Consider the following 56024-nt stretch of genomic DNA (forward strand, 5'->3'; position numbering starts at 1 on the left):
GCGGACGGGGGTCCGGCCGCCGCCGACGCCGGGACGGGGGCCGGGGCGCAGGACGTGTGGTGGACCGCCTTCCGGCAGGGCCTCGTCACCAACGTGCTCAACCCGAAGTCGATCGTGTTCCTGGTGGCCCTGCTCCCCCAGTTCCTGACGGACCGTTCGACCTGGGCGGACAAGGCGCTCCTCGGCGCGGTCACCGTCCTGATGGTGCTCGCCTGGTTCACCGCGGTCTCCCTCGCGGTCGGCGCCTTCCAGGCCGTCTTCCGCCGCCCCGCCGCGCGGCACGTCCTCAATGCCACGACCGGCCTGGTGCTCGTCGCCCTCGCCCTCGCCCTCGTACTGAACTCCTGAGGCCCTGAGCAACCGAGTCCCTGAGCCCGCGGGTTCTGCCGTTGGGGCGGGCCCGTGAGTGATGCCGCTGGGGCGGGCCCGGCCGCTGGGCCGGGCCCGGGTGGTCAGAGGGCCCGGGTGGTCAGAGGGTCAGGGCGGTGGGCTGGGCGTCCGGGCGCATGGCGGCGTCGGTGCCGCCGTCGACGAAGAGGGTGGCTCCGGTGGTGAACCGGGCTTCGGGGCGCAGGAACTGGTGCACCCAGAAGGCGATGTCCTCGGGCCGGCCGAAGAGGCCGAGCGGCATCGGGGTGGGGAAGGCGTCGGGGTCCGGTTCCTGGCCGGCGCCGGTGGAGCCGAGCATCAGCGGGGTGATCACTGCCCCCGGGGCTATGACGTTGAGCAGGACGCCCTCGCGGGCCCACGTCGGGGTGACGGCCGTGCGGCGCACCCAGCGGGCCAGGGCGAACTTGGAGGTGGCGTAGGCGGAGATGCTCGGTGCGCTCTGCATCATCTCGGCGGGGAGCGCCGTCTGCGCGGCCCGGGCGTGGTCGCGGGCTGCCGGCTCGTCGCCCGCGAGCAGCAGGTCGACCAGCTTGTCGTCGATCATCGGGACGGTGGTGGAGGAGTTGGAGCCGATCACCACGGCGCGGCCCGCCGCGGAGCGGGCGAGGGCCGGGCGGAGCCCCTCCAGCAGGGCGACCGGGCCGAAGTAGTTGATGGCGGCGACGGCGCCGGCGTCCTTCATGGCGGGGCCGACGCCGGCCACGGCGGCGACGCCGTCCAGTCGGCCGTCGGCGGCGTCCAGGATCTGCTGGACGGCGGACCGGCGGCCTTCCGGGGTGCCGAGGTCGGCGGTGATGTCGGCGTCGTGGAGGTCGACGCCGATGACGGTGTGCCCGTTCTCGCGGAGGACGGCGGCGCTGGCGGCGCCCATTCCCGAAGCGGAGCCGGTGACGGCGTAGGTACCCATGGTGCGAGCCTCTCGATCACTGTGCGCGGGAGCGCGGGAGATCGGCGGGGGCGTTGCCGCCCGGGTCCGCCAATCGGTTTTCAATCACTGATTGGATGGTAACCCGAGCTCCCGTGATGCAATGGCCGCATGCCCGACGACGCAGCCCAGAGCACGCCCCCGAACCGGATCCCGGCACCGGCGGAGGCACCGGCACCGGACCCCGCCACCACCCGCGACCGCCTGCTCGCGGCCGCCGAGCGGCTCTTCCTCCAGCGCGGGGTCGGCCAGGTCTCGGTGCGGGCGATCAACGCCGAGGCCGGGCTCAATCCGGGTGCGGTGCACTACCACTTCGGCTCTCGGGAGGGGCTGGTCGCGGCACTCCTGGGGCGCGAGCTGCTGCCGCTGTGGCAGGACCGGCTGGAGGCGGCCACCCTCCGCCCCGACGCCGCCGCCACCGGCCCGGCGCAGGTGCGGACGCTGGTCACCGCCGTCGCCGGGCCGTTCGACGAGCTGGTGCGCACCGAGCGCGGCCGGATGCTCTGCCGGCTGCTCGCCCAGACCATGCTGGCCGCCGACCGGCCGCTCAGCGGTTCCCCGTGGGCGGGCACCGCCCCGTTCGAGGTGGTCCTCGGCCGGGCCCTGCCCGAGCTGACCGTCCACGAGATCACCGACCGCTGGCGGCTCGCCTTCACGGCCCTGCTGGAGACCTACGGCCGCCCGCTCGCCACCGACGCGGCCTCCGGCCCCGTCCCGTCGTTCCCCGAACTCTCCACCGTGGTCGCCTTCCTGACGGCCGGTCTGACGGCCCCTCGGCCGGACGCCGGCTGACGCTCCCCGCAGTGTGCTGCGGCCCTTCGGTGTCGGTATCGGGGTGGAGTTGTGAAGGAGTAAAAGGTGACGGGTCTTGTCACCTTTGGCGGCGATCGTTGAAGGCATGGAGAACACGAACAGTGCCGCGCCCCGTGACAGCCTTCCCGCCCTGCCGCTGGCCGGCCGGATCGTCCTGGTCGCGGGCGCGACCCGGGGTGCGGGCCGCGCGCTGGCGGTCGAGTTGGGCAGGGCCGGGGCGACGGTCTACGTGACCGGACGGACGACTCGCGCGCGGTTGAGCGAGGTCGGCCGGGCGAGCGAGACGATCGAGGAGACGGGAGAACTGGTGACGGCGGCCGGTGGGGTGGGGATCGCGGTGCCCACCGACCACCTGGACGAGGAGCAGGTGCGGGCGCTGTTCCGGCGGATCGAGGAGGAGCACGGCCACCTCGACGTCCTGGTCAACGACCTGTGGGGCGGCGAGCGCCTGACCGCCGAGTCGATCTTCGGCAAGAAGAGCTGGGAGACACCGCTCGCCGACGGGCTGCGGATGCTGGAACTGGGCGTGCGCTCGCACGTGATCACGGCGGCGCTCGGCCTGCCGCTGCTGGTGCGATCGGCCGCACCGCTGCTGGTGGAGGTCACCGACGGGACGGCGGAGACCAACCGCCGGTACCGGGAGAACGTCTACTACGACCTGGCGAAGAACGCGCCGATCCGGATGGCCTTCGGACTCGGCGAGGAGCTGGCGGAGTACGGCGGCGCGGCGGTGTGCGTGACGCCGGGCTTCCTGCGCTCCGAGCAGATGCTGACGCACTTCGGCGTGGCGGAGGAGAACTGGCGGGACGTCATCGCCGTCGAGCCGGCCTTCGCGATCGCGGAATCGCCGCAGTACCTCGCCCGCGGGGTGGCCGCGCTGGCGGCCGACCCGCAGCGGGCCGAGCGGTGGAACCGGAAGTCGACGTCCAGCGCCGAACTCGCCCGGGTCTACGGCATCACGGACGTGGACGGCAGCAGGCCGGACGCCTGGGCGTACTTCGAGGCGGTCGGCGAGCGCGGCGAGAAGGGGGATCCGGTCTCCGCCGACGACTACCGCTGACCCTCGGCGGAACCGTCGTCCCGGGTCTTCTGCTCCCCGGCGTCCGGGTCCTCCTCGCGGTAGCACGCGGCGAGGGCCCGGGCCTGGCGGGCGAAGCGGGCGCGGAGACCGGACGGGGCGAGCACCTCGGCCTCCGCGCCGAGCGAGGACAGTTCGGCGAACGCGATCTCCTCGGACTCGACGGCGAGTTCGAGGGTGACCCGGCCGGCGGCGTCCGGCGGCGCGGCGGCGGCCAGCGCCCGTCCGGCCGCCGCCCGGTCGGTGACCTCGGGCAGGCGGCGCGCGCCCGCCGGGGTGAGCCGCACCGTGACGGTGGCGCGCAGCAGCGACAGGGCGAACCGGGCGCTGTGCTCCTCCCAGTACGCCGCCAGGTCGAAGGACGGATCACGGGTGAACGCTCCGTCAACCGGCGTGCGCAGTGCGGTGATCCGGTCCGCGCGGAAGGTCAGGAAGGCGCCGCCCGCGGCGCCGGGAGCTCGGCCCACCAGGTACCAGACGCCCGCCTTGAGGACCAGCCCGTACGGTTCCACCCGGCGGGCCGGCCCCGGCTCGCGGCCGGGGCGGGTGTAGCCGAACTCCACCGCGAGGTCCGCCCAGAGCGCCCGGGCCAGGTCCGGCAGCAGGTCGGGGGCGGACGGCTCGCGGAACCAGGCCGGCGCGTCCAGGTGGAACCGCCGGGCCGAGGACTCGGCGGCCGCCCGAAGGGAGGGCAGCAGCGTCGCGGAGAGCTTCAGCCGGGCGGTGTCCGCGGCGTCGGAGAGCCCCAGGTCGCGCAGCGCGGACGGCAGCCCGGACAGGTACAGGGTCTCGGCCTCGGTGGGGTGCAGGGTGGTGAGCCGCGTCCGGTGGCCGGGGGCGAGCCGATAGCCGCCGGCCCGCCCCGCTCCGACCGCACCGGGATCCCGGCCCCCTGCAGCGCCTGCACGTCGCGGATGACGGTCCGTTCGGACACCTCCAACTCCCGCGCCAGTTCGGCGGCGGTGAGCCCGGGAGTGGACTGCAGCAGAAGAGCCATGCGGATCAGGCGGGCAGCACGCATGCCCCCCAGCATCCCCCACCCGCACCCCGGCCCCCGCACCGGCGTCCGCCGCACCGCCCGCGGACCGCTGCCGCGCCCGGCCGGAACCCTGTCCCGGCCGGGCGGGAGCGCGTCGCTCAGCCGCCGATGTACGAATCGGACCCGTACTGCTCGGCGTCGCGGCGGTACTGGTCCTGCCAGTGCAGGAATTCGTGGCCGCCGCCGCCGCGGAGCTTGCCCTGGAGGTCCGGAGGAAGACCTTCGGTGCAGGCCCTGGCCAGGAACTCCACCATTCCGTACGGCAGGACCGTCAATCCGTCCTCGTACACGCACACCGGCCACTCGGCGCTGGACTCGCCCTCGATGCGCCACAGGTAGGAGCCTCCGCCGCCGTCCACGCCCCAGTGGATGTACGCCTCACCGTCTCCCAGGTCTCTGGCCATGTACGGCTCGGCAGCAGCCCGGCGGAACGTCCCGGTGAGCTCCAGGATGCTCGTGTTCTGGTGGCCGGGTGCCGTCGCCGGTGCCGCGATCAGCAGGAAGTCGTCCAGCAATCCGGCACCGTAGACCGCGAGGAAGTCCAGGTAGTCCGGCGGCAGTCGGACTCCCAGCGCGGCCTCGGCCGTCGCCACTCCCGGCAGGTCCGGCACCGCTCCTTCCGCGGTGGCCGGCGAGGGCGGAAGAACCCGCCGCAGACGTTCGAGTGCATTGCTCGTCATTGGTTCTCCCCTAATCCGTCGGGCCGGTCGGAACCGGGCCCACCGGAGTCATTCGACTGTCGAACACGCGGCCGAGGTTGTACCACTGGCCGTTCTTGACACTCCAGATCTTGTTCTCGATCACGACGTCCTCCGTGTCGATGCCCCGGGTTCCGTCGGGGTAGACCCCGTGAGCGCTCATCACGAATTCGTACGGGACCGTCCTGTTCCCGGCGTAATGCGGTGTCACCGTGTAGCGGACGACTTGCTTGTCGGCGATCGCATCGGAGACCTCGCCCTCGATCTTCGCCATGTGGGGATTCATCCCCGGGTCGCCGGTCGCGTTCGGAGCGGCGTTCGCCGCCCTGGAACAGGTGGCGAGGTTGTCCAGGTCGGTGCCGCTCCCGCTCAGCCGTTTGGCGAGCAGGTGGCAGTTGTTGATCCACTTCGAGGGATCAGTGTTTCCCAGGAAGCCGTTGTACCTCCCGGCCCAGTTGTACCCGGGCGGGCGGGGCGTCGTCTGGGTGCCGGTGCCCTCGTGCGTGCTGAGGTAGTCCGTGTCGAGGCAGGCGTTCATCTGGGTCGCCCGGTTCCCGTTCGCGCTGTCCCGCTTGCCGAGCTCGACCCATCCCTTGCCACCTCGGCGGCAGTCCTCCGGATCCCGCCGCTGCTCCCCTCCGTCCGGGCCGGAGCTCGGCAGGGACCCCGCGGAGGCGGCCGCGTCCTGGAGCGTCGTGATCCCGTCGATGAGGAGCCGTTCGCCGTTGCGGTACGCGACGAGCCCTCCGGGCGCGAACGATTCCGGAGCCGGAGCCGCGGCCGGGGCTGCGGCGGGCGCCCGGAGCCGGAGCGCCGTGTAGTGCCCGTTGGGTTTGCGGACCAGGCCGTCGTAGCTGAAGGAGGGGCTCGTCATGGTGGCCGCCCGCGCGGCGGGGAGTTGCCTGATGGCCTCGGGTGTCAGGTACGCGGTTCCCGGGCGCACGTCGACCGTGCCGCCGGCCTGCTTGCCGTAGTCCTTCAGGGCGGAGATCCGCGGCTGCTGGTAGGGGGTGTCGCCGGTGTCCTCGCTCTGGCTCACGGACCGGTTGCCGGCCTGCGGGGCCGGGGCGGGCGCGTCACCGCCCTGGTCCATGGCCGCTGCCGGATTCGGTGCGGCGGTGGCGAGGTTCTGGATCGCCTGCGCCATCTGCCCGAGCAACTCCTGCCTGCGGGCTTGGAGTTGCTGGGCCTTCGTCTTGAGGTCGGAGGCCTTCGTGTCGTTCGCCTTGGACGCGGCGTCGAGCTGGGAGGACCGGGCGTCGACCTGCGAGGCCTCCTGCCGGATCTGGTTCTGCTCGCCCTGGATCTTGTCCTCGACGGCGTTCTCCTGGTTCTTCCGGGCCTCCAACTGCTGCGCCTCGCCGTCGTAGGCGGCGGCGGCCTGCGCCTGCGCCGGCATCTGGAACTCGTGCTGCTTGCCGTTGTGGGCCGCGATCTCGCCGTCCAGGGCCTTCGCCCGCGCGTTGTGGCCGTCGATCTCCTGGTTCACCGCGGCGACCCTGGCGTTGAGCGCCGCCTTGCTGTCGCGGATGGCGGCGGCCTCCTTGAGGATCCGCTCCGCCTCGGCGACCACGGCCTTCTCCTGCTGCGCCATCTCCGCGGCCTGCCGGTTCGCCTCATCGAACTTCGCCAGCATCGTTGCCACGGCGGCCTCGAAGCCCTGGGGCGTCATCAGCTGCGCGGGGGCGAGCGTGCCCGCCTGTGCCGTGGCCGCCGCGGCGGGGGTCGCCGCGACCGTCTGTGCTCCGAGGGCGAGGATCGGCGCCAGCGATGCCACGAGCGCCATCAGCACGAGGTGGACGAGGCGGCGCGCGGCCGCCCTGCGCCGGGGCGGGGTCATCCGGTCACCTTCCCGGCGAGCTCGTCGGCGAGCTTCGAGGCGGTCGACGCCCCGTCACCCGCCTGGCAGACGGCGACCTGCAGCAGGCTCGCGCCCTTCACCCGCGCCTGGTGGAAGCAGGCCCAGTCCCCGGCGCCGTCCTGCGCGGCGGCCCACACCACGGCGGACTCGGTGGCGGGGCGCGCCGTGTAGGTCCACTTAGAGCTGCGCCCGGCCTGGTCGGTGACCGTGGCGGAAGAACACCTGGCGAGGCCGTCGGTGAGCCGCTGCAAGGCGGTGCCGGCCGTGTCGGCGTCCGGGAAGACGCCGAGCGTCTGGTTCACGCTGTACGCGCCGGAACCCCCCGCGTCCTGGTAGGTCGCCGAGAGGAAGGCCTTCCACGCCGGCCCGTAGACCGACTGCGTGGTCGGGCCCGCCGCGACGGCGCAGTCCGAGGGCGCCGCGTTCAGCGCGGCGTGCGGCCGGCCCGACTGGGACCCGGCGACCACCGTCGTCCCGGCCAGCCGGCTGACGCTGTCGGCGCCGAGCAGGTCCGCCTGGACCGTCCCGGCGGCGACGTGCGGCGGAATGCCCGTGGGCTGCTCGGGCCACAGCCACCAGCCGACACCTATGAGCACCAGGCAGGGCAGCACCGCGGCCACCAGCAGCCGCCAGTGGCGAAGTACCCCGGTTCCCCGGCGCGTTGCCCGCGCCCCGGAGGGCGTCGCCGACGCAGGCGCCGACGCGACCGGCGGCGTGGGCGGCGGTGTGCCCGGGCCCGACGGCCCGGCCGGCGTCGCGGGTGCGGGCGGCGCCGTGGCAGGTGCCGCAGCGGCCGGCACGGCGGCCGGCGCGGCAGGTGCCGTCGCCGTGCCGCCGCCGGGGCCGAGTCGGGGCGGGACCGCGCGTGGCGTCTGCTGCCAGGTGGGCGGTGCGGGTGCGGCCGGGTCCTGGTTCCAGTAGTGCTTCGTCATGACGTCCCCCTGGTCGTGGTGTTCGGGTCGGTGCCGGTCATCGGCTGCACGCGGCGGCGAGGACGAACAGCAGGAACAGGACGGCGAGGATGCCGAGGCAACCGATGCCGCCCTCGGGGTTCTTGGTGTTCGCCTCGACCGTTCCGCCGGGGCGCAGGCCGGGGTGGCGGTCGGTGTAGTGCGCGATCTGGGCCCGCTCGCCCTGGGACTCGGTGCCCCAGGAGGTCTTGAAGCCGCACTCGCCGCACCGGTAGCGGTATGCCATGTCAGGTCCTCGAACTTCGTTGGTGGGATGGCCGGTTGGTCGATGCGCAGCGATGGCGGGGTCAGCGCCAGCGCCAGCAGACGGTGTAGCCGAGGTCGGGGAACTCGTTGGAGCGCCAGTAGGTGGAGGCGTCCTGGCCGCAGAACGCGGGGTAGTTGGGCGTGCTGGTGCGTCCGGTGACGTAGACGTTGGAGCGCTCGCAGCTGCCGACGTCGGTGAAGGTGGAGCCCGACTTGAGCAGGCAGGTGCGGACGGGGGCGTAGCCCGCGTCGTCGGGGAACACCATGGACAGGCACTGCAGGACGTCGCGGTCGGCGCCCCTGGGGCCGGGGACGGTCCGCCACTGGTTGTAGTGGGGCCAGCCGTCGCACTTGGAGTGGTCGCCGGTGCCGGTGTAGACGGCCAGGACCTTGAAGGCGCCGGTCCGGCAGGACAGCAGCGACCACTGGCCCCCGCCGGACGGTCCGAAGACGCAGTCGCCCTGCCGGGCGTGGTACGAATCCCCGCCCGGGCTCTGGTAGCTGAGGCAGAGGACCCTCGAGTAGCGCTTGGAGCTGACGCTCTCGTCGTTGCCGGGCACGTTGGCGCAGCCGTCCAGGTCGGTGCTGCCCTCGTTGATCCGGACCACCTTGAACGCCCCGGCGGCGCAGGCGGTCGGGCTGAGGTCGGCGTGGTCGCTGGTGCCGGTGTCGTGGAAGCAGTCGCCGACGGTCGCGGTGCCGACCGGATCGGTCGGGCTCGGGCTCGGCGTGGGCGTGGGGGTCGGGGTCGGTGTCGGTGTCGGGGTCGGAGTTGGCGGGCGGGTGCTGGTGACGATCGGGTCGGGCTGCGGGATCCGGTAGGAACTGCCGGCCAGACGCGTCGGGTGAGTGCCCGTCAGCGGTTGGCTGTCAGCGGCCGAGCGGGCGCCGACCGGGTGGGAGTCGCCGTCGTAGCCCACCACCAGCACCAGGGCCACGACGGCGGCGAGACCGAGGAGCACCTTGCCGACCCGGGCGGCCACGCTGCCCGCGCCCGCGCCCGGCACGGTGACCGGACCGGCCGAGCCGCCCGAACCACTCGAACCACCCGAACCACCGGACCCTGAAGCGCTGTTGACCCGTGTCCGCGAGGCCCCCGCCCCGGCCGGAGGCTTCCGCTTCGACCCGCCGGACGCCTTCGACCCGCCGGAGGCCTTCGATCCCTTGGCCGCCTTCACCCGGCCGGCCGCCGAGGCCAGTCGCTCGGCCCAGGCGGCGGGCGTCGGCCGGGCGGCCGGGTCCGTTCCGAGCGAGCTGCGGGCCAGGTCGCCGAGGGCCGGGTCGATCGCCGCCAGGGCGGCCGGGTCGGTCGTGCTCTGGTCGCGGGCGAAGAGGCGGACGGCGAGCAGCGCGAGCTTGTAGGTGTCGCTGTGCCGTGTCGCCCGTTCCTCGCCCGCGGGGACGTGCCAGTCCGGGGTCTCGACCTGCGGCAGCACCGTCGCGAGGTCGGTGCGGGCCGCGTCGCAGTCGATGAGGAAGCATTCGGGCTGCGGGGTGAGGGCGAAGAGCAGGTTCTTCGGGGAGAGGTCGCCGACGGCGATGCCGAAGCGGTGCAGGCGGTCGAGGGTGGTGGCGAGGTCGGCGAGCAGCAGCAGCCGGTCCCGGTCGGTGACGGTCAGTCCGATGCCGGCGACGTAGGTGTCGTCGTTGAGGAGGTACTCGAGGGTGGCGAGCCTGGGCGGGCCCTGGTTGCCGGCTTTCAGGGTCCGGAGCGTGAAGCGGAAGCGGTCGGGGACGGCCCGCATCAGGAATCCGCAGGTCCGTCCGCCGCGCCGGACCACGGCGGCCGGCCAGGCGGTCTTCTCGCACAGCCAGCGGCTCTGTTCGCCGGTCAGCCGTCCGGGCAGCGCGACGGCGGCGGCCAGCGCGGCGTCGTCCACCTGCGGCAGCACCGCGGGGGCGTACTCCTTGTAGACGACCTCCCAACCGCCGTCGGCCGCCGCCTCGTTGATGCGCTTGTTGCGCACCTGGTGGACCGTTCCCTGGCCGCCCCGGCCGAGTTCCGCGCCCAGGGTGAGGGTGGCGAACTCGACCGGGGCGGCCGGCCGGGAGCTCACCTGTGCCCCTCGGTGCGGGGCCAGATCGCCAGCAGGGTGCGGTCGTCGTCGAAGGTCTCCCGGGTGAAGTCCAGGACGTGGCCGAGCCACAGCGGGGGCGGCGGCACGGCGAGTTGACGGGCGAACAGCTCTCCGACCCGGCCGTCGCCCTCGCCGAGCGGGTCGCCGAAGCCGTCGGTGCCGACCAGCAGCGTCCACGGCTCGGTGAGCCGTCCGACGGCGGTCTCCGGCTGTGCGGGGACCAGCGGGAGCGGGGAGACCTCGTTGCTGACCAGCGGCTCGCCCGGGGCGGCCTTGCCGCCGAACAGCGGGTGGTAGCCGCCGCCGGCCCGGTCGAGGAGCCACGCCCCGGAGTCGCCGATCCGGAAGAGTTCGGCCTCCAGGGCGTCGCCCGCGGTGCGGACCGCGCCCGCCACCAGGGTGGTGGCGTACAGCCGGGCCACCTCGGCGGCCTGCGGCGCGGGGGCGCCGAGCCGCCACCGCGCCAGTTCGCGCAGCCGTTCCGCGGCGAAGGCCGCGACGTCGGTGCTGTCGAGCCGCTCCGGGTTCCGGTCGAGCTGGTGCAGGATGCGTTCGACGGCGGCCCGGCAGGCCTCGACGGCGCCCTGGTGGGATTCGGCGGCGCTGGACACGCCGTCGGCGACCGCGAAGACGATGCTGCCGGTGGCCTCGTGCACGGCGGCGCGCGCCGCGTCCTGGCGCGGCTGCCGGTAGTAGCGGTGCTTGGCGCCGCGGACGGACGCGAAGCGCAGGGTGAGCCGGTCGGTGGACCAGCCCTCGCACTCGCTGTCGGGGAAGTCGAAGGCGTACTGGCTGGGCGGCCGGGCCTCGAAGTCCAGGCCCGGCACGTCGACGGTGATCCGCTGCCAGGGCGCCGGGTCCGGCCGGGTCGCCGGGGGCGGCCCGGCGGGCCTCGGGGCGGTGCGGGGCCGGGCCCGGCCCGGTCGTCCGGGGCGTCACCGGCCGACCTCGTCGATGGCCATGGTGAACTGGTCGGGCCGGTTGACGACCAGCTGCGGGTTGGCCGAGTTCAGGGCGTGGCCGGAGGCCACCAGGCTCATGGTGAGCGAGTGGAAGAACTCCGAGATCGCCCGGCCGATGTCGGTGCCGGACTTGGCGAGGAAGGCGAACTCGGGCCGGGTCGCCACGTCGACCATGGTCTGCGCCCGGGCGTCGCCGAGGCCGCAGGCGATGATGTTCGGCGCGGTCGGCGTGCGGTCCCGGTCGGTCAGCTCCGCGTGCGGCGCGTGCCAGGACGAGCCGTCGGTGGGCTGGCCGTCGCTGAGCAGGAAGACCACCGGGCGGTGCACCCGGTAGCCCTCGCCGCGCAGCCACTTCACGTCGCCGGGGATCCGCTGCAGCAGGTCCTCGAAGACGGCCCGGTAGTTGGTCACCCCGCGGATCACCAGCCGGGGCACCGTGGTCTCGGTGCGCATGTCGGCCACCGCGAGCCGGACCTGGACGTCGTCGGAGAACCCGAGCACGGCCAGCCGGAGCTTCGCCGCGACCATCGGCTCCGCCCGCAGCCCCTCGCACAGCGACGCCACCCCGTCCCCCAGCTCCCGCTGGTACGGGGCCATCGAGCCCGACTCGTCGGCCACCACGTAGGCCGGCAGCAGGACGCCCTTCGTCTCCGCCATCGCAAACACCGCCTCTTCACAGTCACGTACGGGTGTCGCGGACGGGGCGGCCCGGGCCGCACGACACCGTGCGCAGGGGCCGCGGAACCGCCGTCCGCACCACCGATGCTGACGTTGCGTCAGGCAAAGGCACAGGTCAGAGCGCCGGTCATATGTGACCGGTCGTGAACGGTAGGCTCGCCCCTGTTTCATTCCTCGGGGGAAGGACGGGTTGTGGCGGAAACGCTCGGATCGCTGGTGCGGCAGTTACGGAAGCAGGCCCGGCTGACGCAGTTCCAGCTCGCCGAGCGGGCCGGGCTCGGCGAGAGCACCGTCCGCCGGATCGAGACGGACCGGCCGTTCGACCACCGGCTGGGCACCATCAACCGGATCGCGGACGCGCTCGACGCGGGCCCCGAGGACCGCCGCCGGCTGAGCGAACTCGGCGGCGGCGGCACGGCCCCGGTCGCACCGGAGTCCCCGGCGCCGCCGGAACCGCCGCCGCCCCGGGACCACGGCCCGCTCGCCGACGCCGCCGAGGAGTTGGCCCGCGAGAGCCGGCGCCGCTGGCGCCGCGAGGAGGCCCAGCACCGGGTGCACCACCCGTTCGCGCTGCCGGTGCGCTGGCGGCAGCTGCCGGCGGGGGTGGCGGACCGGTCGGCGAACGCCCTGCGGCTGGCCCCCGGTGAGGCGGGCGCCGAACCGGACCTCGGCGGCGACCTGCGGCGGGTCGCCGAGGTCTACCGGCGCATCCCGTCCGGCCGGCTGGTGGTCCTCGGCCGGGCCGGGTCGGGCAAGTCGATCCTGGCGGTCCGCTTCGCGCTCGACCTGCTGGACGCCCGCACCCGCAACGACCGGGTGCCGGTGATCTTCAGCCTCGGCGCCTGGGATCCGACCACCGTGGCGCTGCGCGACTGGCTGATCGGCCGGCTGCTGCGCGACTACCCGCACCTGGCCCGCCGGGTCTCCGGCGCCAGGACGCTGGCCGCGGACCTGCTCGACGACGACCTCGTCCTCCCGGTCCTCGACGGTTTCGACGAACTCGCCGAGGGCCTGCGCGCCCCTGCCCTCGCCGAGCTGAACCGCTCCTCGCTGCCGCTCGTCCTCACCAGCCGGCACGCCGAGTTCACCGCCGCCGTGCGGACGGCCCACGCCCCGCTGGCCGCCGCCGTCGTCCTGGAACTGTGCGACCTCGACCTCGACGACCTGCGCGGCTACCTGCCCCGGACCGACCCGGCCTTCCCCGGGCCGGCCGGCCCCGACGAGCAGGGCGCGACCTGGGAGGCCGTCCTCGACCCGGCCCGGACGGCGCAGAGCGCCGGCCGCGCCAACCTCGCCGCGGCGCTGCGCACCCCGCTGATGATCGCCCTCGCCCGCACCATGTACAGCGACCACCCCGAGCGCCGGCCGGACGAACTCCTGGACACCGCCCGCTTCCCCGACTCCGAGGCGATCGAGCAGCACCTGCTGGCCGGGTTCGTCCCCGCCGTCTACCGCCCGCGCCCCGCCGAGCGGCTCGACACCGTCCACCGCCGGAACGGCTCGTGGGACGCAGAGCGCGCCGAACGCTGGCTCGGCCACCTCGCCGACCACCTGACCCGGCTCGGCCGCGAACGGCAGGACCTCAGCTGGTGGGAGGTCGGCACCGGCATGAGCCGCCTCTCCCGCACCGTGATCATCGCCGTCCTGGCCGGCGTCGCCTTCGGCGTCACCACCGCGATCGGCAACATCCCGGTGGACCTGGTCGCCACCGCGCACGGCTTCCGGTTCGCGGTGGTCCGCGGCCTGCTGGTCGGCCTCCTGCACGGCCTCGCCGCCGGCTCGCTCTTCGGGTTCGTCTACTGGCACCTGTCCGCCCGGGCGGCCCTCAGACCCTCACCGGTCCGCATGCGGATCGGTCTCGGCACCCCGGTGACCCGCCGCAACGCCCGCACCCGGTTCCTGATCGGCCTGCTGGGCGGAGCGGTCGGCATGGCGCTGCTGATCCTGGTCGACGAAGGCGTGGTGGGTCCGCTCGGCCTCGCCGACGGGCAGGGCGCCGGACTCGTCGCCGGGCTGGTCTTCACGGTGCCGATCGCCCTCTCGATCGGGCTGGTCTTCGGCCTGATCGCGCTGTTCGAGGCCCCGGTCCGCACCGAGTCCGTGGTCAGCCCCGCCGACCTGCTGGACATCGACCGCCGCAACATCGCCTACCACCTGCTCACCTGGGCGCTCGTCCTCGGCAGCGGCACCGGCCTGGTGAACGGCATCGTGTACGGGCCGCTGCGCGGCTTCGAGGTCGGCCTGGTCTTCGGGCTGGAGGGCGCGTTCGGCGCCGGGCTCGCCTACGGACTGAGCCTCACCGCCTGGGGCCAGTGGGTGGCGCTGGCCCGCATCTGGCTGCCGCTCACCGGGCAGCTGCCCTGGGCGCTGATCGCTTTCCTGGAGGACGCCCACCAGCGCGGCGTGCTCCGCCAGGTCGGCGCGGTCTACCAGTTCCGCCACGCCTGGATCCAGAGTCACCTGAGCCGCAGTCACCAGCAGCGCCGCGCCCGCGGACAGGGCCCGCGCGATCACTCGACGGAAGGGGCACGATGAGCGCCGGATCCTGGACGCACCGCGCGGCGGTCGCCGTCACCGCCACCGCCCTCGTCGGCGCCTCGCCACGGCCCCCGCGGCCGCCCGGCCCGCCGCCCCCACCCTGCACTACACCTGCGTCTTCCCGACCATCGGCGGACAGGCCATCACCGCCAGGATCTCCGCGGACATCCCGGCCACCCTGCCGGTCGGCGAGTCCAGCCCGGCCTTCGCGATCCAGGCGGCCGCCACCGTCGAGGCCTCCTTCACCCTCGGCCTGCGCTACGTCCTCGGCGTGCGCACCATCGAAGGCTCGGTCGACGCCGACACCCGCATCTTCAGCCCGCAGGGCGAGACCGCCGTGCCCGTCCACCTCGCGATCACCCGCACCTCCGTTCCCGCCTCCGGGGCCTTCGAGATCCCCGCCACCGGCAACGCGCCCCGGCTGTCCTTCACCCGCCCCGGCGCAGGGCGCGTGACCGCCGACCGGTTCACCCTCCACCTGGTGCCCAAGGACGCCGACGGCAACCTGGCCGGTCCCGGCCGGGTCGACGTCCCCTGCACCCTGAACGGAGGCCAGGACAACACCGTCGCCCCCTTCGAGATCACCCCGGCCAAGGCCGCTCCCACCCCGTCCGCCACCGCCTCCCACTCCGCCTCCGCCTCTGCCCCCGCCTCCGCGAGCCCGGCCACCACCCCGCCGGAATCGGACGCCCCCGCCGCCGCCACCTCACCGGCTCCCCCACCACCCTCATCCGCCCCCGCCGCGTCCGCGCCCGCCGCCCCGCCGGCACCGGCCGCCGGCATCCTCCTCCACCGCCGGTCCAAGCGCCGCGCCACGCCCGGCCCTTCAGCCTGAGCGGCGCACCGCGGCGCGGCGAACGCAGTGGTGCATTTTCGGGAATCGGGGCCGGAGTTCGTCGACGATGCGGCGCGGACGAGCGGGTGCGGGTGGCATTCCGGTGCGGAATGGTGGCGGGAAGTGGCGGTTTCGCGTGACGGATGCGGGCCGCGGACGACCTGGACTCAGGAGTGATCACCCATGGCGGAACTGCTCTTCGTGCTGACCGGATCTCCCTACTGGACCCTCAAGGACGGCAGCCGGCACGCCACCGGTTACTGGGCGGAGGAGTTCGCGGCCCCGTACCGGGCCCTGACGGAGGCCGGGCACCGGGTGGTGGTGGCCACGCCGGGCGGCGTGGTTCCCACGGTCGACATGATGAGCCTGCGTCCGGAGATGGCGGGCGGTGCGCAGGGCGCGCTCGAACTGGAGGGTGTGATCCGCGCCGCGGAGGAGCTCCGGCGGCCGATCCGGCTGTCGGACGCCCGGGTGGAGGACTACGACGCCGTCTACTTCCCGGGCGGCCACGGCCCGATGGAGGACCTGTGGACCGACGCCGACGCGGGCCGGCTGCTGACCGCGGCCCTGGCTTCGGGGAAGCCGCTGGCGGTGGTCTGCCATGCGCCGGCCGCGCTGCTGGCGACCAGGGTGCGCGGGGTCTCCCCGTTCGCCGGTTACCGGGTCACCGGTTTCACCAATGACGAGGAGAATGCCGTCGGCCTGGCCTCCAAGGCCCGCTGGCTGCTGGAGGACGAACTGAAGGCCATGGGCGTGAAGTTCGAACGCGGTGAGATGTGGAAGCCGTACACGGTGGTGGACCGCAATCTGTACACGGGTCAGAATCCGGCCTCTTCCGGCGTCCTGGGGCAGGAGCTGCTCAAGGTGCTGAAGTAGGCGCCGGCGCCACCACCCGAAGACCCGTCACCGCCCGTGAGCAACGGAGGGTGACGGGTCTTCATGTCGGGTGCGTGCCCGGGGCTACCCTTCGGCGACCGCTTCGAGCGGGCTGAGGGCGGCGGCCCGGCGGGCGGGGACGGCGGCCGCGATCGCGCCCGTGGCGAGGGAGGACAGGCAGAGCAGGGCGAGCGTCCCCCAGGGCAGGACGAGGGTGTACTGCTTCATCGCGCCGCCGGTGAGGGCGCCGACCGCCCAGGCGCCGAAGAGCCCTCCGGCCAGGCCGAGCAGGGTGCCGAAGGCGGCGACGGTGACGGCCTCCAGGCGGATCATCCGGCGGACGCCGGCCCGGTCCATGCCGAGGGCGCGCAGGGCGCCGATCTCCCGGGTCCGTTCGGTGACCGACATGGCCAGGGTGTTGACGATTCCCAGTGCGGCGATCACCACGCCGATGGCCAGCAGCCCGTACATCAGGGTGAGCAGTTCGCTCATCGTCCCGGCCGCCTCGCGGACCAGCGCGGCCCGGTCCTGGACCTTCAGCAGCGGGTTGTTGCCCACGGCGGTGCGCAGCGCATTCTCGCTCACGCCGTCGCCGCTCACCAGGATCCGCTGGACGGAGCCGGGCTTGTAGCTGTGGCGCTGCACCTCGTCCCGGGCGCCGAGCACGTCGCGGGCGGCGGGGTTGTCGCGGTAGACGCCCACCACGGTGTACGGCGCGAAGGATTCGCTCGATCCGATGCGGAGGTTGACGCTGCGTCCGGTGCTGGTGCCGGTCTCGGCGGCGACGCTGCTGGAGACGGCGATCCGGCCGGGCCCGAGGTCCTGGAGCGAGCCGCTGACGAAGTCGAGTTTCACGGCCTGGGAGATGCCGGCCGGGTCGACGCCCGAGATCTCCCGCACCTTGCCGCCGATGACGGCCACGGAGTCGGCGATCGCGCTCGCGCCCCGCACGCCGGGTGTCGCGGCCACCCGCTGGACGACCGCGGGGTCGATGCCGGTCATGGTGCTGCCGGTGCTGATCACGTGGTCGGCGGCGAGGCCGTCGGCGGCCTGCCGGTCCAGGGCCTGCCCGGTCGAGGTGCCGATGGTGGCGAGGCCGCCGACCAGCGCCGTGCTGAGCAACAGGGTGGTCGCCGTGGCCGCGGTCCGTCGGGGGTCGCGCAGCGCGTTCTGCTGCGCGAGGACGCCGGTGACGCCGAAGCGGCGGGTGAGCCGGCCGGTCAGCCGGATCACCGGCCGGACGAGCAGCGGTGCCAGCACGATCAGGGCGAGGACGAGGATTCCGCACCCCAGCATCGCGCTGCGCAGGTTCTCCTCCGAGGCGTCCTCGGCCGAGCCGGCGAGCGAGACCAGCAGCCCGACGCCCAGGGCCAGCAGGCCGATTCCGGCCGCCGCGCGGAGCCGCGGGCGGGCGGCGGGGTGCGCTGCCGACCGCAGGGCCTCGATCGGGGCGATCCGCGCGGCCCGGCGCGAGGGCAGCCAGGCGGCGAGCACCGTCACGCCCACGCCGACGAACAGGGCCGCGGCCACCGACCGGGCGCCGATCACCAGAGGGCCGTCCGGCAGTTCGTTGCCTGCGTCGCTCAGCAGGTCGGGCAGCACGGACGCGACGCCGAGGCCGAGCACGAAGCCCGCCGCCGACGCGGCGAGCCCGATCAGCAGCGCTTCGAGCAGCAGCGAGCGCACCACCTGGCGGCGGGTCGCGCCGACGGCCCGGAGCAGGGCGATCTCCCGGGTCCGCCGGGTGACCAGCATCGCGAAGGTGTTGAGGACGAGGAACGAGCCGATGAACAGCGAGACGCCGGCGAAGACCATCGGCAGCTTCTGGTAGCCGCGGGTCAGCGTGCCGACGTAGATGGCCTGTTGGTCGGCCATGGCCTGCCCGGTGGTGACCTCGGCCCGGTCGGCGGGCAGCATGTCGGTGATCCGCTGCGCCAGCTCGTGCTCTCCGACGCCGGGCGCGGCGGAGACGTCGATGGAGGTGTAGTGCCCGGGCGCGGCGAACAGCCGCTGCGCGGTGGCCCGGTCCAGCACGGTGAGGGTTCCGCCGGAGGTGACCCTGGTGTCCTGGGTGGTCACGATGCCGACCAGGCGGGCGGTCATCGCGGGGCCGTCGGTGGCCAGGGTGACGGTGTCGCCCAGGCGCAGGCCGCCCGCGGCGGCCGTTCCGCGGTCGACGGCGATCTCGCCCTCGGCGGCGGGCGCGCGTCCCTCGACCAGGGGGTGGCGCTGCGGCACGTACCCGGCGGCCTGGTTCCTGCCCTGCTGGACGCGCAGCGGCTTGCCGTCGGCCGCGTTCAGCACGGCGCTGCCCTCGGCCGACGGCAGCACCGCCGCAACGCCGGGCACGTTCCCGATCCGCTGCACGAGGTCGTCCGTCAGGACGTCCGGCTGGTCGGGGGCGGAGCGGGAGTACGCCGGGGTGACGCTCACCGCGAGGTCGGCGAAGCTCCGGGACGCGGCGGCGCGGTGGGCGGCGGCGCTGGAGTCCGCGAAGACGAGGGTGCCGGAGACGAGTGCGACGCCGAGGCAGACCGCGAGGACGGTCATCAGCGAACGCGCCTTGTGGGCCAGCACGTTGCGCAGGGCTGTGGTCAGCATGAGCAGCTTTCGGAGGTAGGAGGTGACGGGGGCTCAGCCGGCGAAGGACTTCATGACGTCCAGCACCCGGTCCGGGCTCGGGTGGGCCATCTCGTCGACCAGCCGTCCGTCCGCCAGGAACACCACCCGGTCCGCGTATCCGGCGGCCACCGGGTCATGGGTGACCATGACCACGGTCTGCCCCAGCTCCTCGACGCAGCCGCGCAGGAAGCCGAGCACCTCGGCGCCGGCGCGCGAGTCGAGGTTGCCGGTCGGCTCGTCGCCGAACACGATGGCGGGCCGCGCGACCAGCGCCCGGGCGACGGCGACGCGCTGCTGCTGCCCGCCGGACAGTTCCGCGGGGCGGTGCCCGAGGCGCTCGGAGAGCCCGACCATCGAGACCACCCGCTCCACCCACTGCGGGTCCGGCCGGCGCCCCGCCAGCGACAGCGGGAGGGTGATGTTCTCCAGCGCCGTCAGGGTGGGCAGCAGGTTGAACGCCTGGAAGACGAAGCCGATCCGGTCCCGGCGCAGCTGGGTGAGCTGCCGGTCGTCGAGCCCGCCGAGTTCGGTGGTGCCGATCCGCACCGATCCGGAGGTGGGGGTGTCCAGGCCGGCCGCGCAGTGCATCAGGGTGGACTTGCCGCACCCGGACGGGCCCATGATCGCGGTGAACTCCCCCTCCCGGAAGGCGATGCTCACCCCGTCCAGCGCGGTGACCCGGGTCTCGCCGCTGCCGTAGACCTTGGTCAGGTCGACGGTCGACGCGGCGGCTCCCGGCATCGGCTGCGGGGCGAGGGAGTTGACGATCACGGTGGGGCTCCTGTCCGGGGCGGTGGTCTCTTCACCCCCGACGGTGCCTGCCGTACGTATCGGTCTCCCGGCCCTGCGTGTATCGGTTCCCGCTCCGCTTCCCGGCAGTTGTGCAGCGGCCGGGTCGCGGCACGCTCCTTCAGTCGGCCAGCCGCAGGGTGGCGACGGCGCCGCCGTCCGGCGCGTTGGCGAAGTGCAGTTCGGCGCCGAGCAGTTGGGCCTGGCCGAGGGCGATGGTCAGGCCCAGGCCGTGGCCGGTGCCGCGGTCGGCGGCTCCGGTGCGGAAGCGGCGCGGGCCGTGCGCCAGCAGGTCGGCGGGGAAGCCCGGGCCGTGGTCGCGCACCTCGACGGCGGGGCCGTCGACCGTGACCACCACCGGTGGGGCGCCGTGCCGGTGCGCGTTGGCGACCAGGTTGGCGATGATCCGCTCCAGCCGTCGCGGGTCGGTCTCCACGGTCCGCTCGGCGAGCACCGCCACCTGCGCCGCGAAGCCGGTGCGGCCGACCGCCTCGCGGACCACCTCGGCGAGCGGCACCCGGGCCCGGACCGCCTGCTCGGCCCCGGCGTCCAGGCGGGAGATCTCCAGCAGGTCCTCGACCAGGTCGCGCAGGTCGCGGACCCGGGCGCGGATCAGGTCCTCGGCCTCGCCGTCGGGCAGCAGGTCGGCGGCGGCCAGCAGCCCGCCCACCGGGGTGCGCAGCTCGTGGGCCACGTCGGCGGTGAACTGCCGTTCGGTGCGCAGCCGTTGGGCGAGGGTGTCGGCCATGGCGTCGACCGTCGCGGCGATCGCGGCGACCTCGTCCCGGCCGGCGACGGGCCCGGTCCGGGCGTCGAGGTCGCCGGCGGAGATCCGGGTGGCGGTCTCGGCGACGCGTTGCAGCCGCCGGGCGAGCAGGCCCGCCCCGTAGACCGAGGCGGGGACGGCCACGGCGAGTGCGAGCAGGGCGGCCACCGCCATCGCCGCGTCCAGCCGCGGCACGTGGGACAGCTCCGGCCCGAGGTTGACCTGCACGGCGAGCACCGGGCTGCCCGGGCCGCCGGTGCGCTGCGCGGCCCAGGCGCTCGGTCCGACTCCGTCCACCACCCGGCCGTCGTACGCGGTGTGCCGGTTGCCGTCGGCGGGGTCGCGGAGTTCCGCCGGCAGCCCGGGCGGGTCGAGCATCGCGCCGTCGGCCAGGGCGCCGGTGCGGTGGTAGACGTCCATGGCCGCGTAGACGGCGTTGAAGGCCCGGCCCTCGCCCCGGCCGCGGATGTCGTCGACCGTCCACAGGTGCACCAGGACCCCGAGCACCAGTGCGACCAGGCAGGCCGCGCCGGCCGCCAGTGCCGCGATCCGCCGGCGGATCCCCCGCCGCCGGCCCGGGCCGTTCACCGCCGGAACTTGTAGCCGAAGCCGCGGACCGTCTCGATCCGGTCCCGGCCGATCTTGCCGCGCAGCCGCTGCACGCCCAGGTCCACCACCCGGCTGTCGCCGTCCCAGCCGTACTCCCAGACCTCGCGCAGCAGGGTGTGCCGCTCCAGCACCACGCCCGGGCTGGCGGCGAACTCCAGCAGCAGCTTCAACTCGGTCGGGGTCAGCGCGACCTGACGGCCCGCCAGCGTCACCTCCATCCCGGCGGTGTCGATCCGCAGCTCGCCGAAGGTCAGGACCTCGTCCGGGGCCGGCTCCGTCTCCGCCGCCGGGCGCGGGTAGGTGGCCCGGCGCAGCAGTGAGCGGATCCGGGCGACCAGCACGAAGGTCTCCACCGGCTTCACCACGTAGTCGTCGGCGCCGGCCTCCAGCCCGGCCACCACGTCCAGTCCGTCGCCGCGCGCGGACATCATCAGCACCGGCACCAGGCTGCTCTCCCGGACCCGCCGGCACAGGCCGATCCCGTCCAGTCCGGGCAGCATCACGTCCAGCACGAGCAGGTCGAACTCCCCCGCGCGGAACGCCTCCAGGCCCGCCAGCCCGTCCGCCGCCGTCTCCACCCGGTACCCGTACCGCTCCAGCGCGACGGCGAAGGACCGCCGCATCAGCTCGTCGTCCTCCACCAGCAGCACACGGACCGGGCTCGGACTGGACGAGGACACGACTGGACAGCTCCTGTTCGACGGGCCGGGACGGACGTCGCGGCCGCGCACCCGCGCAACCGGCGACCCGCTCCGAACAATACGTCAGACCGCGAGCCCGGCCGCCACCCGACACCGCTCCCCCATCGGCCGCTCCTGGCGGACGACTTCCCAGGTCATCCCCGCTTCCCGGCCTTCCGGCCCCGGGTCGCGGCGCGGTCCGGCGCGCCGCATCGCGGGGAGACCGAGCGTGTCCCGATACCCGCCCGATACGAACCCCGGGGCCGCGGACCGGGGTTCAGTGCCCGGCGCTGGCGCCGCCGTCGACGTGGAGGATCTCGCCGGTGACGAAGGGGGCGTTCTCCAGGTAGCGGACGGCGTCGACGATGTCGCTGATCTCGCCGATGCGTCGGACGGGCTGGAGGGCGGCCAGGGCGTCGTACGCCTCGGGCGGGTGCATGGGGGTGCGGACGGCGCTCGGGGAGACGGCGTTGACGCGGATGCCGCGGGTGGCGTACTCGACGGCGAGGGACTTGGTGGCGGACTGCAGGCCGCCCTTGGTGAGCGAGGCGAGGACGGACGGGATCCGGGCGTCGGCGTTGTCGACCAGGCTGGTGGTGAGGGTGACGATGTGTCCGCCGCCCTGGTCGAGCATCTGGCCGACGGCGAGTTGGGTGAGGCGGAAGAAGCCGGTGAGGTTGACGCCGGTGATGGCCGCGTAGTCCTCGGCGGTGTAGTCGGTGAAGGGCTTGGCGATGAACAGGCCGGCGTTGTTGATCAGGGTGTCGATCCGGCCGAAGCGGTCGACGGCGGCGGCGACCAGGCGTTCGGCGGTGGCGGGGTCGGCGAGGTCGCCGGGGACGGCGAGCAGGCCCGCGTCCTCGCTCGGCGGGATGCTGCGCGAGGTGGCGACGACGGCGTGGCCGAGCTCGCGGTAGGCGTCGACCAGGGCCGCGCCGATGCCCCGGGAGGCTCCGGTGACGACGGCGACCTTCCGACCGTTCGTGGGCATGGCGTTCCTCCGGGGTGCGCCCGCCGCGGGCGCGGTCGGGTGGCCGGGCAGCGCTCCTGCCGGCACCTCGAAGGTAGGCCGCCTGCCACGCCCTCGGCCACGCCGACACACCCCTGCACCCGAAACCGGCTTCCCGAACGGAAGGCCTGACGGCGGATCAGGACCGGCCCTGGCCCGCCCGGGTGCCGTGGCAGGCGCCCCGCCCGGGACGCACCATGGGCGGCAGGACGCCGGACGGACGGTCCGTCGCGGCGGAACGGAGGAGCAGCGCCATGCGGGAGTTCCTGGTCGAGATCACCACCCGCGTCCCCGCGGACGTCCCCGCCGAGGAGGTCGACCGCCGACGCGCCGCAGAGGCCGTCCGGGCCCGCGAACTCGCCGATGCCGGACGGCTCTTCCGGCTCTGGCGGCCGACCGGCGAGACCCGCAGCCTCGGCATCTGGCGGGCCGAGGACGAGGAGCGGTTGCGCACCGACGTCCTCGGCAGCCTGCCGCTGTGGCCGTGGATGACCGCCGCCGTCACCCCGCTGGAGCCGCACCCCAACGACCCGGGAACGGCCTGACGGAGCAACAGCTCCCGTGCTGGGTAGCGGCCTTCGGGCCGGGCGGCCTGGCGGGGCCGGTGCTGGTCCGACCGGATGGCGGCCCTCCGGGGTGCGGCGCGCGCCGGGGTGTCGCGGGCCGGGGCCGCCCGGTGCGCGGGCTAGGTTCTGGTACGTGACCGGCAATGACGCGGCCCTGGCGTTGATGGTGGCGACGGCGCTGGGCTTCGACTTCACCAACGGCTTCCACGACACCGGCAACGCGATGGCGACCTCGATCGCCACCGGGGCTCTGCCGCCGCGCGTCGCGGTCGGCGTCTCGGCGGTGCTCAACCTGGCCGGCGCGTTCCTGTCGACCGCCGTGGCGGCGACCATCGCCAGCGGCCTGGTCGCCGCCCACGAGGTCACCCTGACCGTGGTGTGCGCCGGACTGACCGGCAGCATCCTGTGGAATCTGGCCACCTGGTTCCTCGGGATCCCGTCCAGTTCCTCGCACGCGCTGATCGGCGGGGTGGTCGGGGCGACGGTGGCGGCGGCCGGCCCGTGGGTCGTCAAGTGGCAGGAACTGGTCTCCAAGGTGATCGTCCCCGCGGTGGTGTCGCCGTTCGTCGCGGGCGGGGTGGCCGCGATCGGCACCGTCCTGGTGTACCGGATCACCCGTCACGTCCCCGAGCGCGCGCGGGGGCACGGCTTCCGGCTCGGCCAGATCGGCTCGGCGTCGATGGTGTCGCTCGCCCACGGCACCAACGACGCGCAGAAGACCATGGGCGTCATCACCCTGGCCCTGATCGCCGACGGCGCGCTGCCGGCCGGGGCGAAGGCGCCGGACTGGGTGATCGTCTCCTGCGCGCTGGCGATCGGCCTGGGCTCGTACGTCGGCGGCTGGCGGGTGATCCGGACCCTCGGCAAGGGGCTGACCGAGATCGAGCCGTCGCAGGGGATGGCGAGCGAGTCCGCCACGGCCGCCGTGATCCTCTGCTCCACCGACTTCGGCTACCCGCTGTCCACCACGCACGTGGCCACCGGGTCGATCGTGGGTTCGGGGGTCGGGCGCAGCGGCGCCGAGGTGCGCTGGCGGACCGCCCGCCGGATGGTGGCGGCCTGGCTGTGCACGCTGCCGGCCTCGGCGCTGCTCGGCGCGCTGGCCTTCTGGACCGCGAACGGGATCGGCGGTACGGCGGGGGTGGTGGTGGTCTTCGCCGTGCTGGTGGCGGCCTCGGTCGCCTTCTTCGTCGCCTCCCGCCGTCCGGCCGTGACCCCGGCGAACGTCAACGCCGCGTGGACCGGCTCGGTGATTCCGGCTCCCCCCGTCGACGAGTCCGACAAGGCCGTCCGGTGAACGCCTGGGTCGACCTGGGCGCCCTCGCCAAGATCGTCCTGGCGGGCCTGCTCACCGGCGCCGGCCTGCCCGCGCTGTTCGCCTGCGCGCTGTGGCTGCTCAACCCGGCCGGGCCGTCCCCGACGGCCCGGGCGCCCGGCCGACCGCCGGCCCGGCGCGCCGCGCGCTGGCCGGACTGGTCTTCGCCCTGGTGCTCGCGGCGATCGGCTGGGGCATCTCCGTCATCGTCGACCGGAGTTGACCGGAGCCGACCCGGGCCGACCCGAGCCGGCCGCCTTCCGCGGAGGACGTCGGTATGACCGTGCTGTCCACCGGTCCGACCGCGAGGCTCGGCGTCCGACACCCGCCCGGCTGCGCCGGGACGGCCTGCACGGGCGGCACCGCGGACCTGGCGGCGGCCGTCTCCGAGGTGCCCGGCCGGCACCAGCACCACCGCGAACCGACTCTGCGTCAGATTCCCGACCGGGTCAACGCTTCGCCGGGCGGCCGGAATCCGCGGTCGGCTCCGCCGGTCCTCCGCCCCGCCCCGGGTGTCAGGAGAGCCGAATCCGGCTCCCGGGCACCGCGCCGCCCGGCCGGGGCGGGTCCTACTTCCAACGTCCGAGCCGGGTTCGGGCCCGGCGGCCGATCCGGGGACCCGGCGGGCCGGGGGATCGTGTGCGGCATGAATGCCGAACAGCGCGCCGCCGTACCGCAGTCCGCCCCCGTGGGCGTCGTCACCGGGGCTTCCCGCGGGCTCGGGCTGGCGCTCGCGCGGGGGCTGGCCGCCGAGGGGTGGCGGCTGGTGGTGACCGCCCGGGGCGCGGTGGAACTCGCTGCCGCCGAGGCCGAGTTGGCCGGCCTCACCGAGGTCGTCGCGCTGCCGGGCAGTATCGCGGACGGGCCGCACCGGGCCCGCCTGGCCGGGGCCGCGGAGCGTCTCGGGGGCGCGAGCCTGCTGGTCAACAACGCCGGAACGCTCAACGCCGCTCCCGGCGGCGCGCCGCTGCCCCGGCTGGCGGACCAGCCCCTGCCGGACCTGCGGGAGGTGTTCGAGGTGAACGCGTTCGCGCCGATCGCGCTCACCCAGCTCCTGCTGCCCCAGCTGCGCGGCCGCGCCGGCACCGTCCTCAATATCAGCTCCGAGGCCGCGGTGGTGCCCTACCGGGGCTGGGGCGGGTACGGCGCCAGCAAGGCCGCGCTCGACCTCGCCACCGCCGTACTCGCCCGGGAGGAGCCGGAGTTGCGGGTGTGGGCGGTCGACCCGGGCAACATGCGCACCCGGATGCTCCAGCAGGCCACCCCGGGCGGGGACGTCTCCGGCGAGCCGCTGCCGGAGGAGGTCGCGTCGGTCCTGCTGCGCCTGCTCCGCGACCGCCGGCCGTCCGGCCGCTACCGGGCGCAGGACCTGGCCCGCCGGTGACCGGGCCGGGCAGGCGAGACTCGCCGCCCCGGCGTCGCCCCACCCAGGCGTCACCCCGCCGGGCTCACCGCCCCAGCCGTACCCCGCCCGGCCTCACCCCGCCCGGCCGCAGCGCTCGGTGTCGATCTCGGTGAGGGTGGCCTCGTGGTAGCGGGGCCCGTGCACGGTGGAGGAGTTGAGCACGAGTCCGGCCGCGTGCAGCGCCTCCTCGGGCACCTCGGCGTCGAGCACGGACAGGTTCTCCCGCAGGTGGGCCGTCGACCGGGTGCCGGGGATGGCGACGACGTGGGGCCCGCGGGAGGTCACCCAGGCCAGGGCGAGCTGGGCGAGGGTGAGTCCGGCGTCCTCGGCGATCCGCGCCAGTTCGTGGCGCAGCGCCAGGTTGGCGGGGTAGTGCCGGTCGTCGAAGCGGGGCATGCCGCGGCGGATGTCGGCGGCGGGGAGGCCGGCGGGGTCGGGCGGCGCCGAGGTGAGGAAGCCGCGGGCCAGCGGGCTGAACGCGACCAGGGCGACGCCGAGTTCGTGGGCGGCCGCCAGGGTGCCCTGTTCGGGGTTGCGCGACCAGAGGCTGTACTCGTTCTGCAGGGCGGCGATCGGGTGCACGGCGTGGGCCCGGCGCAGGGTCGCGGCGGAGGCTTCGGAGAGCCCGAGCGCCCGGACCTTGCCGGCCGCGACGAGTTCGGCCATCGCGCCGACGCTCTCCTCGACGGGCACCTGCCGGTCGATCCGGTGCAGGTAGTAGAGGTCGATGGTGTCGGTGCGGAGCCGGGCCAGCGCCCGGTCGGCGGTGTGCCGGATCGTCTCCGGCCGGCCGTCGATGACGCGCCGTCCGTCGACGCCGGTCATCCCGCACTTGCTCGCCAGCACGATCCGGTCCCGGTCGCCGGCCAGGACGCGGCCGAGCAGCTGCTCGTTGCCGCCGAATCCGTACAGGGCGGCGGTGTCGAAGAGCGTGACGCCCTGGTCGAGCGCGGTGCGCAGCAGCCGGGCGGCGGCCTCCGGTGTGGGCGGGACGCCGTAGGCGTGGCTGAGGTTCATGCAGCCCAGCCCGATCGCGGGGACGTCGAACGGGCCGATCCGGCGCGGGGTGCGGCCCGGTCCGGCGGTCACGCGCCCGCGCCGGTGTCGAGCTGTGCTTCCAGGGCGGCGAGCGTCCGGTAGCAGGAGATCACCTGGGCGATCGAGGAGTTGGGCTCCCGGCCCTCGCGGATGGCGGCGACGAACTCGCGGTCCTGGAGTTCGATGCCGTCCGTCGAGACGTCGACGCCGCTGACGTCGATCGGCTCGTCCTGGCCGGTGTACAGGTCGTCGTAGCGGGCGAGGTAGGTGCCGGTGTCGCCGATGTAGCGGAAGAAGGTGCCGAGCGGGCCGTCGTTGTTGAAGGAGAGCGACAGGGTGCAGATCGCCCCGTTCTCCGCGCGGAGCTGGACGGACATGTCCATCGCGATGCCGAGTTCGGGGTGGATCGGCCCCTGGATCGCGTTGGCCTGCACGATCGGCGAGCCGGTCTGGTGGGCGAACAGGTCGACGGTGTGCGCGGCGTGGTGCCAGAGCAGGTGGTCGGTCCAGGAGCGCTGCCGGCCGAGGGCGTTGAGGTTGCTGCGCCGGAAGAAGTAGGTCTGCACGTCCATTTGCTGGATCCGGAACTCCCCGGCCTGGATCCGTCGGCGCACCCACTGGTGGCTGGGGTTGAAGCGCCGGGTGTGGCCGACCATCGCGACCAGCCCGGTGCGCTGCTGCGCGGCGAGGCACTCCTCGGCGTCGGCGAGCGAGGCGGCGAGCGGGATCTCGACCTGCACGTGCTTGCCCGCTTCGAGGCAGGCGAGGGTCTGCGCGGCGTGCATCGGGGTGGGCGTGGCGAGGACGACGGCGTCGACCTCGTCCATCGCCAGCGCTTCCTCCAGCGTGGCGACGGCTCGGCCGACGCCCTGCTCGGCGGCGAACTTCCGGGCGCTGTCGAGGGTGCTGCTCACGACGGCGGTCACTTCGACGCCCTCGATCCGCCGGAGCGCGGCGGCGTGCTTGGCGCCGAAGGCGCCGCCTCCGGCGAGGGCGATCCGGACGGTCCGGTCGGCGGTCATGTCACTCCTTCTCGGCGGGCGTCTCGGCCCGCGGGTGGTTCTCCAGGATCAGGTGTCCGACGGCGGTGTTGGACGCCGGGACGTGGTAGAAGCGGTGCTTGACCTCGATCTCGCCGCTGCCGTCGATGTCGGCCATCGCACCGCGGGCGATCAGCCACATGACGAGTTCGATGCCCTCCGAGCCCGCTTCCTCGACGTACTCGAGGTGCGGCACCTGCGCCAGGCCGGCCGGGTCCTCGATCAGCCGGTCCAGGAAGGCGTTGTCCCACCGACGGTTGATCAGGCCGGCCCGGGGGCCCTGTAGTTGGTGGCTCATGCCGCCGGTCCCCCACACCTGGACCTTCAGCGGCCGGTCGTAGGACTCGATGGCCCGGCGCAGCGCCCGGCCGAGCCGGAAGCACCGGTCTCCGGAGGGCACCGGGTACTGCACCACGTTGACGTGGAACGGGATCACCTTGCACGGCCAGGCCTGGACGTCGCCGAACATCAGGGACAGCGGCACGGTCAGGCCGTGGTCGACGCTCATCTCGTTGACGAGGGTGAGGTCGAAGTCGTCCCGGATCAGCGAGTGCGCGATGTGCGCGGCGAGTTCGGGGTGGCCATCGATGCCGGGGACGGGGCGGGGCCCGTAGCCCTCGTCGGCGGCGGGGTAGGCCGCGCCGGTGCCGAGCACGAAGGTCGGGACGATCGACTGGTCGAAGGCGGTGGCGTGGTCGTTGTAGACCAGGAACACCACGTCCGGCAGGTTCTCCGTCTCCCACTGCTTGGCGTACTCGTAGCCCTCGAAGACGGGCCGCCAGTAGGGCTCTTCGGTCTTGCCGTGGTCGATGGCCGCGCCGATCGCCGGGACGTGCGAGGTGAAGACGGCGGCGGTGACGGTGGCGTGCTCGGCCGGGGGCGTCCGGTCGGCGTGGGCGGCTTCGAGGACGGCGTGGTCGATCCGGTTGCCCTCGACGGAGCGGCCGCCGTGGACCATCATGTCCCGGTACTCCTGCTCGGTCATGCCGGTCATCGAGCCCGCCATCTGCTGGAACGAAAGCCCGAGCGTGGCACCCCATTTGGCGAGGAAGTAGATGTTGCCGCCCTCGCGCATCGCGGCGTTGAGGTCGCGGTCGAGCAGGGCCTGCTTCTGTTCCTCGCGCAGCGGCCAGGCGTCCAGGTAGGCGCGTTCGTCGGCGAGGTAGCTCGCCCGGTTCTCCGCCGTCATCAGCGACATGCAGAACTGGTTGAGGTGGTAGCCCTTGGCGGACTGCTCGGCGTCGAAGATGGTCGTTCCGGGGACGAGTCGGTAGGTCTTGTCCAGCGGCATGCCGGCGCTCCGTTCAGGCGTGGGGTCGGTCGGCGTCGGGCCAGTACAGGCGCATCGGGTTGTCGACCAGGAGCCGCTGCCGGAGCTCGGGGGTCGGCGCGATGTGCGGGACGAAGTCGACGAGCAGGCCGTCGTCGGGCATGTGGCCGGTGAGGTTGGGGTGCGGCCAGTCGGTGCCCCACAGCACCCGGTCGGGGAACTCCTCGACCACGCGGCGGGCGAACGGGACGACGTCGCGGTAGGCGGCCCGCTGCCCGTCGAGGGCGGGCGGGCCGCTCAGTGACAGCCGCTCCGGGCAGGTGACCTTGCACCAGATGTCCTCGCGGGCCCGCAGGAAGTCCAGGAACGCCTCGAACTCCGGTCCGTGCGGGTCCTTGCCGACGTCGGGCCGGCCCATGTGGTCGACCACCAGCGGCAGCGGGATCGACAGCAGGAAGTCGCGCAGCTCGGCGAGGTCGGCCGCCTCGAAGTAGACGACCACGTGCCAGCCGTAGGGCTTGATCCGCTCGACGACGTCCCACAGTTCGTCCGGCGGGGCCGCGTCGACCAGCCGCTTGACGAAGTTGAACCGGACGCCGCGCACCCCGGCCTCGTGCAGGGCCCGCACCTCGGCGTCCGCGGTCCCGGCGCGCAGCGTCGCCACCCCGCGGGCCAGGCCGTCCGAGGCCCGCAGCGCGTCGACCATGGCGCTGTTGTCGGCGCCGTGGCAGGTCGCCTGGACCACGACGGTGCGGGCGAAGCCCAAGTGGTCGCGCAGGGCGAAGAGTTGGTCCTTGGAGGCGTCGCACGGGGTGTACTTGCGCTCGGGGGCGAACGGGAACTCCGCGCCCGGGCCGAAGACGTGGCAGTGGGTGTCGACGGCGCCGGCGGGCAGCCGGAACGCGGGGCGGCTCGGGTCGGCGTGCCAGTCCAGCCAGCCGGAGGTCTTCTCGAAGTTCGTCATCGTCAGTCCTCGTACCGCAGCCCGAGCGCGGCCAGCGGGCCGCGCATGCCGTAGATGTCCAGGCCGAGTTCGCCGGTGCGGAACCGCGCGCGCTTGCCCTCCTCGGCCGCCTCGCGGGCGGCCGAGGCCTCGGCGACCTCGGCGGCCCGCTCGCGCGGGACGACCACCACGCCGTCGGCGTCGGCGAGGACGACGTCGCCGGGCCGGACCAGGGCGTTGGCGCACACCACCGGTACGTTGACCGAGCCGAGGGTGGCCTTGACGGTGCCCTTGGCGTTGATCGCCCGGGAGAACACCGGGAAGTCCATCTCCTCCAGGTCGGCCACGTCGCGCACGCCGCCGTCGATGACCAGGCCCCGGCAGCCGCGGGCGCGGAGGGAGGTGGCGAGCAGTTCGCCGAAGAAGCCGTCCTCGCTCTCGGTGGTGCAGGCCGCGACCAGCACGTCGCCCTCGCGGACCTGTTCGGCGGCGACGTGCAGCATCCAGTTGTCGCCGGGTTGCAGCAGCACGGTCACGGCCGTGCCGCACAGCCGGGCCTTCGGGTAGGCCGGGCGCAGGTAGGGGCGCATCAGCCCGACCCGGCCCATCGCCTCGTGGACGGTGGCCACGCCGAACTGCGACAGGGCGGCGACCGCCGCCGGGTCGGCGCGGGTGATCGCGGTGCGGACGACGCCGATCTCGGTGTGTTCCATGGGAGTTCTCCTGGGTTCAGCGGTCCGCGGCACGGTCGGCGAGGCGCGCGGCGAGGCGGGGGTGGACGCGCAGGGCGTTGCCCGAGTGGACGGCGGTCCGCTCCGCGTCGGTGAGGTGCGGCGTCGCGGCGAGGTACCGCTTGGTGTCGTCGAAGTGGTGGCCGGTGCGCGGGTCGACGGCGCGGACGGCGCCGATCATCTCGCTGGCGAAGAGCAGCGCGCGGCTGGGGATCACCCCGGTCAGCAGGTCGATGCCGGGCTGGTGGTAGACGCAGGTGTCGAAGAAGACGTTGTCCAGCAGCGTTTCGGGGTCGGGCCGCCCGAGCGCCATCGCCAGGCCGCGGAAGCGCCCCCAGTGGTAGGGCACCGCGCCGCCGCCGTGCGGGATCACGAAGCGCAGCGTCGGGAAGTCGGTGAACAGGTCGCCCTGGAGCAGTTGCATGAACGCCGTGGTGTCGGCGTTGAGGTAGTGCGCGCCGGTGGTGTGGAAGGCCGGGTTGCAGGAGGTGCTGACGTGGATCATGGCGGGGATGCCGTACTCGGCCATCGCCTCGTACAGCGGGTACCAGCTGCGGTCGGTCAGCGGGGGTGCGGTCCAACGGCCGCCCGACGGGTCGGGGTTGAGGTTGACGGAGACCGCGCCGAGTTCCTCGACGGCGCGGCGCAGCTCGGGCAGGCAGGTGGCGGGGTCGGTGCCGGGCGACTGCGGGAGCATCGCGCCCATCGCGAACCGGTCGGGGTAGAGGGTGCTGACCCGGTGGACCAGGTCGTTGCAGATCCGCGCCCAGGCCGAGGAGACCGCGAAGTCGCCGATGTGGTGGGCCATGAAGCTGGCGCGCGGCGAGAAGACCGTCAGGTCGGTGCCGCGCTCGTCCATGAGCCGCAGTTGGTTGCCCTCGATCGCCTCGCGCAGGTCGTCGTCGGTGATGACCAGGTCGTCGGGGTCGGGTGCGTGGCCGCCGCCGCCGGCGGCGGCCGTCTGCCGGTCCCGCCAGTGCGCCAACTGCGGCGGGGCGGTGGTGAAGTGGCCGTGGCAGTCGATGATCATGGGTGCTCTCCTGGGGGGCGGCGGGGTCAGTCCCGGGCGGCGGTGGGCCAGCCGGTGTACTGCTCGGCGAGGAAGGTGCGGCCGGCCCGGGTGCCCACCGCGTTGTCGAGTTCGCCGAGTTGGCGCCGCAGGTCGAACGGCGTGCCGCCGGGCGCGGTGTGCAGCAGCCGGGTCATCCAGTACGAGAAGTTCTGTGCGCGCCAGACCCGTTGGAGGGCGCGCGGCTGGTAGTCGTCGAGCGCGGCGGGGCCCTCGCTGCCGAGGGCGCGCAGCAGGACCTCGGCGAGGACCCTGACGTCGTGCAGGGCCAGGTTGAGGCCGCGGGCGCCGGTCGGCGGCACGGTGTGCGCGGCGTCGCCGGCCAGGGCCAGCGAGCCCCAGCGCATCGGCTCCTGGACGAAGGAGCGGAACCGCAGCACCGTCTTCTCCAGGATCGGGCCCTCGTTGAGCCGGAAGCCGTCCTCGCCGGCCACCCGGGCCTGGAGGGTCGCCCAGATCCGGTCGTCCGGCCAGGCGTCCACGGGCTCGTCGGGGGCGCACTGGAAGTACATCCGCTGGACGGTCGCGGTGCGCTGGCTGATCAGGGCGAAGCCGTGCTCGGAGTGCGCGTAGACCAGTTCGGGCGCGCTGGCCGGGGCCTCGGCCATGATGCCGAACCAGGCGAAGGGGTAGTCCTTGCCGTAGCGCACCCGGCGGTCCTCGGGCACCAGGTCGCGGCACATGCTGCGCGAGCCGTCCGCGCCGGCCACGTACCGGGCGCGGAGTTCGTGCCGGGTGCCGTCGGGCGCGGTCCAGCGGACCCGGGGGGCGTCGGTGGTGATGTCGAGGACTTCGGTGTCCCGGACGCCGAAGTGGACGGTGCCGCCGTCGCGTTCGCGGGCGTCGGCCAGGTCGGTGAAGACGTCGGTCTGCGGGTAGAGCCAGACCGAGGCGCCGACCAGCTGCTGGAAGTCGATGCGGTGCGGGCGGCCGCCGAAGCGGAGTTCGACGCCTTGGTGCTCGTGGCCGTCGCGCAGGATCCGCTCGGAGACGCCGGTCTCGACCAGGGCCCGGGCCGCGTCGGCTTCGAGGATGCCGGCCCGGTGGGTGGTCTCGATCTCGTGCCGGGTGCGGGTGTCGAGCACGACGGTCTCGACGCCGGCGCGGCCGAGCAGGTGAGCCAGCATCAGGCCCGCCGGGCCGGCGCCGACGACGACGACGGGAACGTGGGCGACGGTGTCGACGGGGGTGTCGGCCATGGCATCTCCTGGGCGTGGCACGGGGTTTCGCACGCCCCGAACGCTGACATCCGGACCCTCGGCCGGTCGCCCCTCTTTCCGCCAGACGGAAGGACCCCGGGTGTCAGTCCGTCGTCCGGGCCCGCCGGCCGAGCTCCTCGGAGATGCCCCGGACGGCCCGCAGCAGCGGCTCGCGGAGCCCGCGCGCCCGGCTCGCCCCGCGCGCCGCGACCACGATCCCGAGGGCGGCGCTGACCGGGCCGCCGCGGCCGATCCGCACCGGCGCGGCGACCGCGACCGAGCGCTCGGAGAGCTGCCGGTCGCTGACGAAGACCTGTTCGCGGCGGATCCGGTCCAGCTGCGAGCGCAGCGCCTTCGGGTCGGTGACGGTGTGCGGGGTCCAGGCCTTCAGCGGCGAGCCGAGCACCTCCTCCTGGATCTCCCGGGGCGCGTGCGCGAGCAGGACCCGTCCCATGCCGGTGGAGCCGATCGGGAACCGGGCCCCGACCATGGTGACCACCTCCACCGACCGGTGCCCGGCGATCCGTTCGACGAAGACCAGTTCGGTGCCCTCGCGCACCGCGAGCTGGATGTTCTCGTGGGTCGCCTCGTACAGGTCCTGCATGAACGGCAGCGCCGCGTCGCGCAGGATCTGGGTCCGCGGGCAGCCGGAGGCGGTCTCCCACAGGCGCAGGCCGATGTGCCAGGACCCGTTCTCCGCGCGTTCGAGCGCGCCCCAGCCGGCCAGTTCGGCGATCACTCGGTGCGTGGTGCTCAGGGCCATGCCCGTACGCTGGGCGATCTCCGACAGTGTCTGCGACGGGTGTTCGCGGTCGAAGGCCGCGAGGACCTCCAGGACCTTTCCGGCCGCCGTGCTCCGGGGTGTGATCATCCGGAGAGTCTCGCAGACCGGCGCGCCGCCGCCGTGGCGTGCGCCGTACCGCCTGCCGGATCCGAGGAGGAACCACGTGAACCGGATGATTGTCGGGCTGTCCTCGATGGCGACCCGGCCGGTCCTGACCGAGCTGTCCGCCCACCTCGGGGACGCCCACGGCGTCCCGGTGCGCTTCGAGTCCGCGGGCGGGGTCGAGGTGGCCCGGCGGGTGCGCGCGGGCGCCGCGGCCGACCTGCTCGTCCTCGCCGAGGGGGCGCTGGCCGAACTGGCGGCCGAGGGGCTGCTGTTGGCGGGCACGGTGCGCCCGCTGTGGGTGTCCCAGGTGGTGGCCGCCGTGCCGGAGGGAGCGGCCGTGCCGCCGCTCGGCACGGAGTCCGAGCTGCGGGCGGCACTGCTGTCCGCGGGCAGCATCGCGTACTCCACCGGCCCGAGCGGGACGGCGCTGCTCGCCCTGATCGGCCGGCTGGGGCTCGCCGGGGCGCTCGCCGGCCGGCTCGTCCAGGCGCCGCCGGGCGTGCCCGCGGGCAGCCTGCTCGCCGCCGGCCGGGCCGACCTGGCCTTTCAGCAGCGCAGCGAGCTGACCGGCCTGCCGGGCGTGCGCGTCCTCGGCCCGCTGCCGGGAGACGCGGCGATCGACTCGGTCTTCGGCGGGGGCGTCCTGGCCTCGTCCGCCCGGCCGGACCGGGCCCGTGCGGTCCTCGACCTGCTCGGATCCGACGCGGCGTCAGGAATCGCCCGGGCCCGGGGGATGCGGGCCGTCGGGCCCCTGGGCTGACCCGGGGCCGGGGAACCGCGGCCGGACTCCCGGCCGGCCGTCGCCGTCGCGCTCTTATGACAACAGCATTGACGTGTTTCGGCCCGCCGGGTTTCATGGCGCACACCTCCCCCACCCTCCACACCCCCTAGGCGGTGATCCCTTGGCAGCGACGGAGCAGGCCACGGGCAGCGGTCCGAGAACCGGTGCGAACGACGCCCCGCAGTCCATGCCCCGGTCCCTCGGCCTCCTCGACGGGGCGGCGATCGCCGCCTCCAGTACCGCCGCGACCAGCAGCATCGGCATCGGCCTTGGCCTGATGGCCGGGGTGGTCGGCCTGCACCTGCCCGCGATCATGCTGCTGGCGTTCCTCCCGGTGCTCGCCATCGCGGGCGGCTACGGCCGGCTGAACACCGCCGAACCGGACGCCGGCAGCAGCTACCGCTGGGTGGGCCGCACCCTCAACCCGTGGCTCGGCTTCCTCACCGGCTGGGTCAACACCGTCGGCACGGTGGTGTTCATGGCCTACACCACCACCGTCACCGGCTCCTCGATCGTCCAACTCCTCGACCTGGCGCACCTGCGCAGCGTCGCCGGCCTGCGGCTGGACGCCGACTCGACCGTCCAGTGCACGCTGATCGGCCTGGCCGTGCTGATCGGCGCCGCGCTGGTCGCGGTGCGCGGGCTCGACCTGGCCGCGCGGCTGCAGAAGGCGCTGCTGGTCTTCGAGTACGCGGTGCTGCTGGGCTTCTGCGGGTACGGGCTGTTCGCCGGCGACCAGCCGTTCTCGCTCCAGTGGTACAACCCCTTCGCGATCCCGTCGACGGCGGCGCTGGCGCAGGGCATGGTGCTCGCGGTGTTCTGCTACTGGGGCTTCGAGTCGGTGTTCAGCATCGGCGAGGAGGTCCGCGACCCGCGCGACGCCTCCCGGGCCGGCACGGTCGCCCTGGTGGTGATGCTGCTGCTGTTCCTGCTCGCCGGCACCGCCTTCCAACGGGTGCTGCCGCTGGACGAGTTGGCCGACAACGGCGCGCACGGGCTGACGTACTTCGGGGCCCGGCTGGCCTCCCAGCCGCTGGCCGCGCTGCCGCTGATCGCGCTGATGTTCTCCGCGGTGGCCTCGCTCCAGTCCTCGGTGATCCCGACCGCCCGCGGCCTGTACGCGATGGGCCGCGACGGCGTGCTCGGCCCGGTCTGGACCCGCCTGCACCCCCGCCACCGGACGCCCGCCGCGGGCACCCTGCTGATCACCGGCGTCGCGGTCGCCCTGGCGCTGTGCGCGGTCGCCATCCCCACCGTCGGCGACCTGATCTCCGCCGCCGTCAACGCGATCGGCATCATCGTCGCGCTGTACTACGCGCTCACCGCGGTCGCCGCCGCCGTCCGCTTCCGCGGCCTGCTGCGCAGCAACCCGCTGGAGGGGCTGCGCGCGGTGGTCGGCCCGCTGCTCGGCGCCGCGGCGCTGCTCGCCGTCGGCGGCTACCTCGCCTGGACCTTCTACGCCTCCACCGACCACTTCGAACTCTCCGCCGACAACGGCTGGTTCGAGCTCACGGTGGTGGTCCTGATGATCGTCAGCGGCCTGCCGGCGGCGGCCTGGGCCCGCTGGCGCCGCCGCTCGCCGTACTTCCTCGGCGGCACCCGCTAGCCGGGCAGCCCGTCCGCACCACCCGAGAACGGAGCACCATCCATGACCACGGCAGATCTGGTCTTCACCCGAGGCCCCGTGCACACCGGCGACGCCGCCCGCACCCGGGCGAGCGCGCTGGCCGTGACCGGCGGGCGGATCACCGCCGTCGGGCACGACGAGGTCCGCGACCTGATCGGTCCCGGCACCGAGGTCGTCGACCTCGCCGGGAAGCTGCTGCTGCCCGGTTTCCAGGACGCGCACGTCCACGCGGTGGGCGGCGGCACCGAGTTGGCCGCCTGCGACCTCAACGGCAGCGTCGACGCCGCCGACTGCCTGGCGCGGATCCGCGCCTATGCGCAGGCCCACCCCGAGCAGGAGTGGATCACCGGCAGCGGCTGGTCGATGGAGAGCTTCGACGGCGGCCTGCCGACCCGTCAACTGCTCGACGCGGTCGTCCCCGACCGACCGGTCTACCTCACCAACTGCGACCACCACGGCGCCTGGGCCAACACCCGGGCCCTGGAGCTCGCGGGCGTCGACCGCGACACCCCCGACCCGGCCGACGGGCGGATCGAGCGGGAGCCGGACGGCACCCCGAGCGGCATGCTCCAGGAGGGCGCCGCCGGCCTGGTCGCCCGGCTGCTCCCGCCCGCCACCGCCGCCGACCGCCTCGACGGGCTGCTGCGCGCGCAGCGGCTGCTGCACTCGCTGGGCATCACCGGCTGGCAGGACGCCCTGCTCGGCAGTTTCAACGGCATGGCCGACCCCTCCGACGCCTACCTGGCCGCCGCCCGCTCCGGCGCGCTGACCGCCCGGGTGACCGGCGCCCTCTGGTGGGACCGCGACCGGGGCGCCGAGCAGATCCCCGAACTCGTCGAGCGGCGCGCGGAGTTGAGTCACGGAAGGTTCCGGGCCGGCTCGGTGAAGATCATGCAGGACGGCATCGCGGAGAACTTCACCGCCGCCATGACCACCCCCTACCTGGACGGCTGCGGCTGCGCCACCGCCAACTCCGGCCTCAGCTTCGTCGATCCGGTCGCGCTGCGCGGACACGTCACCGCACTGGACGCGCTCGACTTCCAGGTGCACTTCCACGCGCTCGGCGACCGGGCGGTGCGCGAGGCGCTGGACGCGGTCGAGGCCGCCCGCGCCGCCAACGGGTGGCGCGACAACCGGCACCACCTCGCGCACCTCCAGGTGGTGCACCCGCAGGACGTGCCGCGCTTCGCCCGGCTCGGCGCGGTCGCCAACATCCAGCCGCTGTGGGCGGCGCACGAGCCGCAGATGGACGAGCTGACCATCCCGTTCCTCGGCCCGGAGCGCGCCGCCTGGCAGTACCCGTTCGGCGCGCTCCAGCGGGCCGGCGCCACCCTGGCGGCGGGCAGCGACTGGCCGGTGAGCAGCCCGGACCCGCTGGCCGGCCTGCACGTGGCCGTCAACCGGCGCCTCCCGGACGCCGAGGACGACCGGGTGCTGCTGCCCGAGCAGCGGCTCGACCTGGCCTCGGCGATCGCCGCCTACACGGCCGGCTCGGCGTTCGTGAACGGCCACGACGACGCCGGCGTGCTCGCCCCGGGGCGGCTCGCCGACCTGGTCGTCCTCGACCGCGACATCCTCACCGGCCCGCCGGAGGAGATCGCCGCGGCCCGGGTGCTGCGGACGTACGTCGGCGGCGAGCTGGTCCACGCCGCCGACTGACCGCGTCCGCCGGGGGCGGCGTGCTACCGGCGCGCCGCCGCCAGCCGGGCCTCGGCGGCGTCCAGCAGCAGGTCCAGCGCGAACGGGTAGCCGCTGCGCCCCATGTCGGCGGCGAGCAGGTGCGCGGTAGCGGCGATGTGCGGGTGGGCCTCGGCGTCCAGCCGGGCGTAGGAGGCCTGCCAGACCCGCAGGTCCGCGGACTGCGCGGCGGCCGGCAGGGCGAGCGCGGCGGCGTCCAGCACCGCGAAGCCGAGGCTCTGGTCGACGAAGGCGTGGTAGATCCGGACCGCCTCCGGGTCGGGGAACCCGGCGGTGCGCAGGATGCCGAGGATCGCCTCGACGGCGGCGATCTCGTGGGCGCGCCCGGTGGTGCGGTGCGCGGCGAGCAGCGCGGCCTGCGGGTGGGACCGGTAGCCGGCGTGGATCCGCAGGCCGATCTCGCGCAGGTCGGCCCGCCAGTCGCCGGTGGGCTCCCAGCCCTGCTGGGCGCGGGCGATCAGCTCCTCGGCGAGGGCGAGCAGCAGGTCGTCGGTGCTGTGGAAGTAGCGGTAGACGGCGCTGGGGTCGGCGCCCAGCGCGGCGCCGAGCCGGCGGACGGTCAGCGCCTCCGCCCCGTGCTGGCCGACCAGCCGCAGCGCGGTGTCGACGATCAACTCCTGGGAGAGCACCACTCCCTGCTTGGTCGGCCGCCGGCGGCGCCGCTGGGGCTCGGGCACTACGCGTTCGCTCATCCCCGCAGCGTACGACAGCGCAGTTGACGTAGTACAGATTTCCGACAGTTGAGGAGCCTTCCTTTGAGTTCGCTTTCCATCGAGCGCCTGGACGCGGTGGCGGTCCTGACGATCCGTCGCCCGGCCAAGCGCAACGCGCTCGACGACGCCACGGTGCTCGGCATCGAGGAGTTCTTCCGCAGCCCGGGCGACGGCGTCCGGGCGGTCGTTCTGGACGCCGAGGGCGACCACTTCTCGGCCGGACTCGACCTCGGCGAGCTGACCGAGCGGACCGCCGAACAGGCCCTGGAGCACTCGCTGATGTGGCACCGGGTCTTCGACAGCATCGAGGGCGGGCGGATCCCCGTGGTGGCCGCACTGAAGGGCGCGGTGATCGGCGGCGGCCTGGAGCTGGCGGCGGCCGCGCACCTCCGGGTGGCCGAGCCCTCCACCTTCTACGCGCTGCCCGAGGGACAGCGCGGACTCTTCGTCGGCGGCGGCGGCTCGGTCCGGATCCCCCGGCTGATCGGCGCCCACCGGATGGCGGACCTGATGCTCACCGGCCGCGTCCTGGACGCCGCCGAGGGCCAGGCCGTCGGCCTCTCGCACTACCTGGCCGAGGCGGGCGGGGCCCGCGCCAAGGCCCTGGAGCTCGCCGGGCGGATCGCGGCCAACGCGCCGCTGACCAACTTCGCCGTCCTCCAGGCACTCCCCCGGATCGCCGAGGCCGCGCCCGCCGGCGGCCTGCTGCTCGAATCCCTGATGTCGGCCGTCGCGGCCGGCAGCCAGGACGCCCAGCAGCGGATGCGGGCCTTCCTGGACGGCCGCGCCGCCAAGGTCGCCGCCGCGAAGGCCGTCGCCACGGACGGCTCCCTCGGAAAGGACGCCCGATGAACGAGATCCTCAGCACCCCCGGCCCCGCGGTCCGGGACGAGTCGGAGATCGGCCGCTTCCTGCGCTGGCTGGAGTCGGAGCGGCAGCTGAGCTTCCCGGACTACGACGCCCTGTGGCAGTGGTCCGTCACCGACCTGGCCGGATTCTGGTCCGCGGTCTGGGAGTTCTTCGACGTCCGCCCGCACACCCCGCCCACGGCCGCGCTGGGCCGCCGGGCCATGCCGGACACCGAGTGGTTCCCCGGCGCGACCCTCAACTACGCCGAGCACGCGCTCGGCCGGGACGAGGACCTCGACGCCGTCGCGGTCCTCGCCCGCTCGCAGACCCGGGCGCCGATCGAGCTGACCTTCGGCGAGCTCCGCGACCGGGTGGCCCGGGCCCGCGCCGGGCTGCTGCGCCTCGGCGTCGGCAAGGGCGACCGGGTCGTCGGCTACCTGCCGAACATCCCGGAGACGCTGGTGGCCTTCCTCGCCACCGCGAGCATCGGCGCCGTCTGGGCGGCCTGCGCACCGGAGTTCGGCCCGCGCAGCGTGGTCGACCGGTTCGCCCAGCTCGAACCGAAGGTGCTGCTGACCGTGGCCGGCTACCGCTACGGGGAGCGGGTCGTCGACCGCCGCGGCGAGGTCGCCGAGATCGCCGCCCGGCTGCCCACCGTGGAGCACGTCGTCCACGTCCCGTACGGCCCGAACGCCATTGCGGACGCGCTGAGTTGGACGGAGCTGCTGGCCGAGCCGGGCGAACTGTCCTTCGAGCCGGTGCCGTTCGACCACCCGCTGTTCGTGCTGTTCTCCTCCGGCACCACGGGCATCCCCAAGGCGATCGTCCACCGGCACGGCGGGATCCTGCTGGAGCACCTGAAGAACAACGCGCTGAGCTGGGACCTGAAGCCGGGCGACCGGATGCTCTGGTTCAGCACCACCGCCTGGATGCTGTGGAACACCCTGGTGTCGGCGCTGCTGGTCCGCGCCTCGATCGTCATGATCGACGGCAATCCGGTCCACCCCGACCTGCGGGAGCAGTGGCGGATCGCCGCGGAGACCGGCAGCACGCTGATGGGCGTCAGCCCCGGCTACCTGATGGCCTGCCGCAAGGCCGGGATCCGGCCCGCCGAGGAGTTCGACCTGTCCCGGCTGCGGCAGCTCGGCGCGGCGGGCAGCCCGCTCGCCGCCGACGGCTTCCGCTGGGTGGCCGAGCAGTTCGGCGACCGGGTGCTGCTGAACGTCGGCTGCGGCGGCACCGACGTCTGCACCGGCATCCTCCAGGGCGGCCCGCTCCAGCCGGTGCGCGCCGGCGAGATCTCCGGCCCCTGCCTCGGGGTCGCCGCGTACGCCTACGACAGCGCGGGCCGGCGGGTGGTCGGCGAGCTGGGCGAGCTGGTGATCACCGAGCCGATGCCCTCGATGCCGGTCGGCTTCTGGGGCGACGCGGACGGCTCCCGCTACCGGGCCGCGTACTTCGAGGAGTTCCCGGGCGTGTGGCGGCACGGCGACTGGGTGCGGTTCGCCCCCGAGGGCCACTGCATCGTCGCCGGACGCTCCGACGCCACCCTCAACCGGGGCGGGGTGCGGCTCGGCACCGCCGAGTTCTACGCCGTCGTCGAGGACCTGCCCGGCATCGAGGACAGCCTGGTCGTCCACCTGGAGGACCCCGAGGGCGGCAACGGCGAACTGCTGCTGTTCGTCGCCGGCCCCGCCGAGCTGGACGACGCCCTGCGCGCCGGGATCGCCCGCGCGCTGCGCTCGGCGCTGTCGCCCCGTCATGTCCCGGACGTCATCGAGCGGGTGGCGGCCGTCCCGCGCAACCGCACCGGCAAGAAGCTGGAGGTGCCGGTGAAGCGGATCCTGCTCGGCGCCGCCCCCGAGTCCGTCGCCAGCACCGACGTCCTCGCCGATCCCGGCTCGCTGGCCCCCTTCGTCGCGTTCGCCGCCCGGCGGGCCACCGGGAGCGCCTCGTGAGGATCGCCGTCGTCGGCACCGGGGTCATCGGGGCGTCCTGGGCCACGCTCTTCCTCTCCCACGGGCACCGGGTCGTGGCGAGCGATCCGGCGCCCGGCGCGGAGGACCGGCTCCGCGCGGCCGTCGCCGCCGACCAGCGGCGGCTGTCGTTCACCCCCGACCTCGCCGAGGCCGTCGCCGACGCCGAGTTCGTGCAGGAGAACGGCCCCGAGCGGCCCGAGCTGAAGGACCGGCTGTTCGCCGTCCTCGACGCGGCGGCCCCGCCGGGGACGGTCCTGGCGAGCAGCTCCTCCGGGCTGGCGCCCTCGCGGATCCAGCGCGCCTGCCCGGCCCACCCCGAACGGGTGCTGGTGGGGCACCCGTTCAACCCGCCGCACCTGATCCCGCTGGTCGAGGTCGTCCCGGGCGGGCGGACCTCGGAGGCCGCCGTCGAGCAGGCCATGGACTTCTACCGCAGCCTGGGCCGCCGCCCGATCCGGCTGCGGCAGGAACTGCCCGGCCACGTCGCCAACCGGCTCCAGGCCGCGCTGTGGCGGGAGGCGTACTCCCTGGTCGAGCGGGGCGCGGCGAGCGTCGCCGACATCGACACGGCCATCGCCCACGGCCCCGGGCTGCGCTGGGCGCTGCTCGGCCCGTTCCTCAACCAGCACCTCTCGGGCGGCCCGGGCGGCATCGCGCACGTCCTGGAGCACCTCGGCCCGCCCATGGAGGAGTGGTGGGCGGACCTCGGATCGCCGCGCCTCACCCCCGAGTTGGCCCGCGCGATCACCGACGGCGTGCGCGACGAGCTGGCCGGCGCCGCGGTGGCCGACCTGGTCGCCGAACGCGACGCCCTCCTCTCCCTCCTCCTCGACGCCAAGAACCGGACCGACCACCTGTGAGCACCCCGATGAACCCCACCGATGCGATCGCCGTCGACTTCCACGTCCACGTGGAGCAGGACGCCCACGGCCACCTGGCGCTCGACCCGGAGCTGATGGACGCCTCGGCCGCCTACTTCAAGTCCGGCCAGGACCGCACCCCGACCGTCGAACGGCTGGCCGCCTACTACCGCGAACGCCGGATGGCCGCCGTGGTCTTCACGGTGGACGCCACCACCGGCCTCGGCCACCCCGGCCTGTCCAGCGAGGAGATCGCCGCGGCGGCGGCCGCCCACCCCGACGTGCTGATCCCGTTCGGCTCGGTCGACCCGCACCGGCCGGACGCCGTCGCCCGGGCCCGCTCGCTCGTCCTCGACCACGGCGTCCGCGGCTTCAAGTTCCACCCCAGCCTCCAGGCCTTCGCCCCGAACGCCCGCGAGCACTACCCGCTCTACGAGGCGATCCAGGAACTCGGCGTCCCCGCCCTCTTCCACACCGGCCAGACCGGCATCGGCGCGGGCCTGCCCGGCGGCCGCGGCATCAAGCTGCGCTGGTCCGACCCGATGCTGCTGGACGACGTCGCCGCCGACTTCCCCGGCCTGACGATCGTCCTCGCCCACCCGTCGGTGCCCTGGCAGGACGCGGCGATCTCCATCGCCACCCACAAGGCCAACGTGTACATCGACCTGTCCGGCTGGTCGCCGAAGTACTTCCCCCCGCAGCTCGTGAAGGCCGCCGGCTCCTTCCTCCGCCACAAGGTCCTGTTCGGCTCCGACTACCCCGTCCTCACCCCCGACCGCTGGCTGGCCGACTTCGACACCCTGGACATCAAGCCGGAGGTCCGCCCGCTGATCCTCAAGGAGAACGCCGCCCGCGTCCTGTCCTTCGACCGCCACGACGAGACGCCGCAGCACCCCTGACGCCCGGTCACCCCTCCCCCACCCCCGACAGCACCGCACCCCGGCACGCCCGCCGACGAGGAGGTGCGGCACACTGATCGACGCACCGCCGGTGCCGCTCGTGCCGCTGCTCAAGTCGCACCGCCGGGACCGGAGTCCCGAGGTCAGGCGCCGCGGGCGGCGGGCCGCGTTCTGCAAGGCGGGCGTGTTCGCGGCCCTGCTGGCACTGGACTACCTGCCGATCCTGCCGGCCTGACGGCGTCCGCGCCCCATGACCGGGCTACCGCCCAGCCGGGACGGATCCGTCGCCGGTCTCCGGTGCGGTGGCGTCGGGGTTGCCCTGCGGGAGGGCGGTGGGGTTCCCGTCGGCGAGGTCGCGGTGGACCTGCTGGGCGATGCGCTGGATGGTGCTGATCCCGTAGGACTCGGTGGGGTCGTCGTCGGTGAGGACGGCGATCTGGTAGAGCCGGTTGGGGCCGGTGAAGATGCCGAGGCTGTGCACGCGCCAGGCGTGGGTCGCGCGTTGCAGCCAGCCGTTCTTGAGGTGCGACACCACGTCGGGCGGCGCTCCGAACGGGGTGCCCCAGCGCTGGTCCGGCTCGACCTCGGCCATGAGCCGCAGGCCGTAGGCCTTGTGCTCGGGGGTGAGGACGTCGGGGTTGGTGGTGTAGACGTCCAGTTGTTTCATCTCGTCGCCGGCGGTGGCCCGGGTGATCCCGAAGGACTCCCCGAGGACGGTGTCGTGCATGCCCGCGAGGTCGAGGAACTCCTGCATGCGGGCGGGGCCGACGTACTTCCACAGCCGAACTGCGGCATCATTGTCGGACTTTGTGATCATCGGCCCGAGGTTCTCCTCCTCGAACTCGGTCAGCGGCCGGTCCTCGTCCTGGGCGATCCGCAGCACCGCTCCCATGATGGTGATCTTGACGATGCTCGCGGAGTCGAAGTGCCGGGCGGGGGCGAGGAAGCAGGACAGGCCGCTGCCGGGGTCGCGCACCGCGAGGGCGAGGGAGGACTGCCGGCCCCGGATCGCCGTCGAGAGGTCGCGCGACAGCCGCTCGGCCGTCTCGGGGCGGGTCGCGGACGAGCAGTGCACCGGGCGGTCCACCGGCGCAACGGAGGTCGCCGGGGCCGGAGTCGGGGCCACGGTGAGGGCGGCGGCGACCGCGACCGCCGCGGCGAGTCTCCTGGGATGCGGGCCGGTGCGGTGACGGGTCGTCATGGGGTTCACGGACTCCTGAAGGCCGGGGCGGGTCACGACGGGTGCCGGAAGAGCGGGCGCCGGGAGAGCGGGTGCCGGAAGAGGAAAGCGCGACCGGCCTTCGCGGCGCTCGCGCGCGGGCGGACCGGCGGCACGGCCACCGCGTAGGGCTGGCGGAGGTGCTCGCCGACGGTGGTCTGCGGTCCGCCGCCCGCCGGGACGCGGACCACCCGGCTGTGGTTGAAGTCCGCGATGTACACGTTGCCCTGCGCGTCGGCGGCCACCCCGGTGGGGAAGCTCAGGCCTTCGCCGACCGTCCGCTGCGGCCCGCCGCCGTAGGGCAGTTCCACCACCCGGTCGTTGTACGGGTCCGCGACGAACATGTCCCCGGCTCCGTCGAACGCCACCCCGGTGGGATCGGCGACCTGCACCGCCACGTCCCGCTGCGGACCGCCGTCGGCCGGGACCTCGACCACCCGATTGTTGTACGGATCGGCGATGTACACGTTGCCCGCCGCGTCCAGTGCCACCCCGGTCGGACTGCCCAGCCCGCTGCCGACGCCGGTCGGTGACGAACCGTCGGCGGGTACCTTCAGTACGCGCTGGTTGTCGGTGTCGGCGATGTAGACCGTCCCGGCGCCGTCCACCGCGACCCCGTAGGGCGAGTTCAGCTTCTCCTCCGGGCACAGGACGGTGCGCTGCCCGGACTTGGCGGACACCTTCAGCACGCGGTCGTGACGGCTGTCGGCGATGTACACGTCGCCCGCCGCGTCGACCGCCACCCCGTTCGGCAGGTCCAGGTACCGGGCGACGACGCGCTGGCCGCTGCTGCCCGCTCCCCCGACCTGGACCACCCGGTCGTTGTAGGTGTCGGCGACGAACACCGGGCCGGTTCCCGCCGGTCGCTGCGTCCCCTGCCGCGCGACGGCCGCGGCGGGGGCCGGCCCGGCCAGCGCGGAACCCGCCAGCAGCCCCGCGGCCGAGACGGCCAGCAGCCGCGCCCGCCACGGGACCCGGTCCCTCGCCCGGGGCGCGGCACGGCGTGGGGAAGTGCAGGGTGCATTCACGTCCAGCACCATAAGCAGCCCTCCGCACCCGAATCGACGACCCGAGCCGCTGGACGGCACGCGCCCGCTCGGACGGCGGAGGGACCGGCGCCCGATCCCGCCGTCACCCCGGGAGGGTTCAATACCGGGGTGGTGGACTGGGCACAACTGCCGGACAGCAGCTTCGAGGTCGAGCACGTCCCCCGGCTCCTGGAGCGGGTGACGCTCCACGACGACCCCGCCGCCTGGGCCGAACTCGAATGGCGACTGGTCCTGGAGCACGACCTGGTGTCCCCGGCCGGCTTCGCCGCCCTCCCGCAACTGGTGCGCCTGGCACCGCGCAGCGCCGAGGCCCGCGCCCTGGCCGGCCGGATCCTGGAGCGGGCGGCCGGGCACCACGGCCAGGACGAACTGCTGGCGGACCGCGCCGACGCCGTCGCGGAGTTCGGCCGCGTCCTGGACGACCACCTGCGCTCGCGCCCGGCCGACTACCTGGTCTCCCTCCGGGCCCGGCTCGCGGTCGCCGGCGAATTCCACTGGGCGAACGCCCTGGAGGGGTTCACGGACGACATCCACCACGTGCGCTGCCCGCACTGCGGCGCCGAACTGACCGTCGCCATCGGCCGGTTCGGCTGCTACGCGCAACTGTGGGACGGACCGGTGGAACTCCGTCGCGAGCTCCGCCCCGCCGCCGGGACGGAACTCACCGGCACCGGCCGGTGGCTGTACCGGACCGCCCTCCGCGACGGCCAGGACACGCTGGCCGAGGGATTCCGCCACCTGTTCGGCACGGTGGAGTGCCCGGACTGCGGCAGCCTCTGCAACCTGGCGAGCGAGTACACCTTCGCCAACCGCCCGGTCATGCGGTAGCCCGGCCGGAAGCCGCTCACACCGCGCCCATGTCGTCCGCGGCGCCCGCGGCGGAGAGCGAGACCAGACCGGTCAGTGCCACCGGGGGGACGCCGGCCGTGCCGATCCGGTCGCCGTAGAGGATGTGGACCGTGTAGACCACGGCCGCGCCGACGGCCTCGGCGATCCCCGCCGGGCTGATCCCGCCGCCGAGCCGCCCGAGCGCCGGCGTCACTCCGCAGAGCGTCACCAGCACCGAGCCGATCACGGCAGCGGTCGGCCGTTCCTTGCCGGTAGGCGTGCACGGCGAGGACGGGCATCAGGCCGAACCCGACGGCGGACAGGCCGATCAGTCCGAAACCTCGCACCACGTCACACCTCCGGAACCGGGCACCCGCACGGTGCGCTCCCGAGCGAACTACCCCGGCAGGCAATGGAGTTGCGGGTGCGGCACCGGCGGATCCGTTCGCCCTGCGAGAACCGGCGGCGCCACGGACCGCCCGCGCGCCGATCAACGGCCCGGCCGGCCCCGGCCGCCGCCCGCACCGCCGTCCTGCCCAATGTCCTTTCGCGGTACCAGAACTGATGGCCCGTCACTACAATCACCGGCGGTGGACGGCGCGCCGTCGGGACGGGCCGTCATCTCGAAGCGAGGGATCCCCCCATGACCACAAGCACCGAGCGCCCGGTGGCCGACGTGGAGTCCGCGAACATCGCGCGGATCTACGACTACTACCTGGGCGGGCTCTACAACTTCGAGGTGGACCGGCAGAAGGCCGAGCGGATCCGGTCGATGCTGCCCAGCGTCGACCTGCTCGCGCGGGCGAACCGGGACTGGCTGCGCCGGACGGTGCGGTTCCTGCTGTCGCAGGGCGTGGACCAGTTCATCGACCTCGGGTCGGGGCTGCCCACCATGGGCAACGTGCACGAGGTGGCGCACGCCCGGAACCCGCAGGCCCGGGTGGTGTACGTGGACCACGAGCCCTCGGCCGTGCTGCACGGCGAGGAGATCCTCGCGGACGAGCCGCTGGCGGTGATGATCGAGGCGGACGGCCGGTTCCCGGAGCAGATCTGGGAGCACCCGCAGGTCCGCGAACTGCTCGACCTCAGCCGGCCGGTGGGCATCCTGATGGGCGGTCTGCTGGTGTTCGTCGACGACAAGGACGACCCGGCCGCGCTGGTGGCCCAGTACCGGGACGCCTGCGCGCCCGGCAGCTACCTCGCCGTCTCGCACCTCTCCGACGACCTGGCCGACCCGGAGACGAAGGCCCAGGTCGGCCGGATGACGGACGCCTACCTCGTCGGCGTGGGCCAGCAGCTCTACGTCCGCCCGAAGGACGTGATCGCGTCCTGGTTCGAGGGCATGGAACTCGTCGAGCCGGGTCTGACCCTGATGGCCGACTGGCGCCCCACCCCGGGCCACGCGGTGGACGCCCAGACCCCCTCGAAGGCCCTGGGCTACGGCGCCACCGCCCGGATCCGCTGACCTCGGCCGGGCCGCCGGCACGACAGCTCCGCTTCCCCTGCCGGCCCGTCAGTTCGACGGCCGGCGGGGAGAGCGGCCGCCCCGGGCGCAGCACCCGACGCTCCCTCAAGTCGCGGCACTGTCGTACGCCCTCAGTACCTTCGGGTCATGAGCGTCTCTCTCTACTACTCCGCGAGCCGGCCGCTGCCGCTGACGGCTGCCGAAACCTCCGCCGTCGAAGGCATCGTGGCCGCCCGCACGGCCTCCTTCCCGTACCGGGACGAGGAGAGCCTCTACCTGTACGACGGCGATGGCACCGAGCCGGGCGAGGTGCTGGCCGGGTCCACCAAGCTGCCGTTCGCCGTGGAACGGGTGCTGCCGGTGATCGCCCATGTGCTGGGCTCGGTGAGCGAGTTGCGCCGTGCCGTGCCGGATGCGGAGTGGCGGGTGCACCTGGACGACCTCGACGTCCCGTGGGACGAGGAGGAGGGCTACGCCCTGCCCGGCATGCACGACGCGGAGCTGATCGCCGAGCTCGGCGGCCCGTGAGGGGCGGTGCCGGATCCGGCCGCCGCTCGGCGCGCGCGGAGCCCGCCTGAAATGTGTTTGGCGAAGCACGGCGCCGGTGCTACCTTTCCGGTGGCCGTGCGAGAGAACGAGGAGGTGGTACCCGTGAACGCAGTTTCGACATGGGTGCTCCCCTCCGGGGTCACGGTCGGGCGGTAGGTCGTCCGGGAGCGCCGTTCATGAGCTCTCCCGAAAGGCACGACCATGCAGTTCACTTCCGAGCAGCGTTTCGACGACGGCGTCGTCGAGCGCGAGTTCACCCTCGGCGAGATCCCCGGCATCCTCTGGACGCCCCCTTCCGCAGCCGCACCGGCGCCGCTGATCCTGATCGGCCCTCCGCCGCTCGGGCTGAACAAGGTGTACTCCCGGCTGGCGGGGCGGGCCCGGCACTACGCGGCGGAGTACGGCTTCGCCTCGGCCACCATCGAGCTCCCCGGGAGCGGTGACCGTCCCCGCTGGGCGGCCGCCGACCAGGCCCGGGCCGACCTGCGCCGGGCGGTGCAGGCCGGCGAGCCGGTCGGCGACGAGCTCGTCGACGCCCTGATCCTCCCGCTGGTCGAGAAGGCCGTCCCGGAGTGGCAGGCGGTGCTGGACGTCCTCCAGACCCTGCCCGGGATCGGCGGCCCGGTCGGCTACGAGGGCGGAATCATCTCCATCGGCGTCCGGCTGGCCGCGGTCGAGCCGCGCATCGCGGCCGCCGGCTTCTTCGCCGGGAGCCGGGTGCCCGCCGCGATCTTCGAGGACGCCCGGCGGGTCACCGTCCCGCTGCACGTCCTGCTGCAGTGGGACGACGAGGGCAACCCCCGGCAGGCGGCCCTCGACCTGTTCGACGCCTTCGGCTCGAAGGAGAAGACCCTGCACGCCAACATGGGCGGCCACACCGGCGTCCCGGAGTACGAACTCGACGCCGGCGCCCGCTTCTTCGCCCGCCACCTGAGGTGAGGCCGGGCCGCCGGGCCGGCGCCGGCCGGTAGGCGTTCCGGCGCGGGCCCCTGTCGACTCGACGGGGGCCCGCGCCTGCCCGCCCCGATCCGCTGCGAACCACGGGGTCGGGGTCGCGTCCGCGCACGTACTGCGGGCGCCGGCCGTTGGTCCGCTTGGGCGAAGTGGGCGAACTTCGGCGCATTCACCCGATTTCACGGCCGCGTGTGTGCGGATACTGCACCACAGCTCCTGGTATCCCTCACATTCGGAGAGCCATGTCCGCCGCTGATGTCGCCCTGGTGTTCGGCACCCGTCCGGAGATCGTCAAACTCGCCGGCGTCGCCCGCCTTCTCGACAGCCGGGCGAGGATCGTGTGGACCGGTCAGCACTGGGACGCCAACCTCACCACCTGCTTCTTCGAGCAGTACGGCCTGCCCCGCCCGCGCCACGTCCTGGACGGCGTCGGCGGGGAGAGCCGCGGCCGGCAGATCGGCCGCATGGTCGCCGCCCTCAGCGACCACTTCACCCAGCAGCCGCCGAGCGCCGTCGTCGTCCAGGGCGACACCAACACCGCCGCCGCCGGGGCGCTCGCCGCGCACTGCGCGGGCGTCCCGGTCGTCCACGTCGAGGCGGGGCTGCGCTCCTTCGACAACGACATGCCCGAGGAGGCGAACCGCCGCCTGATCGCGCCCCTCGCGGACCTGCACTGCGCCCCGACCCCGACGGCGGCCGCGCACCTGCTGCGCGAAGGCATCGACGCCGAACGGGTCCTGATCACCGGTAACACGGTGGTCGAGGCGACCCTCGAATCCCTCCCCACCGACGTCGAGTCCCGTGCCCTCCTGGCCCGCCACCGGGTGGTCGAGGGCGCCTACGTGCTCGCCACCATCCACCGCCCGGAGAACACCGACGACCCCGCCCGCCTGGCCCAACTCCTCGACCAGCTGGCCGCGATCGAACTGCCCGTGCTGATGCCGCTGCACCCGCGGACCAGGGCCGCCGTCGAACGGCACGGCCTGCGCGACGCGGCCGCCCGGCTGCGGCAGATCGACCCGCTCGACCACGCCGCGTTCCTCGGCCTGGCCCGCCACTGCCGGCTGCTGGTGTCCGACTCCGGCGGCGTCCAGGAGGAGTGCACCGTCCTCAAGCGCCCGCTCGTCGTGGTCCGCAACTCCACCGAACGGCCCGAAGCCGTCCGGGCCGGCTTCGCCCGCCTCGCCCGCCCCGGACAGCAACTCGCCTGCGCCCTGCGCGAGATGCTCTCCGACACCACCGCCGCCGACCGCCTGGTCCACACCCTCTCCCCGTACGGCGACGGCAGCGCCGGCGCCGCCATCGTCGCCGCCATCCGCGACCGCTACCTCGGCCCCGACCCGGCTGCCGCTCCTCTCCCCGCCCTCGCCACCACCGCCTGACCCTCCGTCAGGTTCGGCTTCCGCCAAGGACGCCGGCGTCCCCCGTGCGGGGGAGGCGGGTGGTGCGCGGGGTGGATGCGGGCGGGGGCGGGTGGCCGGGAGTCTGGGGGCGTCGGCGATCCGCGAGAGGTGGGGCACAGTGGCTGGTGAACGAGGGTTGTGGTGGCGGCGGTGGCCCGAGTGGGTGGCTGCGGCAGCCGCCGGATGGGCGGTGCTGTACGCGGGTGTCGAGGTCGGCTGGGCGGTGACGGGCACGGCCGTGCAGTGGAAGGAACACTCCTCCTACGCGCCGGGGGTGCAGCTCTTCCTGGCGGGCCTCGCGCTGCTGGCCGGCGGCGCAAGCCTGGCCAGTGGCCGAACTCTCGGCCGGCCGGGGCGGGTCGGGGTCTCGGTGGTGCTGGCGGTGGCACTGCCGGTGTTCGTGGTGGGGATGAACGGCCTGCCGATCTACTTCGTGACGCTGGCGACGCTGTCCGGGGTGGAGAGCGCCACCGGCCTGGCCCAGGTGCTGCTGAACACGGCCGGCGCCGCCCTGCTGCTACTCGTCGGACTGGCGTACCGCCGACGGCTGCGCGGCCGCTGCCCGCGCTGCGGCCACCCGCACGACGGTCCCGGCGACGGCCCGCTCGCCCACCCGTCCGCGTCCCGGGCCGCACGACGGACCCGCCTCGCGTCCTACCTGTCCCTGTGCGGGCTCCTGCCGTGGGCGGGCGCCAAGACCGTCTGGACGCTGGGCGGCAACGCCCTCGGCGTCTCCGGCGAGGCCTGGCAGCGGTCGACGGACGCCGTCGCCTCGGGGCCCGCGAAAGCGGTGGCGTCGGCGGGGATCGACGTGACGGTGCTGGCCGCGATGCTCGGGGTCTTCCTGCTGCTGGGCCTGCTGTACCGGTGGGGGCAGGTCTTCCCCCGCTGGACGCTGTTCCTCGCCGGGCGCCGCGTCCCGCGCCTGCTGCCGCTGGTCCCGGCCTGGCTGACCGGGATCCCGTTGACGATGTACGGGGCCGCCCTCCTCGTCCTGGCCCCGCTCCTCGCCCTCGGCGTCCTGCCCGCCATCGACCCCTCCCCGCCGTTCACCTCCAGCGCCGGAGTCACCTGGTTCGTCGCGTTCGGCGGCCTGGCCTTCGCGGGCCTCGGCATCGCCCTGCTGCTGGCCGCCACGTCCTACGCCTCCCGCACCCGCCCCGCCTGCGCCGCGGCGGCTGCGAGGCCGTGAACTGCCTGGACGCGTCCGCGCTGCTCGACCTTGTCCGCGATCCCGCACCCGAGGTCCGGGCCACTGTCGCCCAGCGGCTCTCCCCCAGGTCCGCGTCCGACCGGCGGCTCGGCCCGGCCGTCCGGGATGCGCTGCTGGTCCTGATCCGCGACGAGAGCCCGTGGGTGCGGCGCTGCGCCGCGCAGTCCCTCTCCGGCTCCGACGATCGCAGCGCCCCCGTCCTGGACGCCTTCCTCGCGCTTCTCGAGGAGGACGAGGCAGATCTGCGCCTGGAGACGGCCTGGGCCCTGGCCCGCCGTGGCCACCCGCGCACCGGGGAGGCGTACGAGCGGGTCGGGCCGCTCGGCATCTTCTCGGAGCCCGACCACCGGCTGTCAGGCCGCCGGCTCCACCGTGCGGACGATCCGAGCGACCGTCGGCGCAGCTGACGACGCCGCGGCGGACGAGCAGTCGCTGATCGGTCGTCAGCAGGCAGGCGGCAGGCAGGCCGGGCCTCAGAGCCAGCCCCGGTGGGCGGCGCGGACGCCGGCCTGGAAGCGGCTTTCGGCGTTCAGGCGGGCCATCAGGTCGGCCATCTGGCGTTTGACGGTGCGGGCGGAGATGCCGAGTTTGCGGCCGGCGGCCTCGTCGGTGTGGCCGGCGGCGGCGAGTTCGAGGAGGGTGCGTTCGGCGGTGGTGAGGCCCTGCTCGTCGACCGCGACGGTGGAGCCGAACGGCGTTGCCGTGGCCCAGAGTTGGTCGAACAGGGCGCAGGCGACGGCCAGCATGCCGGGGCTGGTGACCTCCAGGGCGCCGTGTCGCGGGTCGGCGGGGTCGAGCGGGACGATGGCGACCCGCCGGTCGACGATCACGACGGGGGTCGGCACGATCGGGACGGTGCGCATCTGCCCGCCCAGGTCGGTCAGCCAGCGGGCGTGGGCCAGGGTGTCCGGGTCGTTGCGGAAGCTCTCCCGGCAGATCGCCCTGATGCTGACGCCGCGGCGCAGCGCCTGCTCGTTGAGCTGCGCGGACGCGGCGCGCGCGTCGGGGCGGTGCGCGCCGCCGGGGTTGAGCGACAGGCACTCCGTGACGGCGTTCGCGGCGAGTTCCTCCAGCCGGCCGCGGACGGAGTCGAGGCTGTCGAGCCGGATCGCGGCCTCGGCGCGGTGGTGGCGGTGTTCCTCGTGTTCGGCCGCGAGTGCGGCGATCGCCGTCCGGGTGGCCTCGATCTGGCGCTGCTTGGCGGCGGCTTCGTCCTCGGCGGCGGCCAGCAGGGCGGAGAGGCCGACCGCCGGGCTGACCGGCCACAGGGTTCCGTCGGCGTGGGCCGAGGGCCTGATCAGGGCCAGGTCGGCCAACTCGTCCAGGGCGGAGCGTATCTGCTGGTCCGTCATGCCGGTGTCCCGGGCGAGTGCGGCGACGCCGCGGGCCGGGTCGGTGAGGACCGCCTGGTAGAGACGCTCGGCCAGGCTGGAGAGACCGAGTAACTCGAGCATTCTGCCGCCCCCCGCGGTAGGTGCCGTATCAGTCGTTGTCGAACCAGTGTGCCGAGCGGCGGTGTCCGCGACAAGACGGGCCCGTCCTTGTCCCTTTGGGGTCAGGCACGTTGGGGCCACGCGCAGGGCGCTGACAGCGGTCGGCCGGTTCGGCAGGCTGATGCATGTCGGAAGCGCCGCCCCGGAGTTCGGGGCCGGGAGCCGCGATCGTCCGACGTCCGGTCCGCCTCGCCGACGACCGGTCCGCCTCGTCCACGAATGGAGTCCGTCCATGTCCAGCACCGCCCTGCTGCCCCTCGCCGCTGTCGCCCCGTTCGTGTCCGCCGCCACGGTCGTCACGGTCGCCGGGCTCGCCACGGTCGGGGCGCCGGCCCCCGGCCCGGTCGGCACCGGTGGTGTGCTCTGCTTCGCGGCCGGTTCCGGCAACGGTTCCGGCGACGGCTTCGGCTGGGGCTGATGACGGATCAGCCGGTCCTGCGCCTGACCCTGACTCACCTGGTCGGGCCGGCGGACGCCGTGGTCGCCCCGCAGTGGCTGACCGAGCACCTGTGGTGCCAGGCCCGGGCGGTCGACCGCCTGGAGCACGTGCGGGTGCGGGTCGCACCCGGCCGGATCGGGGTGGCGATGTTCGTTCTCGCCGCCGATGAGTTCGGCGCCGTCCGGAGCGCACGGGCCGTCTGCGCCAGGGCACTTGGCGCCTCCGGCGAGCTGCGCGGCTGGCGTTTCGCCGAGTAGCGGCGGCCCCGGCACCCGACTGCCCGCCTTCCTGCACGACCCCTCTCCCCCGACGCATGCCCTCCGCGGGTTCCGGCTGCCCGGAACCCGGCCCGCGGTGCGGTTCCGCACTGCCTTTCAGCTGTCCTCCCGACGAAACGGAAGAGTTCTCCCGCCATGATCAGGTTGTTCCGACGCCTCCTCGGTCTGCTGGCCGTCACCGCCGTGGCCGCCGGCCTGCTGGTCACCGTGTCCGGGTCCGCACAGGCCGCGTTCGCCTCCGGCATCGACGGCTGGATCACCCGCGCCGAGGTGATCGAACGGGCCCAGTACTGGGTCGACCACCAGCCGGGCCCGTACAACCAGGGCGGGTTCTCGCCCGGCCCCACCGGTGACCGGAACTACCGCCGGGACTGCTCCGGCTACGTCGACATGGCCTGGCACCTCGGTTCGGACAACTGGACCGGGAACCTGTCGCAGGTGTCCTACTCGATCAACCGTCAGGACCTGCTGCCCGGTGACATCCTCCTCGACACCGCGAACCACGTGATCCTGTTCAACGCCTGGGAGGCCGACCACACCCGCTTCACCTACTACTCCTTCGGCGCGGACCCGGTGAAGAAGGTCGGGCCGGTCTCGATCAACGCCGCGACGATCGACGACTGGCCGAACGGGAACTTCGAGGCCCGCCGCTACAACAGGATCATGGACAACCAGCTGACGGCCCGTCGCCACGTCGGCATGAACGCCAACCAGACCATGGAGTTCGTCGACAACGACGGCAGCGGCGGGGTCCGGACGAAGTGGCAGGACAACCCGAACAGCACCTGGCACGACTGGTACCAGCTGCCGGGCGCGGCGGGCGTGACGGGCGCTCCGGTGCTGGGCCGCAACGCCAACGGCACGCAGGAGATCTTCGCCCGCACCGCGAGCGGGCAGGTCGTGTCCCGCTGGCAGCTGGACCGGAACGGCGCCTGGCACGACTGGTACAACCACGGCGGCAACGTCGCCTCCGAACTGGCGGTCGCCGCCAACGCGAACGGCTCCCAGCAGATCTTCGCCCGCACCCCGGACGGCCGGATCACCACCCGCTGGCAGGACAACCCGAACAGCACCTGGCACGACGGCTGGCTGACCTTCGACGGCGACGTCACCTTCGTCGGCAACCCGGCCGTGAGCCACAACGCCGACGGCACCCTGGAGGTCTTCGCCCGGACGAACACCGGCCACGTCATGTCCCGCTGGCAGGTGGCGCCGAACAGCACCTTCACGACGAGCTGGTACGACCACGGCGGCGACGTCGCCTCGGACCCGGTGGTCGGGCTCAACCAGGACGGCCGGCAGGAGATCTTCGCGCTGACCGCGGACGGCCGGCTCACCACCCGCTGGCAGGACAACCCGAACAGCACCTGGCACGCCTGGTCCACCTTCGAGCGCGGCGGTTTCGTCGGCGACCCGGCCGTGGCGCTCTGCCGCAACGGCAACCTGGAGCTGTTCGTCCGCGACGCCGCCGGCACCGTGTGGAACATCCACCAGCTGAAGCCGAACAGCGTCTTCTCGGACTGGACCGAGGTCGGCGGCACGCTGGCGACGAACCCGGTGCTGGGCGAGAACCGGGACGGCCGGCTGGAGATCTTCGGCAAGACGGCCTCCGGCACCGTCACCCACGCCTTCCAGAGCGGCATCGCGAGCGCCTTCGGCACCTTCCGCGACCTGTAGGACCCGACCGGCCATGGTGACGGGCAGTCGACCTGACTGCCCGTCACTTCGCGCTGCGCGAGCCGTCACCCACGCCGCGGCGCAGTACCCGAGCACCCGGATGCCGGTGCGGAGGTCCGCGGT

Annotated in this window: 54 protein-coding genes and 1 pseudogene (1 of these 55 running past the window's edge); 28 read left to right on the forward strand and 27 right to left on the reverse strand. The window is 74.1% G+C overall.

Annotated features, from left to right (window positions below; translation table 11 throughout):
* On the forward strand, positions 1–348 hold the 3' portion of the coding sequence (locus tag KCH_RS01955; RefSeq protein ID WP_035858407.1) for a LysE family translocator. 291 nt of this gene lie to the left of the window's left edge; 348 of the gene's 639 nt are visible here — the last part of the coding sequence; the start codon falls outside the window, past its left edge; its stop codon occupies positions 346–348.
* Positions 349–469: 121 nt separating this feature from the next.
* On the opposite strand, the gene KCH_RS01960 is transcribed toward KCH_RS01955, so the two are convergent.
* Positions 470–1297: an SDR family oxidoreductase gene (locus KCH_RS01960; RefSeq protein WP_035858410.1), complete on the reverse strand. Its 828-nt coding sequence runs from the start codon at positions 1295–1297 to the stop codon at positions 470–472.
* Positions 1298–1426: 129 nt separating this feature from the next.
* On the opposite strand from KCH_RS01960, the gene KCH_RS01965 reads away from it, so the two are divergent.
* Positions 1427–2107: a TetR/AcrR family transcriptional regulator gene (locus KCH_RS01965; protein ID WP_063750098.1), complete on the forward strand. Its 681-nt coding sequence runs from the start codon at positions 1427–1429 to the stop codon at positions 2105–2107.
* 106 nt (positions 2108–2213) lie between these two features.
* The gene (locus tag KCH_RS01970) at positions 2214–3188 is read left to right on the forward strand and encodes an SDR family oxidoreductase (protein ID WP_035858411.1); all 975 of its coding nucleotides are present in this window, start codon (positions 2214–2216) and stop codon (positions 3186–3188) included.
* On the opposite strand, the pseudogene KCH_RS01975 reads toward KCH_RS01970, so the two are convergent.
* The 8 genes and pseudogenes from KCH_RS01975 to KCH_RS02010 all read right to left on the reverse strand — a co-directional run bounded on the left by KCH_RS01975 (position 3179) and on the right by KCH_RS02010 (position 11718).
* Positions 3179–4227: pseudogene (locus KCH_RS01975) on the reverse strand (helix-turn-helix transcriptional regulator). The gene KCH_RS01970 and the pseudogene KCH_RS01975 overlap by 10 nt on opposite strands.
* Before the next feature lie 116 nt (positions 4228–4343).
* Positions 4344–4856, reverse strand: a complete 513-nt coding sequence (locus tag KCH_RS01980) for an SMI1/KNR4 family protein (protein ID WP_084223119.1) — start codon at positions 4854–4856, stop codon at positions 4344–4346.
* A gap of 79 nt (positions 4857–4935) precedes the next feature.
* Positions 4936–6783, reverse strand: coding sequence for a DNA/RNA non-specific endonuclease (locus KCH_RS01985; protein WP_035858415.1), 1848 nt, complete (start codon positions 6781–6783; stop codon positions 4936–4938).
* Entirely contained in the window at positions 6780–7424 is a 645-nt protein-coding gene (locus KCH_RS01990; RefSeq protein ID WP_035858417.1) for a sensor domain-containing protein, read from the reverse strand. The genes KCH_RS01985 and KCH_RS01990 overlap by 4 nt, the downstream gene beginning before the upstream one ends.
* 349 nt (positions 7425–7773) lie before the next feature.
* On the reverse strand, positions 7774–8001 hold the full coding sequence (locus KCH_RS01995; RefSeq protein ID WP_035858419.1) for a hypothetical protein: 228 nt from the start codon (positions 7999–8001) through the stop codon (positions 7774–7776).
* Positions 8002–8062: 61 nt separating this feature from the next.
* Complete coding sequence (locus KCH_RS43175) at positions 8063–10078, reverse strand: LppU/SCO3897 family protein (RefSeq protein ID WP_035858421.1); 2016 nt, start codon at positions 10076–10078, stop codon at positions 8063–8065.
* Positions 10075–10926: a protein phosphatase 2C domain-containing protein gene (locus tag KCH_RS02005; RefSeq protein WP_035858423.1), complete on the reverse strand. Its 852-nt coding sequence runs from the start codon at positions 10924–10926 to the stop codon at positions 10075–10077. The genes KCH_RS43175 and KCH_RS02005 overlap by 4 nt, the downstream gene beginning before the upstream one ends.
* 108 nt (positions 10927–11034) lie before the next feature.
* Complete coding sequence (locus KCH_RS02010; RefSeq protein ID WP_035858424.1) at positions 11035–11718, reverse strand: vWA domain-containing protein; 684 nt, start codon at positions 11716–11718, stop codon at positions 11035–11037.
* A 213-nt stretch (positions 11719–11931) separates the two neighbouring features.
* Between KCH_RS02010 and KCH_RS02015 the strand changes: the two genes are divergently transcribed.
* The 3 genes from KCH_RS02015 (at position 11932) to KCH_RS02025 (ending at position 15988) form a co-directional block, all read left to right on the forward strand.
* Entirely contained in the window at positions 11932–14274 is a 2343-nt protein-coding gene (locus tag KCH_RS02015; protein WP_035858426.1) for a helix-turn-helix domain-containing protein, read from the forward strand.
* 169 nt (positions 14275–14443) lie between these two features.
* Complete coding sequence (locus tag KCH_RS45790) at positions 14444–15112, forward strand: DUF6801 domain-containing protein (RefSeq protein ID WP_341865468.1); 669 nt, start codon at positions 14444–14446, stop codon at positions 15110–15112.
* A 183-nt stretch (positions 15113–15295) separates the two neighbouring features.
* Entirely contained in the window at positions 15296–15988 is a 693-nt protein-coding gene (locus tag KCH_RS02025) for a type 1 glutamine amidotransferase domain-containing protein (protein WP_035858428.1), read from the forward strand.
* 84 nt (positions 15989–16072) lie between these two features.
* Here the strand turns inward: KCH_RS02025 and KCH_RS02030 are convergent, their stop codons facing one another.
* The 5 genes from KCH_RS02030 to KCH_RS02050 all read right to left on the reverse strand — a co-directional run bounded on the left by KCH_RS02030 (position 16073) and on the right by KCH_RS02050 (position 22445).
* Positions 16073–18589, reverse strand: coding sequence for an FtsX-like permease family protein (locus tag KCH_RS02030; RefSeq protein WP_035858431.1), 2517 nt, complete (start codon positions 18587–18589; stop codon positions 16073–16075).
* Between the two features lie 33 nt (positions 18590–18622).
* Positions 18623–19351 carry an ABC transporter ATP-binding protein gene (locus tag KCH_RS02035; RefSeq protein WP_035870496.1) on the reverse strand — a complete coding sequence of 243 codons (729 nt, stop codon included), beginning with the start codon at positions 19349–19351 and terminating at the stop codon, positions 18623–18625.
* Positions 19352–19520: 169 nt separating this feature from the next.
* Positions 19521–20753, reverse strand: a complete 1233-nt coding sequence (locus KCH_RS02040; protein ID WP_035858434.1) for a HAMP domain-containing sensor histidine kinase — start codon at positions 20751–20753, stop codon at positions 19521–19523.
* On the reverse strand, positions 20750–21454 hold the full coding sequence (gene cseB, locus KCH_RS02045) for a two-component system response regulator CseB (protein WP_035858436.1): 705 nt from the start codon (positions 21452–21454) through the stop codon (positions 20750–20752). Before cseB ends, KCH_RS02040 begins: the two co-directional genes overlap by 4 nt.
* Before the next feature lie 277 nt (positions 21455–21731).
* Complete coding sequence (locus KCH_RS02050) at positions 21732–22445, reverse strand: SDR family NAD(P)-dependent oxidoreductase (protein WP_035858437.1); 714 nt, start codon at positions 22443–22445, stop codon at positions 21732–21734.
* Between the two features lie 272 nt (positions 22446–22717).
* Here KCH_RS02050 and KCH_RS02055 point away from each other — a divergent pair, with 272 nt between their 5' ends.
* The 4 genes from KCH_RS02055 (at position 22718) to KCH_RS02065 (ending at position 25728) form a co-directional block, all read left to right on the forward strand.
* On the forward strand, positions 22718–23008 hold the full coding sequence (locus tag KCH_RS02055; protein WP_035858438.1) for a muconolactone Delta-isomerase family protein: 291 nt from the start codon (positions 22718–22720) through the stop codon (positions 23006–23008).
* A 154-nt stretch (positions 23009–23162) separates the two neighbouring features.
* Positions 23163–24326, forward strand: a complete 1164-nt coding sequence (locus KCH_RS02060; RefSeq protein WP_244305093.1) for an inorganic phosphate transporter — start codon at positions 23163–23165, stop codon at positions 24324–24326.
* A 91-nt stretch (positions 24327–24417) separates the two neighbouring features.
* Positions 24418–24567 (forward strand): hypothetical protein, encoded by a 150-nt coding sequence (locus tag KCH_RS40775; RefSeq protein ID WP_157031840.1) that lies wholly within the window; start codon positions 24418–24420, stop codon positions 24565–24567.
* Positions 24568–24990: 423 nt separating this feature from the next.
* Positions 24991–25728 carry an SDR family NAD(P)-dependent oxidoreductase gene (locus tag KCH_RS02065; RefSeq protein ID WP_051652636.1) on the forward strand — a complete coding sequence of 246 codons (738 nt, stop codon included), beginning with the start codon at positions 24991–24993 and terminating at the stop codon, positions 25726–25728.
* Between the two features lie 93 nt (positions 25729–25821).
* Here the strand turns inward: KCH_RS02065 and KCH_RS02070 are convergent, their stop codons facing one another.
* The 8 genes from KCH_RS02070 to KCH_RS02105 form a co-directional block, all read right to left on the reverse strand.
* Positions 25822–26838: an aldo/keto reductase gene (locus KCH_RS02070; protein ID WP_035858439.1), complete on the reverse strand. Its 1017-nt coding sequence runs from the start codon at positions 26836–26838 to the stop codon at positions 25822–25824.
* Positions 26835–27809 (reverse strand): Gfo/Idh/MocA family oxidoreductase, encoded by a 975-nt coding sequence (locus KCH_RS02075; RefSeq protein ID WP_035858440.1) that lies wholly within the window; start codon positions 27807–27809, stop codon positions 26835–26837. The genes KCH_RS02070 and KCH_RS02075 overlap by 4 nt, the downstream gene beginning before the upstream one ends.
* A 1-nt stretch (position 27810) precedes the next feature.
* Positions 27811–29118: a protocatechuate 4,5-dioxygenase subunit alpha gene (gene ligA, locus KCH_RS02080; RefSeq protein WP_035858441.1), complete on the reverse strand. Its 1308-nt coding sequence runs from the start codon at positions 29116–29118 to the stop codon at positions 27811–27813.
* Between the two features lie 13 nt (positions 29119–29131).
* On the reverse strand, positions 29132–30061 hold the full coding sequence (locus KCH_RS02085; RefSeq protein WP_035858444.1) for an amidohydrolase family protein: 930 nt from the start codon (positions 30059–30061) through the stop codon (positions 29132–29134).
* Between the two features lie 2 nt (positions 30062–30063).
* Positions 30064–30753 carry a 4-carboxy-4-hydroxy-2-oxoadipate aldolase/oxaloacetate decarboxylase gene (gene ligK, locus KCH_RS02090; protein WP_035858446.1) on the reverse strand — a complete coding sequence of 230 codons (690 nt, stop codon included), beginning with the start codon at positions 30751–30753 and terminating at the stop codon, positions 30064–30066.
* A gap of 16 nt (positions 30754–30769) precedes the next feature.
* Positions 30770–31801 carry an amidohydrolase family protein gene (locus KCH_RS02095; RefSeq protein WP_035858448.1) on the reverse strand — a complete coding sequence of 344 codons (1032 nt, stop codon included), beginning with the start codon at positions 31799–31801 and terminating at the stop codon, positions 30770–30772.
* Positions 31802–31827: 26 nt separating this feature from the next.
* The gene (locus KCH_RS02100) at positions 31828–33039 is read right to left on the reverse strand and encodes a 4-hydroxybenzoate 3-monooxygenase (RefSeq protein ID WP_035858450.1); all 1212 of its coding nucleotides are present in this window, start codon (positions 33037–33039) and stop codon (positions 31828–31830) included.
* A gap of 103 nt (positions 33040–33142) precedes the next feature.
* Entirely contained in the window at positions 33143–33910 is a 768-nt protein-coding gene (locus KCH_RS02105) for an IclR family transcriptional regulator (RefSeq protein ID WP_035858452.1), read from the reverse strand.
* Between the two features lie 85 nt (positions 33911–33995).
* On the opposite strand from KCH_RS02105, the gene KCH_RS02110 reads away from it, so the two are divergent.
* From KCH_RS02110 to KCH_RS02120, 3 genes are all read left to right on the forward strand, one after another.
* On the forward strand, positions 33996–34688 hold the full coding sequence (locus KCH_RS02110; protein ID WP_035870501.1) for a substrate-binding domain-containing protein: 693 nt from the start codon (positions 33996–33998) through the stop codon (positions 34686–34688).
* 208 nt (positions 34689–34896) lie between these two features.
* Complete coding sequence (locus KCH_RS02115) at positions 34897–36315, forward strand: APC family permease (protein ID WP_051652637.1); 1419 nt, start codon at positions 34897–34899, stop codon at positions 36313–36315.
* 42 nt (positions 36316–36357) lie between these two features.
* Positions 36358–37995, forward strand: coding sequence for an amidohydrolase (locus KCH_RS02120; protein WP_035870503.1), 1638 nt, complete (start codon positions 36358–36360; stop codon positions 37993–37995).
* Positions 37996–38018: 23 nt separating this feature from the next.
* Here the strand turns inward: KCH_RS02120 and KCH_RS02125 are convergent, their stop codons facing one another.
* Positions 38019–38726 (reverse strand): TetR/AcrR family transcriptional regulator, encoded by a 708-nt coding sequence (locus tag KCH_RS02125; RefSeq protein ID WP_035858453.1) that lies wholly within the window; start codon positions 38724–38726, stop codon positions 38019–38021.
* 63 nt (positions 38727–38789) lie between these two features.
* Between KCH_RS02125 and KCH_RS02130 the strand changes: the two genes are divergently transcribed.
* The 5 genes from KCH_RS02130 to KCH_RS40780 all read left to right on the forward strand — a co-directional run bounded on the left by KCH_RS02130 (position 38790) and on the right by KCH_RS40780 (position 43569).
* Positions 38790–39599, forward strand: coding sequence for a crotonase/enoyl-CoA hydratase family protein (locus KCH_RS02130; protein ID WP_244305095.1), 810 nt, complete (start codon positions 38790–38792; stop codon positions 39597–39599).
* Entirely contained in the window at positions 39596–41554 is a 1959-nt protein-coding gene (locus KCH_RS02135) for an acetoacetate--CoA ligase (protein WP_035858455.1), read from the forward strand. The genes KCH_RS02130 and KCH_RS02135 overlap by 4 nt, the downstream gene beginning before the upstream one ends.
* Entirely contained in the window at positions 41551–42435 is an 885-nt protein-coding gene (locus KCH_RS02140; RefSeq protein ID WP_035858458.1) for a 3-hydroxyacyl-CoA dehydrogenase NAD-binding domain-containing protein, read from the forward strand. The genes KCH_RS02135 and KCH_RS02140 overlap by 4 nt, the downstream gene beginning before the upstream one ends.
* A gap of 8 nt (positions 42436–42443) precedes the next feature.
* Positions 42444–43334 (forward strand): amidohydrolase family protein, encoded by an 891-nt coding sequence (locus KCH_RS02145; protein ID WP_051653856.1) that lies wholly within the window; start codon positions 42444–42446, stop codon positions 43332–43334.
* A 91-nt stretch (positions 43335–43425) separates the two neighbouring features.
* A complete protein-coding gene (locus KCH_RS40780; RefSeq protein ID WP_157031841.1) occupies positions 43426–43569 on the forward strand; it encodes a hypothetical protein in 144 nt (47 codons plus the stop codon).
* Between the two features lie 24 nt (positions 43570–43593).
* Here KCH_RS40780 and KCH_RS40785 read toward each other — a convergent pair whose 3' ends face one another.
* Both KCH_RS40785 and KCH_RS02155 read right to left on the reverse strand, forming a co-directional pair.
* Complete coding sequence (locus KCH_RS40785) at positions 43594–44535, reverse strand: serine hydrolase (RefSeq protein WP_157031842.1); 942 nt, start codon at positions 44533–44535, stop codon at positions 43594–43596.
* Positions 44536–44567: 32 nt separating this feature from the next.
* On the reverse strand, positions 44568–45398 hold the full coding sequence (locus tag KCH_RS02155; protein ID WP_167573955.1) for an NHL repeat-containing protein: 831 nt from the start codon (positions 45396–45398) through the stop codon (positions 44568–44570).
* Between the two features lie 312 nt (positions 45399–45710).
* Here KCH_RS02155 and KCH_RS02160 point away from each other — a divergent pair, with 312 nt between their 5' ends.
* Positions 45711–46430: a hypothetical protein gene (locus KCH_RS02160; RefSeq protein WP_035858461.1), complete on the forward strand. Its 720-nt coding sequence runs from the start codon at positions 45711–45713 to the stop codon at positions 46428–46430.
* A 16-nt stretch (positions 46431–46446) separates the two neighbouring features.
* On the opposite strand, the gene KCH_RS02165 is transcribed toward KCH_RS02160, so the two are convergent.
* Positions 46447–46677, reverse strand: coding sequence for a hypothetical protein (locus tag KCH_RS02165; RefSeq protein WP_035858463.1), 231 nt, complete (start codon positions 46675–46677; stop codon positions 46447–46449).
* A gap of 396 nt (positions 46678–47073) precedes the next feature.
* Here KCH_RS02165 and KCH_RS02170 point away from each other — a divergent pair, with 396 nt between their 5' ends.
* The 6 genes from KCH_RS02170 (at position 47074) to KCH_RS02195 (ending at position 52421) form a co-directional block, all read left to right on the forward strand.
* Positions 47074–47895, forward strand: coding sequence for an SAM-dependent methyltransferase (locus KCH_RS02170; RefSeq protein WP_035858464.1), 822 nt, complete (start codon positions 47074–47076; stop codon positions 47893–47895).
* Positions 47896–48042: 147 nt separating this feature from the next.
* Positions 48043–48423, forward strand: a complete 381-nt coding sequence (locus tag KCH_RS02175) for a hypothetical protein (protein ID WP_035858467.1) — start codon at positions 48043–48045, stop codon at positions 48421–48423.
* A gap of 222 nt (positions 48424–48645) precedes the next feature.
* Positions 48646–49383, forward strand: coding sequence for a dienelactone hydrolase family protein (locus KCH_RS02180; RefSeq protein WP_035858469.1), 738 nt, complete (start codon positions 48646–48648; stop codon positions 49381–49383).
* 257 nt (positions 49384–49640) lie between these two features.
* On the forward strand, positions 49641–50780 hold the full coding sequence (gene wecB / locus KCH_RS02185) for a non-hydrolyzing UDP-N-acetylglucosamine 2-epimerase (protein WP_035858471.1): 1140 nt from the start codon (positions 49641–49643) through the stop codon (positions 50778–50780).
* A gap of 184 nt (positions 50781–50964) precedes the next feature.
* Positions 50965–51993, forward strand: coding sequence for a hypothetical protein (locus KCH_RS02190; RefSeq protein WP_244305096.1), 1029 nt, complete (start codon positions 50965–50967; stop codon positions 51991–51993).
* On the forward strand, positions 51990–52421 hold the full coding sequence (locus KCH_RS02195) for a HEAT repeat domain-containing protein (protein ID WP_035858475.1): 432 nt from the start codon (positions 51990–51992) through the stop codon (positions 52419–52421). Before KCH_RS02190 ends, KCH_RS02195 begins: the two co-directional genes overlap by 4 nt.
* A 66-nt stretch (positions 52422–52487) precedes the next feature.
* Here KCH_RS02195 and KCH_RS02200 read toward each other — a convergent pair whose 3' ends face one another.
* A complete protein-coding gene (locus tag KCH_RS02200) occupies positions 52488–53468 on the reverse strand; it encodes a helix-turn-helix domain-containing protein (protein ID WP_035858477.1) in 981 nt (326 codons plus the stop codon).
* Between the two features lie 271 nt (positions 53469–53739).
* On the opposite strand from KCH_RS02200, the gene KCH_RS02205 reads away from it, so the two are divergent.
* From KCH_RS02205 to KCH_RS36645, 3 genes are all read left to right on the forward strand, one after another.
* A complete protein-coding gene (locus KCH_RS02205; RefSeq protein WP_035858478.1) occupies positions 53740–53925 on the forward strand; it encodes a hypothetical protein in 186 nt (61 codons plus the stop codon).
* Positions 53925–54203, forward strand: coding sequence for a hypothetical protein (locus KCH_RS02210; RefSeq protein ID WP_035858480.1), 279 nt, complete (start codon positions 53925–53927; stop codon positions 54201–54203). Before KCH_RS02205 ends, KCH_RS02210 begins: the two co-directional genes overlap by 1 nt.
* 156 nt (positions 54204–54359) lie before the next feature.
* Entirely contained in the window at positions 54360–55901 is a 1542-nt protein-coding gene (locus tag KCH_RS36645) for a PLL family lectin (RefSeq protein WP_051652640.1), read from the forward strand.
* The last annotated feature ends 123 nt before the right edge of the window (positions 55902–56024 follow it).

This window comes from Kitasatospora cheerisanensis KCTC 2395, from assembly GCF_000696185.1.
Taxonomy (GTDB): domain Bacteria; phylum Actinomycetota; class Actinomycetes; order Streptomycetales; family Streptomycetaceae; genus Kitasatospora; species Kitasatospora cheerisanensis.

Coding starts and splice junctions, on each gene's coding strand:
- KCH_RS01960 (WP_035858410.1), bottom strand. CDS start 1,297: ATGGGTACCTACGCCGTCACCGGCTCCGCTTCGGGAATGGGCGCCGCC.
- KCH_RS01965 (WP_063750098.1), top strand. CDS start 1,427: ATGCCCGACGACGCAGCCCAGAGCACGCCCCCGAACCGGATCCCGGCA.
- KCH_RS01970 (WP_035858411.1), top strand. CDS start 2,214: ATGGAGAACACGAACAGTGCCGCGCCCCGTGACAGCCTTCCCGCCCTG.
- KCH_RS01985 (WP_035858415.1), bottom strand. CDS start 6,783: ATGACCCCGCCCCGGCGCAGGGCGGCCGCGCGCCGCCTCGTCCACCTC.
- KCH_RS01995 (WP_035858419.1), bottom strand. CDS start 8,001: ATGGCATACCGCTACCGGTGCGGCGAGTGCGGCTTCAAGACCTCCTGG.
- KCH_RS02010 (WP_035858424.1), bottom strand. CDS start 11,718: ATGGCGGAGACGAAGGGCGTCCTGCTGCCGGCCTACGTGGTGGCCGAC.
- KCH_RS02025 (WP_035858428.1), top strand. CDS start 15,296: ATGGCGGAACTGCTCTTCGTGCTGACCGGATCTCCCTACTGGACCCTC.
- KCH_RS02030 (WP_035858431.1), bottom strand. CDS start 18,589: ATGCTGACCACAGCCCTGCGCAACGTGCTGGCCCACAAGGCGCGTTCG.
- KCH_RS02035 (WP_035870496.1), bottom strand. CDS start 19,351: ATGCCGGGAGCCGCCGCGTCGACCGTCGACCTGACCAAGGTCTACGGC.
- KCH_RS02050 (WP_035858437.1), bottom strand. CDS start 22,445: ATGCCCACGAACGGTCGGAAGGTCGCCGTCGTCACCGGAGCCTCCCGG.
- KCH_RS02055 (WP_035858438.1), top strand. CDS start 22,718: ATGCGGGAGTTCCTGGTCGAGATCACCACCCGCGTCCCCGCGGACGTC.
- KCH_RS02065 (WP_051652636.1), top strand. CDS start 24,991: ATGAATGCCGAACAGCGCGCCGCCGTACCGCAGTCCGCCCCCGTGGGC.
- KCH_RS02075 (WP_035858440.1), bottom strand. CDS start 27,809: ATGACCGCCGACCGGACCGTCCGGATCGCCCTCGCCGGAGGCGGCGCC.
- ligA (WP_035858441.1), bottom strand. CDS start 29,118: ATGCCGCTGGACAAGACCTACCGACTCGTCCCCGGAACGACCATCTTC.
- KCH_RS02085 (WP_035858444.1), bottom strand. CDS start 30,061: ATGACGAACTTCGAGAAGACCTCCGGCTGGCTGGACTGGCACGCCGAC.
- ligK (WP_035858446.1), bottom strand. CDS start 30,753: ATGGAACACACCGAGATCGGCGTCGTCCGCACCGCGATCACCCGCGCC.
- KCH_RS02095 (WP_035858448.1), bottom strand. CDS start 31,801: ATGATCATCGACTGCCACGGCCACTTCACCACCGCCCCGCCGCAGTTG.
- KCH_RS02100 (WP_035858450.1), bottom strand. CDS start 33,039: ATGGCCGACACCCCCGTCGACACCGTCGCCCACGTTCCCGTCGTCGTC.
- KCH_RS02105 (WP_035858452.1), bottom strand. CDS start 33,910: ATGATCACACCCCGGAGCACGGCGGCCGGAAAGGTCCTGGAGGTCCTC.
- KCH_RS02110 (WP_035870501.1), top strand. CDS start 33,996: ATGATTGTCGGGCTGTCCTCGATGGCGACCCGGCCGGTCCTGACCGAG.
- KCH_RS02115 (WP_051652637.1), top strand. CDS start 34,897: ATGCCCCGGTCCCTCGGCCTCCTCGACGGGGCGGCGATCGCCGCCTCC.
- KCH_RS02120 (WP_035870503.1), top strand. CDS start 36,358: ATGACCACGGCAGATCTGGTCTTCACCCGAGGCCCCGTGCACACCGGC.
- KCH_RS02125 (WP_035858453.1), bottom strand. CDS start 38,726: ATGAGCGAACGCGTAGTGCCCGAGCCCCAGCGGCGCCGCCGGCGGCCG.
- KCH_RS02135 (WP_035858455.1), top strand. CDS start 39,596: ATGAACGAGATCCTCAGCACCCCCGGCCCCGCGGTCCGGGACGAGTCG.
- KCH_RS02145 (WP_051653856.1), top strand. CDS start 42,444: ATGAACCCCACCGATGCGATCGCCGTCGACTTCCACGTCCACGTGGAG.
- KCH_RS40785 (WP_157031842.1), bottom strand. CDS start 44,535: ATGACGACCCGTCACCGCACCGGCCCGCATCCCAGGAGACTCGCCGCG.
- KCH_RS02170 (WP_035858464.1), top strand. CDS start 47,074: ATGACCACAAGCACCGAGCGCCCGGTGGCCGACGTGGAGTCCGCGAAC.
- KCH_RS02175 (WP_035858467.1), top strand. CDS start 48,043: ATGAGCGTCTCTCTCTACTACTCCGCGAGCCGGCCGCTGCCGCTGACG.
- KCH_RS02180 (WP_035858469.1), top strand. CDS start 48,646: ATGCAGTTCACTTCCGAGCAGCGTTTCGACGACGGCGTCGTCGAGCGC.
- wecB (WP_035858471.1), top strand. CDS start 49,641: ATGTCCGCCGCTGATGTCGCCCTGGTGTTCGGCACCCGTCCGGAGATC.
- KCH_RS02200 (WP_035858477.1), bottom strand. CDS start 53,468: ATGCTCGAGTTACTCGGTCTCTCCAGCCTGGCCGAGCGTCTCTACCAG.
- KCH_RS02205 (WP_035858478.1), top strand. CDS start 53,740: ATGTCCAGCACCGCCCTGCTGCCCCTCGCCGCTGTCGCCCCGTTCGTG.
- KCH_RS02210 (WP_035858480.1), top strand. CDS start 53,925: ATGACGGATCAGCCGGTCCTGCGCCTGACCCTGACTCACCTGGTCGGG.
- KCH_RS36645 (WP_051652640.1), top strand. CDS start 54,360: ATGATCAGGTTGTTCCGACGCCTCCTCGGTCTGCTGGCCGTCACCGCC.